Here is a 55,333-nt window from a genome sequence, read left to right on the forward strand (position 1 = left end):
CACCGAAATCGTCGAAACGACCGCAATCGCCGCATAAGATCAACACACACGGATCAGCGCTGGCCGCCTCTTACACCACGCCAGCGGACGTGACCTGCATCCGTCGATGTCTTCGTCGCGGTGGATGAGAGCCGGCCCGTCAGGCCTTCGCGTGGGCGATGGGACGCGACGCTCGGGGCGCTTCCCGATCTTGGGGATTCGACACCGGACCGAGGCGCACAAGATCAGCATCGCGCCCGTTCTTGTGCGCCTCGGTCCGGGAAGCCGGTGTTCCGAGCCCAAGATCGCGAGCCTTGCCGATTCTGGGCCAGAGAGGTCGGTGCCCCCGCTCAAGATCGCGGGCGACAGCCGTGCCCGGTTGCCCACCGCTCAAGATCGCCACTCGTGCAGCGCTCCATGGGAACTCGCGAGTGCCCCCGGTCGAGCTATTGCGGGCGGCACGGACATGACAGCGACCGCTAGAAGAACACCTTCGATTTGATGCAGGGATCGACACCCCATACGGCGTGACACATCTTGAATTCAACGGCGCCGGGGTGCCCCTTCGGGCCGAACTTGTTGTTGCCGACGACGACGGTCCTATTGCGCTGCACCGACTGCCGATTGCATGCGGTCGCGATCGTGGAATCACCGTCGCGGCCGTACGACGTGATGATCCGATATTCGACGTAAACGCATTTGCCGTTCTTGAGGAGGTCGCTGACCTCAACCTCCATCGCCACGTCGTAGCCCTGCATGAAGCCCGGCCGCGACGTCGACGTGGCACTGACCTTCGCAGACCCCCAGGATTGGTTGAGCGACGATCCCGAGGCGGCACTCGCCGGTGCGGCAGAAATGGCGATGAACGACGCCACGGCCATGGTCACGGCCTTGATCCGTACAATCCCCGACTTCATGTTCTCCCCTGGCTGCTGGAGCGTATTTCGGCAACCCGGTCATTTTGGCAAGTTTCAGGGAATCATCGATTCCTACGTTCGGCGGACCCTGAAAGAGCGGGAGGAATTCTCGACATCGTTACGGTTCAGGTGGGGGACAGCGCCGCGTCCATCGATGGGGTGTAGCGGGCGCTGCGCCCCTTCCCGGCGGCCTTGGCGGCGTACATGGCGACGTCGGCCCGGCGCAGCACCTCCACCGGATCCGCACCGGGCCAGCTCGCGGCCAGGCCCACGCTGCACCGCACCGGCAGTTCGTGGCCGCTGACCGAGACCGGCGCGGCCATCGCCGCGGTCAGGCGGTCGAGGAGCGCGTCCGGGCCGGCGGCCGAGGCCGGGCCGAGCAGCAGCGCGAACTCGTCGCCGCCGAGCCGGGCGACCACGTCACCGTCACCGGCCGCCGATCGGAGCCGCTCGCCGACGGTGACGAGCAGGCCGTCGCCGACGTGGTGGCCGAGACGGTCGTTGACGCCCTTGAAGTCGTCCAGGTCGATGAGCACCGCCGCGAACGGCTCCGCCGATTCCAGGGCGGCGTCCAGGCGCTGCTCGAACAGGCGACGGTTCACCAGTCCGGTCAGGGAGTCGTGGTTGGCCTGATAGGCGAGGCGGCGCTCGGCGTCGCGTACCTCCGCAAGGGTCTTGTCCAGCTCACGCAGCAACCGGGCGTTGTCGTAGAAGGCGAGGATCTGCCGGCCGACGACGATCCCGGTCAGAGCCACCGCGATCACGTTCACCACCGCGGACCTGCCGTGCGTGAGCAGGAGCAGGGCGTCGGTCGCGGCGACCGCCAGGTACGGCGTGAGGCTGAACGGGCGGCGAGGCTTGCGCGCCGTGACCGGGCGGCCGAGCAGCGACCGTTCCCGCTCCATCGCCAGGCTGAACAGGAAGAACGTCACCGGGACGCTGACCGCGACGGCATTCAGGTCCGGCCGCGCGGCGAGCCGCGGCAGCAGCCCGCCGACCAGCGCCGACACCACCACGCACGCGCCGAGATAGTAGAGGGTGCGCCGTTCGACGCCGCGGGCGCCGGCGATGGCGAGTTTGCTGAACGCCAGCGCGGCCGCGCACGCGAACAGCATCAGCCCGAGCACCGGCTCCGGCTCGCCGACCGCCGACACCAGCTGGTCGTAGTTGCGGAAGTACAGGTGCCAGCCGAACAACCCGACCGTCAGCACCACCACGGCGGCATCCAGACCGAACCGGATCACCGCGGTGCCGCGGATCGGGTCGCGGGACGGCAGCCGCAGCAGCGCCCACAACACGATCAGGATGGCGATGCCGAACAGCGTGTTCGCCGGCACGTCGAGGGTGACATGCGGCGGGTCCGACAGGGTGTCGTACGCCGTGACCAGCGCGGCCGTGACGATCACGATCTGCGCGGCGGCCAGGTGCCGCCAGAAGCGCCGGCCTTCCGGGGAGACGCCGGGACTGCGCGCCAGCCGTACCATCTGTGCCTGATTGATCAGGATGACCAGGGGCGCGAAGATCCAGCCGAGCCAGCCGGGACCCCACGGGGCCGGCGCGTTCGCGGCGAACCAGGCGACGCTGAGCACAGCCGCCGTCCCGGAGACGGCGGCGGGCAGGACGAATCCTGCCCGGCCACTTGCGTATCGCATCGCCCGCGTCCTCCCTGTCACCTCACCGGACCATCGGCCACGGGCCCGGTGAGGTGAGGAGGAGTGCGGGGAAGAGGTCAGCCGATGCGGACCTCGCCGCGGTTGAGCACGCGGGCATGGAAGTACGCCGCCTGGATCTCGGCGTTCGAGTTGTTGCCGCGCAACTGCTCGGACCAGACCATGAAGTACGCCCAGCGCGGCTGGCTCGTCAGCAGCGAGGCGGTCGGCACCTTCCCCATCTCGGCGATCGCGATCGGTTTGCCGCCCGCGATCGACTGCATCTGGGAGTAGTCCGACGACGACGGGTGGTTCTTGTACCAGACGTCGAGGCTGACCACGTCGGCGTAGTTCGCGCCCGGGTAGTACTGGGCCCAGTTCGCCGTCGGGTTGTCCTGCACGTTCCACACCCAGATCAGGTTGTCCAGGCCCTGGCTGTCGAAGTAGTCCTTCATCTGCTGGAAGATCTTCGAGCCGCCGTTGGCGCCCGGCCGGCCGCCCCACCAGTTCCAGGTCTCGTTCATCTCGTGGAAGGGCCGCCACAGCACCGGGACGCCGGCGTCCTTCAACTGCTTGAGGTACGGGACGACGGCCGCCATCCGGCTGCGCCAGGTGTTGTTGAGCGCGGTGCCGCCGGTGACGACCTGCTGGAACTGCGCGTCGGTGATCCTGGTCCTGACGCCACCCTCGAACTCGCAGGTGACCGGGCCGGTGGGGGAGCAGGCGTGCCAGGTCAGCGCGACCAGGGAACCGGCCGCCCACTGGGCCTTCGCCTCGTCGACGACGCGCTGCCGGTTGGCCTGGTCGGTGGCGCGGAACATCATCTCGCCACCCCACAGGCCGGGCCACTGGCCGGTCACGGAGTACGCCTGCTGGGTGTACTGGTTCGGCGCGGTGGCCGGTTCCTTGTTGTGCTGCCCGGAGACGATCGAGGTGCCGGTGATCGACCGCAGGTAGTTGAGCACCGTGGCTTTCGAGGTGGCCGGGAAGGCTTCGGCGCTCGCCGGTTGATGAAGGAGCGCGGCGCCGATCAGCACGAGAGCGGCGCCTGCCGCGAACACGGGACGGGTACGTCTCATCAGAACCTCCGTTGGGGGACTTCGATGGCCAGCATGTGACGGTCGCCGCACCCGTGTCAACATTAGATTAATAATCTAAGCATTTCGAAAACGAGCGACGCCGGCTCGCCGTGCTGTCGGGCTCAGCGTGTGGAGGTGCGCCTGACCAGAGCGATCCCCAGCACAGCGACGACGACGGTGCACGCGATCACGTTCGCCCCGTACAGGAAGCCCCGCGGTATCCCGAAGAGGTCGGCCTTTCCCTCGGTCAGCACGCAGATGTCGGCGATGAGCGTCAGGTACGGCACCACGATGATGATCGCCCGCACGAGACGAGGGAGGGGCTTGAGGACGCCGACGACGCTCTCTTCGACGGCGAGGGCGACGAAGAGGGTCGCCAGCACCTGAGCCAGCGTCGCGAACCGCCCGAGGTCGTCCACCGGGCCAGTATGGAGCGTCGGACCCGCCGCATCACCGTCCGGCAACCGACAGTTGGTTGCCACCGGTGACCCGCGGCGTACGTTCGGGTTATGGCCGGCGTCAGCTCGGTGGAGTGCGAGTGTGGGTTCCCCGTCGAGGGGAGCGGCTTCGAGATGATCTCCGCGGGCTTCCCGCACGACCTGGACGACATCGAGCGTATCGTCACCGGGGCCACTCGGTTCGCCGTGTGCCGGCGATGTCACGCCCCCAACGAACGCGTCGAGCGCATCTATGTGGTGACCTTCCGATCCGCGCGGCTGACGCTGCTGCGCCCGCCGGAGTCCTTCACCGACGAGCAGGTGAGCGGCATGACCGCGAGCCTGCCGGAGGACTGGACCGTACGGATCTGTCGCGACGTCGAGCGGTTCCGGACGGAAGCGGGATTCGCGGCGCTCGCCCCGATCCGCTTCGGCGCACTGTCCGAGCCGCCCCATGCCGGGCACCCGCTGCTCGCGCCGGCCGGGCGACGTGACCGGGACTATCACGCGGCGCTGGCGCTGTGCGGCAGGCCCGGGTTCCTGGTGATCACCAGCGTCCCCGGCGGCGCCTCCGGCGAGGAGGCGCGGGACCTGCTGGATGAGGCGCGGCGGTTCCAACTGGCGATCGGTTTCTTCGAGGTCCTGGCGGAGACGCCGCTGGAAGGCTTCGATCCGTTCGCGGCGATCGACGAGCACTTCGTGCCGGCCTGCTTCGAGGACGAGACGGTGCTGTTCACCATCGCCACCCTCATAGCCGGCGGCAAGGGACGCGGCGATCCGGTGCTCCTTGACGCCGCACTCGGCGCCGCGGCCGGTAGTCGCCGCGCACCGCGCCGGCGGGAGCTGGCCGAAGGCATGGTCGCACGCATCCGGGCCGGCGTCACCCCGCACGACGATCCGGCGATGTGGCGAGGGCTGGTGGACGGCGAGGACGTCTTCCGGGCGATCATGGCGGGCCGGCCGCGCCTCGAGGACGCCGCAGCGATCGACGAGATGATCACTGTGGCCCGCGTCCTCGGCTGTGCGGAAGATGTGTTGCGACGCTACACGGATCGACTACGGGTGGAGGGCACCGGCAACGCCCGGATTCTCGTCGAGAGCGTTCTCGCGGCGGCCACCGAGGATGACGCGACGACTGCTGCCGCGCTCGCGCACTTCGCAGGGGCGGTGCCGCTGGCCGAGGCCATGGAGATGTTGTCCATCCTGCTGGATCGGTGCGCGTCCCGGCCCGCGTTCGTCGTTCCGTTCCTGCGGCGGATCGCCAAGCGGTGGACCGTCGAGGGTGAGCCGAGCCGGGCCCTCGCCGTGCTCGACCGGGCGGCGGAGACTCTGCGCTGGGAAGGGACCGGCGGGCCGGCGGCCCTGCTCAACGAGAGAGGCAACGCGCTGCGGGCACTGTTGCGCGCGGACGAGGCGCTGGCAGCGTACGACGAAGCGCTCCGGCTGCTCGGCGGGCACGGCCATGACGACGACGCCCGAGTCGTACGAGCGAACCGCGCGCGGGCCCTGCGCGACGCGGGATACCTTCTCGCGTCGGTCTCCGCGTTCCGCGACCTGCTGGCCGCAGCGGAGGGACGGGAGCGGTTCGACCTGCTGTTCGGGCTCGCGCTGACGTTGCAGCGCAACGGCCAGTGGCAGGAGGCGCAACCGGTTCTCGACGAGGCGGCCGAGCTCGCCGGTGCCGAGCCCTTCGACGATCAGACGGCCCGCTTCATGCACGTCCGGATGGCCAACGCGCGGGCGCTGGGCCGGCGCGAGGAGGGGCCGCAGGTCCAGGCGGTGCAGGACAGCCCGTTCGTCTCGGCACGCGAGAAACTGCTCATGCTCGGCGCCGCGGCGGCAACCGCGTTGCGTGCCGGCGACGTCCCGGCCGCTGCACGAGCGACGACGCTGGAGCTCGCCGGAAAACTCGATCTCCCGGCACGGGCCGCCACGGACCCGGAGTTCGGCATCACCTGGGCCGACGCCGTCCGCCGGGCGGGCGATCCCGGTCTCGCCCGCCGGACCCTCGAAGCGGCGCTCACCGACCTGCGGCAGCCGGTTCTGGGGCTGCACGCCGCCGCTGTCGCCGCCGAGATGGCCATCGAGGATCGGCGATGGGATGACGCCGACCGGCATGTGCGGCAGAGCGCCGCGTTCGTGACGGGCATGATGGGCAGGGCAGCCGGGGAGTCCTCCACCACCGTCACCCTGGCCGACACCCTGTCGGACATGCGGAACCTCAGCCCTCTGCTGGCGACTGCGCCGGCCGGGGAGGTCGACGACCGGTTGCTCAGTGCCGTAGCGGACCTCGGCTCCTCGCTGCAGTTGTCCGTGCGCATGGCGCGCGAGCGATTGCCGGTGACAGGGGACCCGCGGGCGCCGGCCGGCACCAGGCTGCGGATCCTGCAGTGGCTCGACGGCGGCGACGTTCAGCTTCCCCTCCTGGCGGAGGTGGACGATCGCGGGGTGACCGTGCACCGCGGCGGCGCTCTGCGTACAGGCATCGTCCGGGGAGTGGGTGCGCGGATCGTCGGCCGGATGTACCGCTCGCTCATCCTAGAACCGTCCGACCTCATCGCCGATATCGCTGCGTTCCGGGCCGTCCAGGGCGCCGTCGCGGAAGCGATCGGCGGACTGCCGCTCGACGTCACGGCACCGCTGACCGTCATCCCTTCCGCGCCCATGCTGGGGATACCGCTCCACCTGGCCTTGCCGGGTTTCGACCTGGCGGTCAGCCCGAGCCTCTCGGTCGCCGTGGCGCTCGCCCATGCCGCGGCGGCCGGAGACACCCCCGCGGGGACGGTGGGCGAGATCCGCTGCTGGTGCCATGGGGACCAGCCCGGTCTCATCGACGCCCTGACTGCCGGCGGCGCGGAGCTCCGGGCAGCGTGTGAGCGTCGCGGCGCACCGTACGAGGTGGTCGCGCAGAGGGAGGCGACGCGGGCCGGTGTCGCAGGGCTGATCGAGAGGTCGACCTGGGTGAAGGTCAGCTGCCACGGCTTCGCCGCGCCCGCCGACTCCCGGTTCGCGCTGGTCCTGTCCGATGGGGAACTGGCGCCGCCCTCGTCGACGGAAGTGCTCCGCGACTCCGCGTACGGTAACCGCTATCTGTACGACTGGAGCGAGTTCGCCGGTTCCCGCAGCGGCTGCCGCGCGGTGCTCTCCACGGCGTGCATGACCGGCAGCACCGCCGCTACCGCGGGCGGCGAGCAGGTAGGGCTCGCACGAGCCTTCCTCCTGTCGGGTGTCCTCTCGTTCGTCGCGCCGCTGTGGCCGGTTGCCGCCGGTCCGGCGCAGCGGTTCGTCAACGAACTGCTGGGCCGTTGTCTGGACAGCCCCGATCTGCCCCTGGCGGCCCAGCTCCGTCTGACCCGGGACGCGCTGCGCGACTCGCTGCCTCCCCGCCTGGTCGATGCGTTCGTGCTGCACGGCCATGCGGGCCCCGTCAACCCGGCGAAGGGGGATGTCGATGGATGAGAACGACGTGGCGCACGCCCGTGAGCTGCTCGCCCGGCTCCAGGGCAAGGCGCTCGACGAGGCGGCACAGGTCTACCTGATGGACGTTCTCGACGCCGACCTGGAAGTCGACGTCACCGACCTGTGGAGGGGTGACTTCGAGGATCCCGGGGAGGCGGACCGGCTCGCGGCAGAGGCCACGGATCTGGCGCGGACCGCGGAACGCGGCGAGTTGCTGCGGCTCGCCATGCTGACCACGCTGGCCCGGCGTCCCGACACCGCGCCGTTGTTCGTGAAGTCGGTGGAACAGGCCGGCCAGGCGCTGTTCCTCCCGGAGATCGTCGCCATCACCCTGGCCGCCGCGTTCCTGATGCGCGAGTTCTACCGGTCCGGGCCGGACGAGGGGCCGCTGGACGAAGCCGCGTCCGGAGGGCGGGTCGCCGGGCTGCTCGCCAAACTCCGTGGTCAGAGCACCTAGACAGCCCCATTCCACCTGTCCGGGAGATCAGGGCGAGACGTCATACAACCTCGACCAACTCTCCTGGACAGCACACCCAGGGTGGGCCTGGTGATCGACTTGGCTGGAGATGAGAGTGCCGCCGGCTGGCGGCCGATGGCCGATCAGGTCCGCGAATGCGGCCGGTACGGCACGAACCCGCCGTCCCGGCCTTGATCGGGCTGTGGGAGAAAACGCCCCGGCCATCCGGTCGCGGTGACCGATCCGGCCGTCACCGGCCCCGCACTGGACGCCGCCGTGGCCGCGCTCGCGGCTCGGGCGGTTTCTCCGCCTCGACCGGCCGGACTCGTGAGCGGCTTTCGGCGTCACCCCCGGCCAGATCGTATGACCATCCGGGCTTCTGAGTAACGAACCTCATATATGCGGTGACACCACTGTGGATGATCGATAGCCTCGTCCGCGTCATATCCGAACGTGAGGAGATCTTCACAGTGCGTTTCTCCCGAAGGGTTGCCGGTGCCGTCATGGCCGCCGTCACGGCCATGACGGCGGTCGGCGCGCCCGCCTCGGCGGCCGCCTCCACCGGCAGCCTCGCCGGCCGGGTCGTCGACACCACCGGAGCCGCCGTCGCCGGCGCCAACATCTGGATCTATGCGGAGGCGGGCAACTGGGACCCGATCGCCGCGCTCACGACCGATGCCGCCGGTCGTTTCCGGGCTCCCCACCTGAAGGCCGGCGGCTACGAGATCCAGATCGGCCTGGCCGGCGCCTGGTCCGTCTGGGCGCCCGGCAACGTCGACGACCGGGAGGCGTCCGCCAAGTATCAGATCATGGCCGGCCGCACCACCCGCGCCGTCAGCACCGTAACCCCGCCCGGCCGGATCGCCGGGACGGTGACCACGTCGACCGGCGATCCGGCGGCAGGGGTCCACATCAGGGTCGACAGCACCGAGGTGTTCGGCGGGTGGGCGGAGACCGTCACCGCCGCTGACGGCTCCTACTCCGCCCCGCTGCGACCGGGCACGTCGTACATCGTCAGGTTCGTCAACGGCAGAGTCGCCCAGTACTCGCCCGGCGTCTTCTCGGAGCACCAGGCCACCGCCTACCCGGTGGCGCCCGGGCAGACCATCCGGGTCGACGAGCGTCTGGTGCAGCCGGCGTCGGTCACCGGTCGCCTTGTCGACGCCGCGGGAGCGCCGGTCGCCGGCGCACAGGTCCGGATCGACCTTCCGTGGAACATCGACGACCCGTGGACGACCACCGACGCCGACGGCCGCTACCGGGTCGACAAGCTGTGGCCGGAGACGGTGAAGGTTCAGTTCGTCCTCGCCGACGGACGCGAGCAGTGGGCACACCAGGCCCCCTCCGAGGAGACCGCCACCGAGTTCACGCTCGAACTGGGCACTGAGACCACGATCGACGACCAGTTGCTGCCGGTGCCGGCCCCGATCGGCTGACCGCCGGGCGGGGCACGCCTTCTCAGGGCGCGGCGGCGAGGGTCACCCTGGTCTCGGCCGCCTGGCCGCCGCGGGTGTAGGCGATGGTGACGGTGTCGCCCGGGTTCTTGGCGATGGTGATCGCGGCGATGTCCTCGGTGCTGGTGACCGGTTTCCCGTCGGCGCCGGTGATGATGTCGCCGGCCTGCAGCCCGGCCCGGGCCGCCGGCGCGCCGGGCACGACCGACCGGACGAAGACGCCGCCCTGGCCGTTCGGGGTGGCGGCGGGCGGCACGGTCACCAGGTTGAAGCCGAAGTACGCGTGGGTGACCCGCCCGGTCGCGATGATCTCGTCGGAGACCGCCTTCGCCAGGTCGGCCGGGATCGCGAACCCCAGGCCGATGCTGCCGCCACCACCGCCGCCCGTCTCCGGGTCCGGCACCGTGGCGCCGGCCGACGGCACGCCGATCAGCCGGGAGGAACAGTCCACCATGGCGCCGCCGCTGTTGCCGGGGTTGATCGCCGCGTCGGTCTGCACCGCGGACACCAGGACTGCCGTCTGCCCGTCGTCGCCGGGCACCTCGATGGTGCGGTTCAGCGCGCTGACGATCCCGGACGTGACGCTGTTCGACAGCCCGAGCGGGGCGCCCAGCACGACGACCGGCTGGCCCACCACGACGCTCTTGGACGATCCGAACGTGATGACCGGCAGCGACGCCTGGCCGTCGACCTTGATGACGGCCAGGTCGGCCAGGGGATCGCGGCCGGTGATGACGGCAGGCACCGACCTGCCGTCGTTGAACAGCACACTGACCTCGCCGCCGTCGGCCGCCAGCGAGATCACGTGATTGTTGGTCAGGATGTAGCCGTCATTCCGGATGATCTCCCCCGATCCGGTGCCGGCGGCCTGGCCGTTGCTCGCCGAGATCGTCACCACCGACGGCAGGGTCCGTTCCGCGACCTCGGTCGCCGAGCAGACCGCCGTGTCCGGTGCCGCGACCGCGGCCGGCGCGGCGCCCTCGGAGGGCCGGTTCGCCGCGACGACGACACCGCCGATGACCGCGCCCAGCACCAGCGCGACCGCCATGCCGGCCCAGAACAGCCACGATCGGCCGACGGAACGGCTCGTCGAAACCTCGGTCACGGTCGGTACCTCCGCCCTCGGGACACACGTCCCTTCAGCAAAGTGCCGCCGCCCCGGCCCCGGCATCGTCCGCCGGGGATGAATCGGCGGCTGCCGATGAGGCGGGCCATGGGCAGCGCCTCAGGGCGCGGGTTCGACGGTCACGGCGCCGGCCTCGGTGGTGACCTGGACCCGGTGCGCGGAGGCGGGGTCCTGGTCGACGGTGACCCGGGAACGGCCGCTCCCGGTGCCGACGGTGACCGCGTAGGCGACGCCGGCCGGCAGGCGCAGGCGTATCGCGCCCGCCTGGGCCCGCGCCACCAGGTCGGCCGGCGGTTCGGCGAACGTCAGCTCGGTGGCGCCGGCCTGGGTGCTCACGCCGACCTTCTCGCCGGTCAGGCCGGTGCCGCGGACCGCGCCGGCCTTGGTGGTCACCTGCACGGCGCCGGCCAGCCCGGTCATGGTCACCGCGCCGGCCTCCGCGGTGACCGTCGTGGCGGTGGCGGCCGGCACCCGGATCTGGTACTCCACGCCGCACCCGACGGTGTTGTTCCCGCAGCCGGACTCGGTCAGCGTCAGCGTCGTGGCGTCCACCCGGTGCGCGGTGACCGGCCGGGTGTCGCCGTACCGGTACCGTTCGGTGACCGTGATCGGCCCGGTTCCGGCCTCGATCGTGACCGCGGCGGCGCGGGCGTCGACGACCAGGGCGTCGACCGGCTGATCGATCCGGTACGACTGCTCGTCGGTGCGGGTGGCCACGTCGGCGCAGCCGGGCAGGGCGGCGAGCGCCACCAGCAGCACGAGCGGACCCCGCGGGTTGATGTGGGCGCGCATGCCCCCACGCTGGCAGCGGGCGCCGCGGCGGGGCAAGGTCGAGTGCCCGCCTTCGCGGAGGCCGGGTTCTGGCGTGCGCCCGACAGTGCGGCGGGCCCTTCCGGCGTACGGTGTGCCGCCGCCCGCAATCCTCACCTGCGGGCCCGCGCCGACGATGAGCATGCCGAACGAAACCCCCTGACCGGGCGTCACCCCGCACAGGTCACCCGCATGGTGACGACGGGATCGGTCACGCTGGACGACAGGTGCCAGCATGACGGCAGGTGCCAGCATGACGGCAGGCAGGCGGGGGACCTGCCGTACTCGTGTCAGAGGGGTGACCGTGACCGATCGCCGTACCTTCATCAGGGCGGGTGGCCTGCTGGCCGGCGGCGTCGCCGTCGCCGCCGTGGCGGCCGAGTCGGCGCGCGCGGCCGGCCCGTCCCTCGTGGTCCCGCTGCTGACCTGGCACGCCGCGCTCGCCAACCGGCGCTACGCCCCCGCCGTGGTGGCGGTGCTCGGTTCCTCCACCAGCGAGGGTGTCGGCGTGACCCGGCACGGCCGCGGCTACCCCGAGGTGCTCGCCGAGAACCTGCGCGCGGCGTTCCCGGTCGCGGGCGCGGGCGGCGGCGGTGGCTACGTGGCGGCGTGGGGCGTGCCGAAGCACTGGCCGGTCACCCTGACCGGCGGCGGGCTGAAGGTGAAGACCGCCGGCTGGGGCCTGAAGACGTGGGCGATGGACCGGGCCGGGCAGAGCGCCGCCTACACGTTCACCGGCACCAGCGCGCAGGTGTGGTTCACGGCGATGCCGGGCGGCGGCGCGTTCTCGGTGCACATCGACGGCCGCCAGGTGGGGGAGGTGTCCACGGCGGCCGGGACGGTCGACCGCGACGCCCGGTGGACGTCCGGGCTCATGGCCCGCGGCGAGCACACGATCGTGGTCACCAACCGGACCGGGACCAGCGCGATCCACGGGTTCGCGACCTTCGACGGCGACGAGGACCGCGGCGTTCAGGTCTTCAACGGCGGGCAGGGCGGCCGGACCAGCGGCGACTTCGCCGGCAACGTGGCGGGCTGGGCGCCCCGCCTGCGGTCGATCCGGCCCCATCTGGTGATCCTGCAGCTCGGCGTCAACGACTGGCGCATCGACGTGCCCGCCACGGTGATGAAGGACAACATCACGAACATCATCGCTGCGGTACGGTCGGCGGCCGGCACCGATCCGTCGTTCGTCATCTACGGGTCGCCCCGGGTCGTCGCCGGGCAGCCCGAACAGGATTTCGCCGTGTTCACCCGGGCCTGGCAGGAGATCGCGGCCGAGGACACCGGCGGGCCGGGCGGCGGTTCCGGCGTCGTCTACTTCGATCTGGCCGCCCGTCAGCTGCCCCCGTCGATCGACAACGCTCACGGCCTGTACTGCGACGACCTGCTGCACACCACCGACAGAGGGGCCGCGTTCACCGCCGACGCCCTGGCCGGATTCATTGCGCCGTGAGCCGTCAACAGCCAATCTAGGAGAAGTGGACGGCGGAAACATTCGCCGACTACCGTTCTGCCTTCGATCAAACGATGGGCGGATGACCGGATGCGGATACTGCTCGTGGAGGACGACCGCCGGGTGAGCGCGGTGATGACCACGATGCTGCAGAAACGCGGTTACGCGGTGGAGCACGCCGCCACCGCGACCGCTGCCCTCGAGGCGGCGCCGTGCGATCTGGTGCTGCTCGACCTCAACCTGCCCGACGGCGACGGCCTCGACGTGTGCCGGGCGCTGCGGGCCCGCAACGAGCATCTCGGCATCATCGCGGTGACGGCCCGGGGCGAGGAGCTGGACCGGGTCACCGGGCTGCGCACCGGCGCCGACGACTACGTGGTGAAACCGTTCTCGATGGCCGAGTTGCACGCCCGGATCGAGGCGTTGCTGCGCCGGACCGTACGCCAGGCGCCCGTCACCGCGACCGTCACCGAAGCCGGGCCCCTGCGCATCGATCTCGCCGCGCGGACCGTGGAGGTCTCCGGCGTCCCGGCGAACCTGACCCGCAAGGAGTTCGACATCCTCGCCTCGCTGGCCCGCCAGCCCGGCGTGGCGCTCACCCGGGAGCGCATCATGCTCGATGTGTGGCAGACCACCTGGTCCGGCAAGCACACCCTGGAAGTGCACGTGGCGTCGCTGCGCACCAAACTCGGCGACCCCGGCCTGGTTCAAACCGTCCGGGGGGTGGGCTACCGTTTGCGCGCCGGCTGATGCCGGCGATGTGACGGGGAGGGTTCCGTGCAGAGGCGGCTGGTCATCACCTACCTGCTGCTGCTGTGCATGGTGCTGCTCGCCCTGGAGGTGCCGCTCGCGGTCACCGTCGCCAGCCGGGAGACCGACCGGGCCGTCGCCGACCGGCTCGCCGACGCGACCCGGTTCGCGTCGCTGGCGGCGGCCGGGGTGCGCAGCGGCGATCTGGCCACCGTCGCCGGGGAGCTGAGCGGCTACTACGAGCTGTACGGGATCGGCTCCATGCTGATCGACCAGGACCAGCGGCCGCTGAGCATCCACGGCGACACCCCGGACGACCTCGGTCCGGCGATCCGCGGCGCGATGGCCGGGCACCAGGTCGGCATGCCCGAGACGCTGTGGCCGTGGACCGACGATCCGCTGGTGGTCGCCGTTCCGGTCAGTGACGGCGGGGCCGTGCTCGGCGTGGTCCTCACCGTGTCCCCGGCCGACCGCAACCGGCGTGCCGTCCTGTCGGTGTGGCTGGTCCTCGCCATGGGCGGGATGCTGGCGGTGGCCGCCTGCGTGACCACTGCGCACCGGCTCGCCGGCTGGGTGCTCAGACCGGTGACCCGCCTCGACGCCGCCGCCCACGAGATCGCCGCCGGGGACAGCGCCGCCCGCGTGCCGCCCGGGATGGGGCCGCCGGAGCTGCGGCGCATGTCGGCCAGCTTCAACGAGATGGCCGACGCGGTCGCCGAGGCGATGGAACGCCAGCGCTCGTTCGTCGCGCACGCCAGCCACCAGCTGCGCAACCCGCTGACCGTGCTGCGGCTGCGCATCGAGGACCTGGGCAGCCGCATCGAGGACGAGGAGCTGCGCGACGACCGGGAGACCGCCCTGGAGGAGACCGACCGGCTCGCCGACGTCCTGGACGGGCTGCTCGCCCTGGCCCAGGCCGAAACCGGCCGGCACGCGATGCGCCAGGCCGACACCGTCGCGGTGACCCGGGCCCGGGTGCAGGCGTGGCAGCCCTTGGCGGAGCGGCGCGAGGTGAAACTGTTCAGCCGGCTGCCGGAGGAGCCGCTGCCGGCCCGGTTCGTGGCGACGGCTCTCGATCAGGCGCTGGACGCGCTGATCGACAACGCGCTGAAGTTCACGCCCGCCGGGGGACGGGTGGAGGTGACGGTCACGGCCCGCGACGAGGGGGCCGAGGTGACGGTACGCGACACCGGCCCCGGCATGACCGAGGAGCAGTGCCGGCAGGCCACCGCCCGATTCTGGCGCGCCCCGGACGCGCAGAACGTCGACGGCGCCGGCCTGGGCCTGTCCATCGTGACCGCGCTGGTGGAGGCGTCCGGTGGCCGGTTCACCCTGGGCCCCGCCGGCGACGGCGGCCTGGTGGCGACCCTCTGGTTCACGGCTTGACCGACTTGTAATAGCGGGCCGCCCCCGGGTGCAGCGGCACCGGGGCCGTGGCGATCGCCGTGCGCAGGTCGAGGCGTTCGGCCGCCGGGTGCGCGGCCGCCAGCACCGCCCGCCGCTCCATCAGCAGCCGGGTCAGGTCGTACGCCAGGTCCTCGGCCATCGACTCCGGCGCGACCAGAAGGTTCGGCACGGCCACCGTCGCCACGGCCGGCAGCATGTACGCCGACGTGGGCACGTCGCGGACCACGTACACGTCGCTGTAGACGCGGCGCAGGTCCCGTACCCACTTCGACAGGTCGACCAGGCGGGTGCCGACGTCGGTGCGCAACTGCTTGATCCCGGTGACCGGCAGCCCGCCGGAGAAGAAGAACGCGTCGATCTGCCGCGCCGTCAACGCCTTGATCGAGTCGTCGAGGCTGAGCTGGCGGCGCTGCACCGCCTGGCCCATCGCGGCCACCGCCAGCAGCCGGTCGGCGGTCACCGTGGTCCCGGACCCGCGGGCGCCGACCGACACCCGCCGGCCCCGCAGGTCCTCCAGCGACAGGATCGGGCTGTCCGCGCGGACGACGAGGTGCAGCAGGTCGTCGTACACCCGGGCCAGCGCCGCCACCCGCGGCCGTGGGGTGCCGGCGGTCACCAGCACGTCCGCCTGGCTGAAACCGATCTCCGCGGCCCGCTGCTCGACCAGGAACAGGTTCTCCGCCGACGCCGCCGTCGCCAGCACGTCCACGTCGACGTCGGGCAGCTCCTGCTCGATGATCCGGCCCAGCGCGGTGCCGATCGCGTAGTAGACCGCGGTGGGGCTGCCGGTGGCGATCCGCACCCGGCGGCGCTCCGCATCGCCACCACCACAGCCGGTGACCAGCAGGCTTGTGGCGAGCCCGGCGAGTGCCGCACGGCGGCTGATTGCGGTCACGCTAGTTTTCCCCACGCGGGACGGCCCGGTCCGCGCAAGTTTCCCTCAAGTCTGCGCGGTGGGTGTACCGGCCGAACGGCCGATCGGCGAAGTTGTCGGGACAGCCTGTGAAAGGGGAGAGGCCGATGGACCGTACTGCGACGCTCGACCCCACCGCCGCCCGCGGCGTCGTGCTCGCCGGCGCCCTGCCGGCCGCCTTCGAATCCGCCTGCCTCGTCGAATGCGTCGACACCGTCCGCGCCCAGCGGCCCTCGGAGATCCGCCCGGTGCCGCGCGCCGGTGAGGCCCTCGCCGAGTTCGACCGCGAGGACCCGGCCGAACGCCTGGAGTTCCTGCTCTCCGGCCTGGGCTGCATGACCTGGCGGGACACCCGCTCCGGCGGGGAACGCCGCCGCTACCACGTGCAGCGCGTCCACGTGCACGAGTCGCAGCGCCTGGCCACCACCCGGATGCTCGACGCGGCCTGGCGGCAGGGCCGGCAGGCGCTGCTCGGCGCCGAACCGCTCGGCGCCTCCTCGCCCCGGCACACCCAGCGCCTCACCATGGCCCAGGCGGCCTGGCGGGCGGCGATGCTGGCCGCCGGTCACCGCCGCCGCCGGCACGTGCTGTCGGTGACGATCCGCGACCAGGAGATCGCGGCGGTGCTGGTCCGCGCGGCGCGGCTGCTCGGGGTCACCGCCGACGTCACCCGGCGCAGCTCCTGCGTGGTGGTCTCGGTCCCCACCGACGCCGCCGACATGCTTCCCGCCACCCCGCCCCGCCTCCGGTTGCGCGACTCCGCGCTGGTCTGACCTTTACATCGGGGGTACACAGTGCGCGCTCTGACCTGAGCGCGCACTGTTTTGTCACACCGCGGTCCTAGTGTGGTCGGCATGGCTGACGCAGAGACGTTCGTGATCGTCGGGGCGAGCCTGGCCGGGGCCAAGGCCGCCGAGACCCTGCGGGCGGAGGGCTTCTCCGGCCGGGTGGTCCTGTTCGGCGCGGAGGCCCGTCTGCCCTATGAGCGGCCGGCCCTGTCCAAGGGCCTGCTGCTGGGCTCCGCCGAGCCGGACAGCACCCTCGTGCACGACGCGAAGTGGTATGAGGACAACGACATCGATCTGCGCCTCGCCACCCGGGTGACCGGCCTCGACACGACGCGGCGGCGGGTGCGCGCCGGCACCGAGGAGATCGGCTACACCAGGCTGCTGCTGGCCACCGGCTCCACCCCGCGCCGCCTCCCGCAGCGCGGCGCCGTGCACCATCTGCGCACCTTCGACGACTTCCAGCGGCTGTCGGCCGCCCTCGGCGCCGGCGGCCACCTGACCGTGGTCGGGTCCGGCTGGATCGGGCTGGAGGTGGCCGCCGCCGCCCGCGAGCGCGGTGTCGCCGTCACGGTGGTCACGCCCGAGCCGGCGCCGTTGCACCGGATCCTCGGCGAGCGGGCCGGCGGCGTGTTCACCGATCTGCACCGGGCGCACGGCGTCGACTTCCGGTTCGGTGTTCAGGTGCAGCAGCTGCGTGGCGCCGGCCGGGTCGAGCAGGTGGTCCTCGACGACGGCGAGGCCTTCGACACCGAGCACGTGCTGGTGGCGATCGGCGCGGCGCCCGCTGTCGACCTGGCCCGGCGGGCCGGCCTGGCCGTCGGTGACGGGGTGCTCGTCGACGCGTTCCACCGCACCAGCGACCCGGCGGTCTTCGCCGCCGGTGACGTCGCCGCCGTCGACCACCCGCGCTACGGCGCCCGGGTCCGGGTGGAGCACTGGGCGAACGCGCTGCACTCGGGTCCCGCCGCCGCCCGCGCGATGCTCGGCAAGGGCGCCCCGTGGACCCTGGTGCCCTGTTTCTTCACCGACCAGTTCGACCTCGGCATGGAGTACGCCGGCCGCCTCACCCCCGGCACGTCCGCCGACCTGGTGGTCCGCGGCGACCTGGAGGCCCGCGAGGCGATCGTCTTCTGGCTCGTCGGCGGCCGGGTCGCCGCCGGGATGAACCTGAACGTCCGGGACGTCACCGACGACATCCAGGCCCTGATCGCCGCCGGTTTCGACGGTCACACCGTCGACCCGGCCCGGCTCGCCGACCCCGGGGTGCCGCTGCCCGATCTGCTGCCCCGAGATCAGGGCAGCACGACGCAGCGGCGGCAGCGCGCCTCGTAGGAGTAGGTGCCGTCGTCGGGCAGCGCCGTCGACGGCGCCAGCTCCCGGATCATCGGCTTGCCGTGCTCCAGGACCTGCGTGTGGGTGGCGTCGAGGGAGAAGCAGACGTCGCACACCGCCCGCCGGTGGATGACCCGTTCCGGCGCGAGTTCCAGCAGGGCCCGCACCGGGGCGAACATCTGGCCCCGGTGGTCCAGGTCGATCCCGGCGACGACGACCTTGATGCCGCGCCGCACCGCCACCCCGAGCACCGCGATGTCGTCGACGGTGAACATGTGGATCTCGTCGACGCCGATCCACTGCACGTCGCCGTCGGCCGCCCCGGCCAGGGACTGCACCTTCACCGTCTGCAGGCTGCCGCCGGACCGCGACGTCACCGCGGTGTCGCGCCCGTGCCGCGCCGACTGGTAGATGCGATGCGGGATGCCGGCATGCTGCAACGGCGACAGCAGGCTGATCATCTCCAGCGACTTGCCGCCCTTCATCGGGCCGAGAATCACGGTCAGGTCCACCCGTAAGACCTTGCCACCACCGCGCGGTCCGCGGCGCGCAGGGTGAGATCTTGTGACGGTGTCAGGCCGGATTCATCCGTTGTCCGCGCGAGGCAGGCTGAGGGTGAACGTGCTGCCCTCTCCCGGCCGGGAGGAGACGGTGATCGTGCCGCCCATGCGCTGGGCGAGCATGCGGGCGTAGGGCAGGCCGAGGCCGGTGCCGGTGGCGTTCGACCCGGGCAGCCGGTGGTACGGCTCGAAGATCTGCCCGAGCTCGCCGTCCGGGATGCCCGGCCCGGTGTCGGTGACGTCGATCTCGACGTTCTCCGGCCCGGCCCGCAGCCCGACGCCGACGGCCCCGTGGTCCCGGTTGTACTTGATCGCGTTGGACAGCAGGTTGATCAGGATCCGGTGCAGGTACACCGGGTCGGCGTGCACGGACGGGCCCGGGCCGGTGACCTCCGGCACGGTGACGGTGAGGTGCCGCTGCCCGGCGAGCGGGCGGATCGCCCCGACCGCGGCGCTGATCGTCTCGGCCACGTTCACCACGGCGGTGTCGGGCAGGTGGCCGGCTTCCGCGCGGCCCTTCTCGAGGAGTTCGTTGACCAGGTCGAGCATGCGCTTGCCGCCCCGGACGATGCTGTCCAGCAACTCGCCCTGTTCGGGTTCGAGGCCGTCGTCCTGCAGCAGTTCGGCGTACGCCAGCACGCACTGCAGCGGCGTACGCAGCTCGTGACTGATGTGGGCGAGATGTTCCCGCATGAGGCGCTGTTCGTCGCCGCGGACCTGCCGGTGCCGGCCCGCCAGGCGGGTGACCCGCTCCAGCAGTTCCCGCTGCGGCGCGGGCACGGTGACGATCTCGTCGGCCGCGTCGACCACCGTCGCCGGGAGGCCGGGCCGTTCGCTGGCGCGGGTGAGCAGCATGATCGGTGGCCGCCGGCCGGATCCCGGATCGGCCGGCCCGGTGTCCGGGGCCGTGAGCGCTTCGAGCAGCGACCGGGGTTCGGCGAGCAGCACGTCGACCGGGGTGTCGCTGATCTCGGTGGCCGCCACGACCTCGATGTCGAGGTCGTGGTGGGTGAGGGCCTCCTCGATCAGGCGGCGGTTGCGCCCGGCCGGGAGCAGCAGGCCGATGCGGCTCACCGCGGTGGTGAATCCAGCAGGGTGGGGGTGCCCTGCAGGATCCCGCGCATGTTGGTCAGGGCGCCGCCGACCTTGACCCCGTACCGGGTGATCTCGAATTCGCGCATGGTCTTCTCGAAGTCGCTCAGCCGTTTCTTCAGCACGCCCATCACCTTGCGCAGCTCACCTCGGATCTCGATGTACCGCAGGTAGACGATGTTGTCGGCGAGGTAGCTGATCTCGTTGTCGGTGGCGCGGAAGTCCCCGGTGATGTTGGTGGTCTCGTTGATGAGGATCGTGGTGACGCCCATGTTCCGCAGGTATTTGACCAGCGAGTGCAGATAGGTCTGCGGCTCGTCCTCGCGCATGCACATCCCGAAGCCCGAGATGCTGTCGATCATGACGATCCGGGCGTCGGAGCGTTCCACCTCGTCGCGCACCATGCGGCCGAACTGGTCGGCGGTGTAGCGCATCGGCTCGACCGGCACCAGCGACAGCGTCCCGGTCCCGATCATCTTGGCGATCGGGATGTTGATCAGTTGCGAGCGGTGCGCGAGCTGCTCGGCGCCCTCCTCGAAGCTGTAGATCACCGAGCGTTCGCCGCGTCCCGCGGCCTCCTTCATGAACTGCAGGCCCAGCGTGGTCTTCCCGACGCCGCTGGGGCCGGAGACGATCGTGACGGTGCCGCGCTCGATGCCGCCGCCCATCAGCTCGTCGATCTCCGGAACGCCCGAGGAGACCGTCTCGGCGACGAACGGCTTGCCGTGGTCCTGCGGGATCAGCCGGGGGTAGACGTGCATGCCCTCCGCGTCGATGCTGACGGTGTGGCCGCCGCCGGCGAACTCCGATCCACGGAACTTCGACACCGTGACCGTACGCAGCCCGCCGCGGTTGTCCATGTGGATCACGCCGTCGGACATGAACTGCAGGTCCGCGTCGCCGTCGGCGTTCTGGCTCTCCGAGACGAACAGGACCGTCGCGCCGGCGGAGACCAGGAAACGCAGCAGCGAGAAGGCCTGTCGGCGGAAATGGGTCTGGTCCAGTGACAGGTACCGCAGCTGGGTCATCACGTCGAGCAGCACCCTGGTGGGGCGGGTCTGCCGGACGGCTTCGGCGATCGCCTGGGTGGTCGGCTCCCGTTCCACCTCGGCGGGGTGGAAGACGTCGTACGACTGGTCCTCGGCGAACAGCGTCCCGGACGGGGCCAGGTCGAGGAAGCTGACGCCGGTCACGTCCAGGCCGATCGAGGCGGCGTTGGCCCGTACCTCTTCCTCGGGCTCGCCCTGGTTGATGAACAGCGCGGACTCGCCCTCCGCGACACCCTGCGTCAGGAAGTGCAGCCCCACCGTCGTCTTGCCGCTGCCCGGCCCGCCGCGGACCAGGTAGGCCCGCCGGCACAGCAGGCCGCCGTGCAGAATCTCGTCCAACCCCCCGATGCCGGTGAGCAACCGGTCAGTCACGATCGACTCCCCGCAGCCGTCCTTGATCCCGTTCTCCACCATGGCACAGCGGCGGGGACGGCGCGCCCGGATGGCCGATCACCGCGGGCGTGCGCATCCCTCGTAGCCTGACGCGGTGACGCCGTCGTTTCTGCCCGGCCTGCGGTTGTGCGAGCTGTTCTACACCGAGGCCGTCCGGCCCCTCCTCGAGGAGGCGTACCCGGGCCTGCCGTACGCCGCCGCCCGGATCGGCGCCGGCTCGGAGGTGCTCGGGTTCGACACCGCGTACGAGGCCGCCGGCGCCTGGCAGAACCGGCTCGGCCTCGCCGATCACGTCGACGCGACCCGGCGCCCGTACTTCGACCGGCCCTTCCCGGTGATCGACGCCGGCCGCTTCGCCGACGCGCTGCTGCGCCGCATCGGCGACCCGCTGCTGACCGCGCTGCCCCGCATCGGCGCGATCGACCAGTACGTCGACAGCGCCGACGTGCTGCGGAGCCCTGACCTCACCCGCGGGATCGTGGGGGCGGCCCGCCGATGATCACAGCGTGGCCCGCGGCAGGAAGGGGAGGGTCGGGGACGGCCGGGGCAGCAGGAAGCCCGGCTCGCCGCCCGGTTGCGGCTGCGGCCGTGCGACCGCCGGGGCGACCGCCGCGAGCGTCTCGCCGGCCCGCATCGCGCACAGCGCCGCCAGCAGCTGCGGCGACGGCGCCGTGAAGCAGAGCTGCACCGCGCGGCTGTTGGCGCGGTCCTGGGCGGCGATGAGCACGCTGAGCCCGGTCCGGTCGATGTGCGCCGCCTGCGAGAGGTCCACGACGACCCGCTGGTGGCCGCTGACCGCCCGGGCGAGCGCGTCCCGCAGCGCCCGTGCGGTGCGGACGTCGATGTCGCCGCGGACCACGACCACCGCGGCGCCACCGCGTTCCTCGATCCGAATCATGTCCGGGCCCGGATCGGCCACTGGTGCCGTCATGATCGTCGTCCTCTCGTCGCGTGCCGATGAGGTTCGCCGTGCCGCATGGCAGCGAGCACACGGCTACATGTCAATTCCTTGACAGTGCCGCATGCGCGCAACCCCTCACGCGTCCACGTCGCGGTAGGGTGCGCCGGCGATCCAGCCGCCGAGGTGCCGCGGCACGGCGTCGCTCTCTGGGAGACGAACCGGGTCGCCGACGCGGATCGTGCCCGGCGTGATGACCCAGGCGTTCAGGGCCAGCCGGCCGCCGAACTCCTGGCGCAGCCGCCGGAAGACGTCGAGGTTCTGCTCCCCGGTGTCGGGGTCGACGGTGGTGACGTTGCACCGCATCCGCAGCGAGTGCAGGCCGATCACGGCGTCACCGACGGCCAGCGCCCGGCCCTCCCAGCCGGCCTCGTCGTCGGCGCGGGCCCCGCCGATCAGCAGGTTGGGCCGCAGCCGGCGCACGTCGTGGCCGAACCGGGCGACCGCCCCGTCGGTGGCGACGAGCAGGTTGCCGATGTCGAAGCGTTCGGGGCCGGCGTACGCCTGGAGCTCCGCGTCGTTCCCGGCGCGCTCGCGGACGAGCGCTGCCGCCTCCGGGGTGTTCCACGGGTGGCCGGCCACCCGTGGCATCCCGCCGGCGCCGGTGCTCGCCGGCAGGGTCAGCAACCCCGGCCGGGTACGCCCGGTCAACGGCCCCCGCCGCCCCCGCACATGCACGAGGCGGTCACCGCGCACACCGTCGCCGGTGAGCGCCGCCTGTTCCAGCTCCTCCCCACCCAGGGATTTGATCGGGTAACGCCACAGTGCCGCGACATGCATGGGGACTCCCGCTGTCCTACCGGAGGGAAATGCGCCGTTCGCCCGCGCTGATCCGGACGTCGTTGATGCTCGCCTCGCGCCGGCTCATGTATCCGGCCTCGTCGAACTCCCAGTTCTCGTTGCCGTGGCTGCGCCACCACTGCCCGGTCTCGTCGCGCCACTCGTACTGGAAGGCGACAGCGATCCTGTTGCCGGTGAACGCCCACAGGGTCTTGCGCAGGGCGTAGTCCCGCTCCCGGGCCCACTTGCGGGTCAGGAAGGCGACGATCTCGTCGCGGCCGGTGATGAACTCGTCCCGGTTGCGCCACCGCGAGTCCGGTGTGTACGCGGCCGCCACCCGCTCCGGATCCCGGGTGTTCCAGGCGTCCTCGGCGGCCTGCACCTTGGCGAGCGCCCCCGCCTCGTCGAACGGCGGCACCGGCGGCCTTGGAGGGCTAGACATGGCGAGACCTCAATTCTAACGGTGGTGATACGTCCTTGCCGTTAGAAGTTGTAGCAGACGAATTCTCACGCCGACAAGCCGGTGTTACCGTTAGAACGTGGAAACCGTGCTCGTGCTGCCGTCCGAACCCCGGCCGGTCCGGCTGATGAACACCGTCTGGGCCGACCGCCACGGCGTGCACGACGCCCTCACCACCCCCGCCGACCTGGGCCGCTGGCTGACCGCGACCGAGCTGGCCCCGCCGGAGCCGGTCACCTCACCGGACGCCCTCACCACCGCGCTCCGGCTGCGGGACGCGCTGCGTCGCCTGGCCGCCCTGCGCGCCGACGACACCCGGCCCGCCGCCCGCTCCGCGATCCACGACCTCCGGGCCGCCGTCGACGTGATCAACGAAACGGCGGCCGCCGGACCCCGCCACGACGCTCTGGACGTCGTCGGCGGCGAGATCCGCTTGCGCCCCGCGCCACCCGTGACGAACCCGGCCGCCGCCCTCGCTGTCGTGGCCGCCGAGGGGATCGCCCTGCTCACCGCCCCGGACACCGTCCTGAACGCCTGTCACGCGCCGGGCTGCGTCCTCTACTTCGTCAAGGACCATCCCCGCCGCGAGTGGTGCTCCACCGCCTGCGGCAACCGCGCCCGAGCCGCCCGCCACTACGAGCGCCACCGCACCCCGCGCACCATGACATGACGGCCACCCGAAACTGTCATGTCGCTGTCATCCGGCAGGGGCACGACCGCTACGCCGCCCGCGAATACTGGGTGATTCGCACCGGGTGGCGGCGTTCCGGTTCGGGCGCCGCCACCCGGACGCGTTCCCTGGACGTCTACCACGGAGTCAGATGTGTGGCCCTTGTCCGATGACGACGCCTTCGCCCGGCGTGCCGCCGACCCGGACGCCGATCTCACCTGCCGGGTGATCCAGCGGCTCCTCGGCGAGCCCCGCCTCGCCGGCCAGCCGGTCACCGTGCGGGCCCAGAACGGTGTGGTCACCGTGTTCGGTACGGTCGACGGCCTCTACGCCCGCGTCCTCGCCGCCGACCTGGTCCGCGAGACACCCGGCGTCATCGACATCTGCAACCGCCTCGAACTCGCCCGCGCCGCCGACGTCACCGCGACCCTGGAACGGCCCGACCCGTTCGACGAGCTGGTCGCCCGCTGGGACCACATCGAACCCGTCACCCCGCCCCGGCCGCGCGTGGCCCGGCTGCTGCGCGGGGCGCTGGCGTGGCTGCTCGGCGCCGGGCGGGCGTGACGGTCACCAGTTCGTCAGGAGCAGGTGGTTGCCGGTGAGCGCGACGGCGCCGAGAACCAGCAGCCGGAGGGCGTTGCCGGCGCGCGCCGACGCGGCGCCGGCGGCCGGCCGGGCCGCGCGCCGCACGATGCGGGATCACGGCCACCGTGGGACCGGCGGTGGGCCGTAAGGAAACCGAAAGGCCCGGGCGGAGGGCCCGCGCCGACCGGGTCGGTAGCGTGGCCGGAATGGGACCCCGGGTGCTGGTCGTCGACGACGACCCCACGGTCAGCGACGTCGTGCGCCGCTACCTGGAACAGGACGGCTGCGACGTGCGGCTGGCCGCCGACGGCGCCATCCGGTGAACGACACCCTGCTCATCGGGCTGTACGCGCTCGCCGCGGGCGGCGTCGTCGGGCTGGCCGGCGCCGGCGCCCTGCGGCTGCTCCGCGGCCGGTCCATCTTCGTGCACGTCCTCGTCATGCTCGCCGTCACCGTGGTCGCCGTGGTCGCCGGTGTCGCCACTGTCGCGCAGGCCATGTTCCTGTCCCCGCACGACCTGTGGGTCGTCCTGGTCACGGTGAGCGCCTCCGCGGTCATCAGCCTCACCGTCGGCGCCGTCTTCGGCCGCCGGCTCGCCACCACCGCGGTCTGGGCGCAGGCGGCCCGCGACCGGGAGCGGCAGCTGGAGGCGGGACGGCGCGAACTCGTCGCCTGGGTGTCGCACGACCTGCGCACCCCACTGGCCGGCCTGCGGGCGATGGCCGAGGCCCTCGAGGACCGGATCATCGACGACCCGGCCACCATCGACGAATACCACCGGCGGATCCGGCTGGAGACCGACCGGATGACCCAGCTCGTCGACGACCTGTTCGAACTGTCCCGGATCAACGCCGGGGCGCTGCGGCTCGTGCCGACCACCGTACCGCTGCGCGACGTCGTCTCGGACGCGCTCGCCGGTGTCGCGCCGCTGGCCGCGAGCCGCGGCATCCACCTGGTCGCCGCGGACAGCGGCTGGCCGGTGGTCCGGGCGGGGGAGCGGGAACTGGCCCGGGTCGTCAGCAACCTGCTGATCAACTCGGTCCGCTACACGCCCGAGGACGGCACCGTCCAGATCACCGCCGGTCACGAGCGCGACCACGTGTGGCTGGCCGTCGCCGACACCTGCGGCGGCATCCCGGAGCGGGACCTGGACCGGGTCTTCGACGTCGCATTCCGCGGCGAACCCGCCCGCACCCCCGGCGCGGACGGCTCCGGCGGGGGCGGGCTGGGCCTGGCGATCGTGCGCGGTCTCGTCGAGGCCCACGGCGGCCGCGTCGGCGTCCGCAACACCGGCGGCGGCTGCCGGTTCGAGGTACGCCTCCCGGCCGCCTGATCCGCACTTGCACTCGGCGCGCGGGAGTGCTAATCCAAGAAGAGGGGAGCATCCCCTGACGATCACGCCTGGTGAAGGAGCACCAAGGAGGAGACCATGCTTCTGCGCACCGATCCGTTCCGCGACCTCGACCGCATGTTCGAGCAGTTCACCGGCACCACCAACCGGCCCGCGGTGATGCACGTCGACGCCGAACGCGAGGGCGACACCTTCTACGTCCACTTCGACCTGCCCGGCGTCGACCCCGACTCGATCGACCTCACCGTCGAGCGCAACGTCCTGCAGGTCCGCGCCGAGCGCCACCGCCTGGCCAAGGACGGTGTCGAGACCGTGATCAGCGAGCGGCCGATGGGCGTGTTCAGCCGCCAGCTGTTCCTCGGCGACACCCTGGACACCGAGAGCATGCGGGCCACGTACGACAACGGGGTGTTGACCCTGGAGATCCCGGTGTCCGCCAAGGCCAGGCCGCGCCGCATCGCCATCGGTTCCGGCGACGGCGGCCGCAAGCAGATCAAAGGCTGATTGCCGCGGTACGCCGTGAGCCCACCACCCATGCCTGCCTCGGCACGGTGGCGCCTGCTCGGTGACCTGGCTGGGCGGATCATGACGCTGCAGCCGGGTCACCCGGCCCGGGTCGGGATCGACGGGCACTCCGCGGCCGGCAAGACCACGTTCGCCGACGAGCTGGCCGGCGTCCTGCGGGAGCGGACCGCGCGGCCCGTGCTGCGCGTGCTGCTGGACCGGTTCAAACGGCACGTCGACCTGCGGACGCGATATCCGGCCGGGTCACCGGAGAACTACTACCACGAGATGTTCGATGTCGACGCCATCCGCGACCGGTTGCTGCTGCCGCTGGGCCCGGGCGGCGACCGCCGCTACCGCACCGGGGTCATGGACTTCAGCGGCCGCCGCCCCGCCGACTCCGGCGTCCGGGTGAGCCCCGACGACGCGATCCTGGTGGCGGACGGCGCGTTCCTGCAGAAACCGGAGCTGGGACCGCACTGGGACCTGTGCGTCTACCTGCACATCGACGTGGCGGACGTGCTGCGCCGCGGAACCGCCCGCGACCAGGCCTGGATGGACTCGGCAGACGCGGCGGCCGAACGCTACCGCACGTGTTACATCCCCGGCGAGCAGCTCTACCTGACCGAGATCCACCCCGCGGACCGCGCCGACATCGTCGTCGACAACCGCGACTTCCTGGCCCCTCGCATCCTGCGGGACCGTCCCGCGTAGCCCTCACCGCCGCTCGTCCAGCTCGGCGAACCGGCGGCGAAGCGCGCGGGCGTCCTGCCGGAGAGTGCGAGCGGCGCCGGTGCTCATGACGGACGTGCTCCGAGATGTCGCGGGTGGGGGGTGGTCCGGAGGGGAGCGTAGGTTTGTCGGTGTGGTGGAGGCGGAATCGGGCTATGCGCGCGGAGTGAGGAGCGCGCGTTCACCCGGTGCGGACATGCAGGATCTTCTCGTCCGGGTTCGCCGGACGCATGTCGAGACTGCCGCTCTGCATGTGTCGGCGGCCTCGGCGGTCCGGAGCGCGGTGTCCACGGTGTCGTCGGTGGCGGCACGGCACGGCGGTCTCCTCCGGTCGTACCATGCCGATCCCGTGGCCCGCCGCGCCGCCGTCGCCAGGTGGCCGGAGCCGGTCGCCCGCGTCTTCACGGCCGCCGGCCTGCGCCCGGTGCGGCAGCTGGTCGGGGACGTCGCCTACCGGGCCGGCGTGGCCGAGGCGGACGTGCCGTCCTTCGTCCTGGCGGTGCAGGAGTTGATGACCAACGCGATCTGGCACGGTGGCGGCTGGGGACGGGTACGGATGCACCGTGAAGGGCGTCTGCTGCTGTGTGTCGTGACCGATCGGGGCCCGGGCATGACCGGCGATCCGGAGCACCGCGGCCACCTTCCGGACATCGCGTCCCGGGGCGGCCGGGGACTTTTCCTGGCCCGGAAGATGACCGACGGCCTGAGGATCAGCACCGGCGCGACCGGAGTGACCGCCACGGTGACCATGCGGCTGCCCGCACAGGAGCCGGAGGCTTTCCCTGAGATGGTCGCCTGACCGGCGGCTCCGGGTCGGTTCACGCCGGTGTCACCGAGCCGACTCCGCGTCGATCTCGCGTTGATCGGCCTCCTTGTCACGCTGGTCTGCGGCCCGCTCCCGGGTGACGGCGGCGGCGTCACGCCGGTCCGCGTCAGCCTCACGCAGCTCCGCGCGCCGGTCGCGGCGGTCGGCCGCGTCCTCCCGCGAGTCCAGCAGGAACTCCCGGCGGTCCACCGCCTTATCCCGCTGGTCGGCCCGCGACACCCGGGCCTGCAGGTCGATCTCCCGCTGGTCGGCTTCGGCGTCGCGCCGGTCGGCCACGCCTTCCCGGCTCGCCAGGCGGCGCTCGCGTTCCTCCAGCGGCCGGGACCGCCCCTCGTGCTCGGCTGATCCGGTGTCCATGGAACCACCCTAGGCCCCATCCCGGGAATCGGTCAGGGCCGCGAGCGGAGGAGGAACGGCGGCGGCCACCGGTGCGGGTCGCACCGGTGGCCGCCGGGTTCACCTCAGTGTTCGGGACGAGGGTCAGGGGTAGGCGACGACCTGGCGCGGGGTGGTGTTGCCGGCCGGGTTGGGGACGGCGCCGCCGGTGTCGTTGACGACGTTGGCGATGGTGCCGACGTCGCCGAGGGACACCGTCAGGACGCTGCGGAGCCGGACGCCGGACCGGACCGGCACCTCGAACGCCCGGTCGACCCGGACGCTGGGGTTCACGTTGAAGTAGGCGTACGAGCCGCCGCCCCAGAGTTCGTGGTCGGTGACGGTGTCGGCGACCTTGTAGGCCGCGTAGCCGTTGCCGCGGGGCCCGATCCAGGCGGCCTGGTTCGGCACGTCGTACGGCTTCTCGTTCTGGAAGAAGATCGTCCTGCCGCGGTTGCCGTTCCAGATCACCTCGTACTTCTGGTAGTGCTCGACGAACAGGCCGGTGGCGAGGACGTCGTCACCGTTGACGACGAGGCCGGTGTCGCCGGTGTTCACGCCCCAGCCGGTGGGCGCGCCGCCGTGGTCGGCCCGCCACGCCCAGATGTGGTCGATGATCGTGTCGTCGCTGTGCACGGCGAGGGTGGTGGTGGCCTTGCCCTGGACGCTGCTGCCGATGCGGAAGAAGACGTCCTGCACGCTGACCGGGTTGGCGGCGTGGTCGGTGTGCACGCCGGCCCGGCCGACGGTCATCAGCGTCGGGCTGTTCGTCGTCCCGGCGTCGAACGTCAGGCCGCTGATCTTGACACCGTCCACGTCGGCGACGTTGAGGGCCTCGACCCCGCCGCTGGGGATCAGGGTCGGGAAGCCGATGCCGGTGACCACGGTGTTCGGCCGGGTGACGCGGAGGGTCTCGGTGAGGGTGTACGTGCCCGGGGTGAAGAACACGTTCAGGCCCTGCGCGAGAGCCTGGTTGATCCGGGCGGCGCTGTCACCGGGCTTGGCGACGTAGAACTCCCGCATCGGGATCGAGGTTCCGGCGGTGTTCGGCCAGTTGGCGCCCGCGGAGTTGCGCCGCAGCGAGGGCACGAAGACGCTGTACTTGCCGCTGCTGTCGGCGTACAGGAAAGGCTTCTCCCGGGTGACCGGCGTGGTCGCCAGAGTGGTGTGCGGCGGGTTCGGGAAGGCGTTCGCCGGGGCGCCCTGCACGCCGGAGTACACCATGTTCCAGACGCCGCCGTCCCAGCGCGCGATCCGGCTGTCCCGGGTGTACCACTGCTGCTGGGAGCCGGACGAGACGACCCCGTCGACCACCGAGTCGGCCAGGTAGCCGCCGCTGGAGTAGCCCTGCCCGTTGTCCTGGTTCGACGGGGCCAGGGTCAGGTTGCCCTTGATGTGCACGCGGCGCATCGGGGCGGCCTGGGAGACGGCCCACCGGTTGGTGCCGCCCTCCGGCACGATCGACAGGTTCTCCATGCTGCGCCAGAAGTTCTGGGTGGCGTTCTTCTCGTCGCCGTAGTTCCAGCCCGAGTCGACGTTCACCGCGCCGTTGATCGTCACGTCGTCGGGGTTGAGGCCGAGGCCGGCGATCGTGGTGTAGAAGCCGACGTTCGCCCACACCCGGCCGTACGTGCCGGGCTTGAACAGGAACACGTGACGCTGCGAGCCGAACTGCGCGGTGGGGCTGCGCAGCTGCGCGTTGAACGCCTGGTCCACCGCGGACTGGATGGTCGCCGCCGGGGTGCCCGGTTCGAAGATCCGCACGTTCGGGCCGAAGTCGGGGGTGTCCGAGGTCGGCAGCGTCGGCGTCGTGGTGGTGCCGAAGACCTGGAATTCCCAGAGCGAGTAGCCGTACGGGGTGGCCCGGGTGGTGCCGTTCATCCGCACGTACCGGCCGCTGCCGGAGACGTTGAGGGTCTGGATGCCGGCCTTGCCGGTGGTGACCGGCGTGATATTCGTCCAGGTGCTGCCGTTGGCGGAGGTCTGGATGGTGAAGGCCGAGGCGTACGCGGCCTCCCAGTTGAGCACGACCTGGCTGATCGTCTGGGTGCTGCCCAGGTCGACCTGAAGCCACTGCGGGTCGGCGAACGCGCTGGACCAGCGGGTGCCGGCGTCGCCGTCGACGGCGGCGGCCGCGGTGTAGCCGGCCTCGAGGGACGAGGCGGTGGCCGGCTTGCCCTGCGACAGAGGAACGTCCGCGGCGCTGGCGCTGCCGGCCACCGAGGCGACGGTGAGGCCGAGTGCCGTGGCGAGGACGGCGCTCAGCACGATGGTCCCGCGGCGCCGGCGTCGGTTCGGGGGCGGGGAGGTGAGGATCGGGGGTGTCATCTTGCCTGCCTGTCGGACGGAGATGGCGGGGGGTGAGAGAGCGCTCTCCCGCCGATGTTATTCGTTCGTCGCAGCCCGTCAATCTCCTGGCAACAAAAAGGTTTCGCCGGCCGGCCACTAACCGTTTTCGCGCCTGTCCGATTTCCTGATCCCCCGAAATAACCCTCGAAAGCCTTCCGGCAAAACGGTTATCCGCCCGTTAAGTACCCTTTGCCATCATCACCGCTCAGCGGACGGCTGCCCTGCGCCGGGACCGGTAGGGGAGTACGAACAGGTACAGGCCGGAGAAGAAGAGCAGGGCGAGCGGCAGTAACGGCAGGTACGAGATCCAGAGGATCGGATCGTCCTGCGCCAGGGCCACGGTGGTGGCGACGACAGTGCCGGTGAAAGCGACGGCGAGCCAGCGGTGAAGTTGCCTGATCCACTTGTTCATGCAGGTCACGCTAGGGGCGACGACACCGCCGGCGCTTCTTGAAAACTGACCGATCGCGGGTGGCCGTGGTCAGGGCCGGGCGGCGGCGGCTTCGGCCTGGATCCGGGGGAACTCGGCGGCCATCGCCTCGGCCAGGGCGGTCGCGCCGGACAGCGGGCGGACCATGACCATGATGCCGTCGATCCGGCCGGACTCGTCCACATGCAGGAAGTCGCAGCCGGTCAGGGCCTTGCCATCGACGGTGGCCTCGAAGACCAGGGCGTGGTCCCGGCCGCCGGCGTCGTTGATCTCGCGGACGTAGCGGAAGTTCTCGAAGACGCGCAGCGCGCCGCGCAGGATGGCCGCGGTGATCGGCTTGCCGGGGTACGGCTTGAAGGCGACCGGGCTGGTGAAGACGACGTCGTCGGCGAGCAGGGCCTCGATCGCGGCGCTGTCGCGGGCCTCGACGGCCTGCCGGAACGCGTGCATGCATCCTCCTGGTTAGTCAACTAGTTGATGAGGGTAGGGGGCATCGTAAGGCTGACCCCGTTCCCCGCGGCGGGGGAGCGGCCGATACTTTGGCACGGCGGGGTTTCGACGGCCTGGGGCAAGGGGAACAGCGAACAGCGATGAGCGGTAGTGAGCGCCGGCCGTCCGCAGACGTCTTCTCCGCTGACAGCGAGGTCGGGAACGATCTCGATGCGGTGGACTGGAGCGCGACCCCGCTCGGGCCGCCCGCGGACTGGCCGCAGAGTCTGCAGACGACGGTCAGCATCCTGCTGTCGTCACGGTTCTCCATGTGGATGGCGTGGGGCCCGGAGCTGACGTTCTTCTGCAACGCGGCGTACCGGAAGAACACCCTCGGCCGCAAGTACCCGTGGGCGCTCGGGCGGCCGGCCAGTGAGGTGTGGGCGGAGATCTGGGGCGACATCGGGCCGCGCATCGACACGGTGCTGCGGACCGGGGAGGCGACCTGGGACGAGGGGCTGCTGCTGTTCCTGGAGCGGTCCGGTTACTCCGAGGAGTCGTACCACACCTTCTCCTACAGCCCGCTGCGTGACGACGACGGCGCCGTGGTCGGCATGCTGTGCGTGGTCAGCGAGGAGACCGACCGGGTCATCGGCGAACGCCGGATGGCGACGCTGCGCGACCTCGGCTCCGACCCGAGCGTGGTGCGCACCGAGGAGGAGACGCTCGCCTTCGCCGGCGCGCAGTTCGGGCGCAACCTGCGGGACCTGCCGTTCACGCTGACGTACCTGTTCGACGACGACGGGTCGGCGCGGCTGGCCGGGGCGACCGGCATCGACCCGGGGCATCCGGCGGCGGCGGTGGACGCGTGGCCGGTGCCGCGGCTGGCCGCCGGCGAGACGGTCCGGATGCGGCTGGCCGCCGAGCCGTTCACGGACCTGCCGCCGGGGGACTGGCCGTTGCCGCCGACGCAGGCGCTGGCGATGCCGTTGCTGCGGCAGGGCGGGACGCCGTACGGCTTCCTCGTCGCCGCCCTGAACCGGTACCGCCCGTTCGACCCCGGCTACCGCGGCTTCCTGGAGCTGGCCGCCGGTCACGTCGCCGCCGGGATCGGCAGCGCCCGCACCTACCGGGCGCAGCAGCAACGGGCCGAGGAACTGGCCGAACTCGACCGCGCCAAGACCACCTTCTTCTCCAACATCAGCCACGAGTTCCGTACCCCGCTGACCTTGATCATGGGCCCGGTCGAGGACCTCCTGGCGAACGCCGAGGACGGCGCCCGCGAGCAGCTCGACGTCGTGCACCGCAACGGGCTGCGGCTCGGCAAGCTGGTCAACGCGCTGCTCGACTTCTCCCGCATCGAGGCCGGGCGGATGCAGGCCGTCTACGAGCCGGTCGACCTGGCCGCCACCACCGCCGAACTGGCCAGTGTGTTCCGCTCGGCGATCGAACGGGCCGGCCTCGCGCTCGAGGTGGACTGCCCGCCGCTGGGCGCGCCGGTGCACCTGGACCGCGGCATGTGGGAGAAGGTGATCCTGAACCTGCTCAGCAACGCGCTCAAGTTCACCTTCGACGGGGGCGTGCGGGTGGCGGTGCGCGCCGACGGCAACGAGGCGGTGGTCACCGTCGCCGACACCGGGGTGGGTGTGGCGGCCGAGGAGATGCCGCGGCTGTTCGAGCGGTTCCACCGGATCGAGAACGTCCGCTCCCGGTCGAACGAGGGCAGCGGCATCGGCCTGGCCCTGGTGCAGGAGCTGGTCGGGCTGCACGGCGGGACGATCACCGCGGACAGCACCGTCGGCGCGGGCACCACCTTCACCATCCGGTTGCCGTTCGGCCGGGCCGACCTGCCGTCAGCGGCGCCGCAACGGACCGTCGACGCCCAGCCGTTCCTGGAGGAGGCGCTGCGCTGGCTGCCCGGCGAGGCCGAACCGGCCCCGGAGCCGTCGGCGACCGGCGGCCCGGCGGTGCTGGTCGCCGACGACAACGCCGACATGCGCGAGTACCTGACCCGGCTGCTGCGCTCGGCCGGGCACCGGGTCACCGCCGTCGCCGACGGCCGGCAGGCCCTGGAGACGGCCCGCTCCGACGTGCCGGACCTGGTGATCAGCGACGTGATGATGCCCCGCCTGGACGGCTTGCAGCTGGTCGCGGCGCTGCGTGCGGACCCGCGGACGGCGAGCACGCCGGTGCTGCTGCTGTCCGCCCGGGCCGGGGAGGAGGCGTCCATCGAGGGTCTGGAGGCGGGCGCCGACGACTACCTGTTCAAACCGTTCTCCGCTGCCGAGCTGCTGGCCCGGGTCCGCGCCAACGTCGAGCTGTCCCGGCTGCGCAACCACCATGCCCGCTGGCGCACGGCGCTGATCGACTCGCTGCAGGAGGCGTTCTTCGTCTGCGACGAGGACGGCGCGGTCATCGAGATCAACAGCGCTTTCACCGACATCCTGGGGTACGGGCCGGAAGGGCTGCCGTACGCCCCCACCCACCCGTGGTGGCCGGACCCGGACACCGACGCCGAAGCCCACGGGCTGGTCTCCGACGCCTTCGCGATGCTGCTGAGCCGGCCGCAGGGCTCCTACACGGTCCCGGTGGTGCACCGGGACGGCCGCCGGCTGTGGGCGGCTGCCGCGTTCAACCAGGTGCGCGACCCGGACACCGGCCGCCTGGTCATCGTCGGCACGTTCCGCGACGTCACCGCCGAGCACTACGCCATCCAGCGCGACAGTGCCCTCGCCGCGCTCGGCCTGTGCCTGTCCGAGGCGGAGAACCTCGACGCCGCGCTCACCGCGGTCCTCGGCGAGATGAAGGACATCTGGCAGGCGGCGTACGTCCTGGCGGCCGTCTTCACCGAACCCGGCCGCCCCGTCGTCACCGCCACCGACCCGTCCCTGACCTGGGAGGGGCTGCCGGAGGACCGGCGCGAGGAGATCGCCGCCCTGCACGACAGGCCGGCGCTGACCCCGGCGGGCAGCGGCATCACCCTCGAACACCCGTACGCCACCATGGTCCTGTGGATCGAACCCGGCCCGGACCGCCCCTTCAGCGAACCGGACGGGACCCTCCTCGCCCTGCTCGCCGGCCACCTCAGCCAAGGTCTGCACCGCATCCACCAGATCGACGAGCAGCGGGAGACCGCGCTCGCCCTGCAACGGGCCATCCTCGGCCCGGACCGGCTGCCCAGCGGCTTCGCGGTCCGCTACGAGCCGGCCACCCGGCCGCTGAAGGTCGGCGGCGACTGGTACGACACCGTCGAACTCGACGACGGCCGGATCGGCATCGTCGTCGGCGACTGCGTCGGCCACGGCCTGCGCGCGGCCACCGTGATGGGCCAGCTGCGCAGCGCCACCCGGGCCCTGCTGCTGCGCGACTCCAGCCCCGCCCGCACCTTGATGTCCCTCGATCACTTCGCCGCGCACCTGCCCGGCGCCACCTGCGCCACCGTGTTCTGCGGCGTCCTCGACCCCGGCACCGGGCACCTGACGTACTCCAGCGCCGGCCACCCGCCCGCGATCGTCGGCCACCCCGACGGCACCACCCACCTGCTCGACCAGGGCCGCTCCCGCCCGGTCGCCGTGCATCCCGGCGAGGAACGGCCGGAGGCCACCTACACCGTCCCGCCCCGGGCCACGCTGCTGCTCTACACCGACGGCCTCGTCGAACGCCGGCGCCGCCCGCTCTACACCGGCATCGACCTGGCCAGCGCCGCCGTCCGGCACGGCCTGGGCACGCCCATCGAGGACCTGGCCAACGAGATCATGGACCGGCTCATCCCGGACAGCGGCTTCGACGACGACGTGGCCCTGCTGCTGTACCGGCACCCCGGCCCGCTCGAACTCGAGTTCCCCGCCGAATCCGGCCGGCTCTCCGGCGTCCGTTCCGCCCTGCGCGGCTGGCTGGAACGCTGCGGCATCGACAGCAACACCGCCCAGAACATCCTCGTCGCCGCCGGTGAGGCCTGCGCCAACGCCATCGAGCACGGTCACCGTGACACCCCCGGCGGCCGGATCCGGTTGCGCGCCGCCGCCACCGCCGGCGACCTGCGCCTCATCGTCTCCGACAGCGGCAGGTGGAAGACTCCCGACCCGGCCGGCAGTCCCTATCGGGGGAGAGGGCTGAAACTCATGCGTGCCTTCATGCACGCTGTCACCGTCACCTCCGGAACCACCGGCACCATCGTCGACATGCAGGCGAGGATCTCCTGATGACCACGGCGCTCACCCTCACCACGGAGCCCGGCGTGCTGACCGCCGCCGGGGAGATCGACATGAGCAACGCCGAGACGTTCGCGACGGCCCTCGGCGAGGCCGTCGCCACCGCGAACGGGTCACGCCTGATGGTCGACCTGACGTCGGTGGAATACCTGGACAGCGCGGGGCTCGCGGCCCTCTTCACCCAGGCGGATCACATCGAGGTACGGACGGGGCCGCTGCTCGCCCCGCTACTGGAGATCTCCGGGCTCGCCGACCTGACCACCGTCCACCACTCCTGACCCTTTCAGCACCGTCCGGGCCGCCGTCGCCGCATCCAGGCCGGTGACGTCGACAGCGGTGTCCTCGACGGCGGCGGCGCGCAGGATCGCGTCCAGCTCCCCGGCGCGGTGCAGGTGCCGGCGCAGGCCTTCCGGGTCGGTCTCGTGGCGGCGGCGCAGGCGGGCGCGTACCACCGCAAGCTCCACCTGGAGCCGGCAGACCGTGAGACGGCCGCCCACCGCCCGCTCGTGGTCGTCGCGCTCCGCGCGGGTCTCCACCACACCGGCCAGGACCAGCACCCGCGCGCCCGCCTCCCGGAAGTTGTCCGTCATCGCGCGGAGATTGCGCAGCGTGAGCCGGTGGTGGAAGCGGTCGCCGGGTGGCGCCGGCCAGGCGCGGCGCAGCCAGTCCAGATCGATCACCGCGTGCGGCACGCCCCGCTCGGCCAGCAGATCGCCGGCCGCCTCCGCCACCGTCGTCTTCCCCGCACCGACCGTTCCGGTGAGCAGCAGCGCCTGCGCCATGGCCGCGACCCTACCGGATTTCCGTTCTGATCCACTGGCGCCGAACAGGTTTGTTATGGAAACCTATTGGCATGACAAGCGAATCGATCACGGGCGACGGCGATCCCCGGCAGCTGCTCGCCGAGGTGCGCACGCTCGCCCACCGGGTGCGCGTCGACCAGCGGATGACCTGGGCCGCGCTGCTCGTGCTGGGCGTGACGACCGTGCTGGCGATCCCGTTCGACTGGTTCGGCATGCGGGTCGACTGCGGCGCCGACGGCGGCTGCGTGTTCGCCCGTCAGGGCATGCTCTACTACTGGCCGGCCGCGATGGTGGTGGCGTACGCGGTCATCGCCGTGCTCTACCGGCGCGCCGCCCGGGCCCGGGGCCTCGGCGCCCGCGTCCTGCCGTACGTGCTCACCGGCGCCGTGACCGCCGTCGTGTTCCCCGCCGGCTGGCTCGCCGTCCAGCTGTACTTCGACAGTCACCCGTACCCCGAGGGTCCTCTCCCGTACTGGTACATGGTCCTGGACCGGCTCGTCATGCCGTGGGGCATGATCGGGGTGGCGCTGCTGGTGCTGGCCTGGCTGGAACGCAATCGCGCCCTGCTGTTCTTCACCGCCGGCTATCTCGCCCTGGTGCTGCTGGTGCTGCCGACCAACGAGGGCTTCGCCTCGCCCCACCTCAGCCTCCGCGCCGGCATGGCGTTGCCGCAGCTCATCGTCGGTGTCGTGCTGCTGCTGGCCGCGGCCGGTTCCGCCCTCGCGGGCCGGCGCCGGTGAACGCCGAACCCGATGCCGCGCACCCCGCGCTCGGGCTGGACGACGTGGTTCACCAGCGGGTCCGGCTCGGCATCCTCACGATCGCGCACGAGGCGCGGCGGGTCGAGTTCGGCTATCTGCGCACCCATCTGGACCTCACCGCCGGCAACCTGTCCAAGCACTTGAGCGTGCTGGAGGCGGCGGGCCTGATCGAGGTCGAGAAGGGGTACGAGGGACGCCGCGGCCGCACCTGGATCACCCTGACCGACGCCGGTGAGACCGCCCTCGCCGACGAGATCAGGCGCCTCGAAGAACTCATCGCCCGCGTCAGGTCCCGCTGACCTCCGCCGGCGCCCGCCCGGCAGCGGTCGGTGAACCGGTTAAGCGCAGCATTCGGGCATGCGGCAGGATGGCGGCATGGCGACGATTCTGATCACCGGGTCCAGCGACGGCATCGGGCGGCACACGGCGGAGACCCTTGCGGCGTACGGGCACCGCGTCACCCTGCACGCCCGCACCGAAGGCCGTGCCGAGGAGGCCCGGAAGACGGTGCCCCAGGCGTACGGCGCAGTGGTCGGTGATCTGGCCTCCCTGGCGCAGACCCGTGAGCTGGCCGCCCAGGCGACCGCGGCCGGCCCGTTCGACGTCGTGATCCACAACGCCGGCATCGGCGGCGGGCAGCCCGCCCCGGTGATCACCGAGGACGGCCTGGAACGGATCTTCCAGGTCAACACCCTCGCCCCGTACCTGCTGACCGCCCTGATGCCGGTCCCGGCCCGCCTGATCTACCTGACCTCGGGCCTGGAGGCGGACGGCCGGGCCCGCCTCGACGACCCGCAGTGGCAGAACCGGCCGTGGGACGGGATGCAGGCGTACAGCGACTCCAAGCTGTACGACGTGATGCTCGCCTTCGCGGTGGCCCGGCTCCGGCCCGGCACCCTGAGCAACGCCGTCGACCCGGGCTGGATCCGCACCCGGCTCGGCGGCCCGGACGCCACCGACGACCTGCCGGAGGGCGCGGACACCCAGGTCTGGCTCGCCACCTCGGACGACCCGGCGGCCACGGTGACCGGCCGCTACTTCAAACGGCGTACGGACCTGCCGGCCAACCCGCAGGCGTACGACGAGGCCCTGCAGCAGCGGCTGCTCACCCTGTGCGCCGACCTGACCGGGGTCCCGTTCCCGGCCTGACCGGAAGTCGCCCGGGATGGCGGCCGCTATGTGACCGCCATCCCGGCCACGCTACGCCCATGACTCGTGACCGCTCGGGATCCAGGATCGACCACCTCAACGTCGCCGTGCCCGACCTCGCCGTCGCCGTGGCCTTCTACGAACCGGTGCTCGCCGCCATCGGGATCACCAAGATGCTGGAGATCCCACCGAACGCGACACCGAACCAGCCGACCGCCATGACCGGTTTCGGGCTGGCCGGCGTCAAGCCGTACTTCTGGCTCATCGACGGGGGCACCGTCGGCACGAACATGCATCTGGCCTTCACCGTCGACACCCGCGACGACGTCGCCATCTTCTACCGGGCGGCGCTGGCGGCCGGCGCCGTCCCGCTGCTGGAACCGGCGATCCACCCGGAGTACCACGGCGACTACTACGGCGCTTTCGTGCAGGACCCGCACGGCATCAACCTCGAGGCGGTCTGTCATCGCGCGGACCCGGCCGGCCCCCTCAGCCGGTCACCTGCTCGAACCGGAACTCGCGGATGAAACAGTCCCGCGGCTGACCGACCGCGAAGAGCACGCACTCGACGACCGAGCGGGCGGTGAGGTCACCGCCGGCGCGGCGCGGGCCGTCCTGGACGAAGTCGGGCGGGAACAGGGAGATCACCCGGATCCCCTCCTCCCGGAGCCGGTACGAGAGGATCTCCGCGAGCCCGGCCTGCGCGTGTTTCGCGGCGTAGAAGGCCGGATGCGCGCCGGACCGGTGGTGGCCCACCTCGCCGCAGGCCGAGATCATGGTGACGACGTCGGGCCGGTCCGAGCCGCGCAGCAGCGGCAACAGGTGTTTGGTGACGAGTACGGTGCCGGTCGCCCCACCGGCCAGCACGTTCTCGATCTGCTCGTCCGGGAGGTCGGTCAGATCGGCTCCCTCGGCGTAGCGGGCGCCGTTGTTGACGAGCACATCGAGGTACGGGGTCCGCGCGCGCAGATCGGCGGCGAACGCGCGTACCGAAGCCGGGTCGGCCAGGTCGCACCGCAACGCCTCGGCACGGCCCGGGCCCCGCTCGTTGATCGCGGTGGCGGTGCGCTCGGCCGCTGGCAGGTCGCGGGCGGCGACGAAAACCCGTGCGCCCTGTGCGGCGAAGGCCTCGGCCAGCATCCGCCCGGTGTCACGTGCGCCGCCGGTGATCGCGACGCGCAGGCCGGAGAAGGTCATGGCCCGAGGAGATCACTTCAACCACGGTTGAGATCAAGCGCAGTCCCCGGGAACGCGCCCGGCGGCCCAGGGGAGTCATTCCCCTCGGGCCGCCCGATCGATCGATGCGTCAGGCGTACTGCTCGGCGGGTGACTCGATCTCCGCCGAGCGACGGCCGCGGGCGGCGGTGTAGAGGCGGTAACCGGCGTAGCAGGCCCACACCTGGAGCGGGAAGACGGCGACGCGTTCCATGCCGCCGACGCCGAGCACCGGGCCCTGCTGGGCGATGAACAGCACGCTCCCGACCAGCCCCAGCACACCGAGGGTCAGGGTGACGGGCCGCAGCGAGGCGAGCAGGCCGGTGCCGCGCACGCAGCCGGCCACGACCAGCCCGAGGTTGCCGGCGAAGAAGACCAGCACGGCGGCGAACAGGTGGGCGTTCTCGTTGACGTCGGCGGGGAAGGCGCCGGCCAGGCCCAGGCCGACAGCGCCGGCCAGCATCAGGCGGCGGCCCCAGCGGGCGGCCCGGCCGTCGCCCCAGCTGCGCCAGGTCAGCAGCAGGCCGGCGACGAGCAGTGCCGCGGTGAGCAGGAAGGCGAGATTCATCGCGTCGTGCCACGGCGAGCAGACGATCCGCGGCCGGGTGGTGTCCCAGGCGCCGCAGCCCACGTTGCCGAGGTCGCTGATGTTGTTGGTCGCCCAGCTGTAGGACGGGTTGTTCCACGCGAATCCGACCACCAGGTTGGCGATCAGGAACAGCGGTGCGGCGGTGGCCCAGCAGATCGCGGCGACCTTGTTCAGCGGGTTGAATCTCATGAGGTAAGTCAACCAATCCGTCGAGGTTCGAGCACTACCGGTAACCGCCCGGACACGGGTATGCCTAGCTATACCCCCGGATGGGTGATGAACTCACGAGGCCTGCCGCAAACCCACCTCGAGCAGGGCGTCTATCGCCTCCGGGGGCAACGGCCGGGCGAAGTGGAAGCCCTGTGCCTGCCGGTACCCCAGCTCGTACAACCGCCGCGCCTGCTCGGCTGTCTCCACCCCTTCGGCCACCGTACGTAATCCCAGCGTCTCGGCGATCCCGGTGAGCGCGACAGCGATCGCCTCCTGCTGCGGGGTGCCGTTGAGCCCGTCGACGAACGACTTGTCGACCTTGATGGCGTCGACCGGGCAGGTGCGCAGCAGTCCCAGCGACGAGTGCCCGGTCCCGAAGTCGTCCAGGGCGATGCTGACGCCGAGCCGGTGCAGCTCCGCCACGGTGGCCAGGGCCCGGCCGCCGCCGAACACCGCCGTCTCGGTGATCTCGACGGTCAGCCGGCGCGGGGGGATGCCGTAGCGGTGCAGCGCGTCGGCGACCAGGCCGACCAGGGACGGGTCGAGCAGCTGGCGGGCGGACACGTTGACCGCCACCGACCGCAGCGACGGCCAGGCCGCGGCCCGCGCGCAGACCGTGTCGATGATCCAGGCGCCGATGTCGACGATCAGCCCGGTGTCCTCGGCGACCGGGATGAAGTCGGCCGGGGACGCGGAGCGCCAGCGGATCAGGGACTCCACGCCGACGATCCGGCCGGTCGGCAGTTCGACGATCGGCTGGTACAGCATGTGGAACTCGCCGGCGTCGAGGGCCCGGCGCAGGTCGGCGGCGATGGTGGCGCGCTGGGTGAGCCGGCGTTCCAGGGACGAGTCGTAGCGGATCGCCCGCTGTCCGGGGTTCGCCGCCGCCTCCCGCAACGCGATCTCCGCGTGCCGGTAGGTCCCGCCGATCCCGATCGACACCTCGACGAGGACCTCGTTGCCGGCGGCGTACACCGGTTCGGTGGTGGCCTGCAGCAGCCGGTCGACGAACCCCTCGGGCGCGGTGTGCAGCACCCCGAACTCGTCGCTGCCGAGGCGGGCGACCACCGACCGTTCCCCGGCCAGCCGGGTGAGCCGGCCGGCGAACGCGACGAGCAGCCCGTCGCCGGCGTCCGGGCCGAGGCTGTCGTTGATCGACCGGAAGTCGCGCAGGTCGACCAGGACCACGTCGCCGGTACGGGCGGCGGCCTCGGCGAAGTACCGGCGGCTGTACAACCCGGTCAGCTCGTCGTGGTTCGCCTGATACGCGACCCGGTCGAGCAGAGTGGTGTTGTCGGCCAGGGCGAGCGCCTGCCGGCCGGCGACCAGCAGCAGCAGGCAGGTCATCCCGGCCACGTGCACGCCGGTGAGCCGCCCGGTGGTCAGGTGGACGCCGGCGATCAGCACGCTGGTCAGACCGGTGGCGACCAGGGGCACCGCGCTGCCGCGCCGGTACATCGGCGGCAGCGTCATCCGGGCCGGTGGCCGGGGGCGTCGCTGGGCGTACGCGGCGAGCACCCCGAACAACCCGACGAACGGCAGGACCGCGGCGCTGCCGTTGAGGTACGGCCACGGGCGCAGCAGGTCGATGAGAACCGCCGACAGCGGCCCGGCCAGCCCGATCGGGGCCAGCCACCACAGCGCGGCACGCGGGACCGGGCTCCGGTTCGCCGTGACGATCTTGACGATGACCGCCACCCCGGCGACCCCGATCATGGTCATCACCAGGTTGAACCACCAGGCCGGAGCGCGACCGCCGAACCGGTCCACCGCCCAGCCCAGGTACTGCGAGGCGGCGATCCCGGCGGTCACCGCCACCACCGCCACGTCCAGGATCGCCGTCGTCAGCTGACGCCAGGTCCGGCCGCCGTCCGGCAGCCGCAGCATCGTGGTGATCGCCAGCGACGTCCCGGCCACGTAGCAGAGCAGGGTGCGCGCGCTGATCGGCGGCACACCGTCGTACGGCAGGGTGAGCAGATCCACGGCCTGGCTCACCGCCGCGACCCCGACCACCGTCATGGCCACCGCGACCCGCCGCCAGAACGCGCGCAGCATCCCGGCGCTGCCCGCCGCGACAGCGAAGAACGCGGCAGCGGCCAGCGCCGGGCCCAGCAGGGCCGGAACCCAGACGGCCAGCAGCGGCAGGCCGGTCCGCAACCCGGCCAGGACCAGCACGATCTCGGCGACCGCCAGGAGAACGGCGGCCGGCACGAGCCAGGCGTGCCAGCGCAGAGCCACCGCCGCCTCCCGTGTGCCCGTTTCCGCCGTACGCCCGGAAATCGGCACCGCCGACCGCAACCTGAGGGATCGTCCGCACCGGGGGCTTGCCCCGCTCTGGGAAGATCGGACCGTGACCGCCCGACCCACCCGGATCCTCGTCGCGGTCGCCGCGATCGTCGTGCTCGTCATCGCCACCGCCGTGATCACCTCGCGCCTGCGCAAGCCCGGCCCGCGCCCCGGCTTCCAGCTTCCCGTCGCGTGCGGCGAGACCTGGATCCTCGGCACCTACCCCGGCCACGACGACTTCGACATCGACTTCTTCCCGTCCCGCGGCTCGGCGTGGGGCCGCCCGGTCCTGGCCTCCGCCGCCGGCACGGTGATCGAGGCCGGCGTCAACGGCACCCTCGGCTCCCGCACCCCCGCGAACCCGAAGGGCCCCTACGGCACCGGCGCCGGCTACTGGGTCAAGATCGATCACGGGGGCCGCTGGGACACCCAGTACCTGCACCTGCTCGAACCCCCACCCGTCCGGGTCGGCGACGAGGTCACCCAGGGCCGGCAGATCGGCAGGATCGGCAGCACCGGCAAGTCCGGCGCCCCGCACCTGCACTACGAGCAGCGCGTGGCCGGCGCCAAGGTCGAGTCCCACTTCAACGGCGAGCCCGCCGGCATCACCTCCGACGACCGGGAGTACTCGGTCCGCCGCACCAGCCGAAACTGCTCATCTGGTACGCCGTGAGCCGCCCCCGGCCGCACAGCCACCGTCCCGTGGCAGTCCTCACGCGAGGTCCGCGCGTCCCGACACCGAAACGCGCCGCACGGGCGTATGCGGCTCTCCCGGCTACCCCGCTGCCTCACAGGTCCGCCGCCGAGTCCCGGTCAGATCTTCCCCGGCTGGCTCGCATGGCTGTTTCCCTCCCGGCGAGACGGCCGACCGCATCCCCGGCTGGTTGCCGGGGCTGTCTCAACCCGTCCGAGGCAGCACTCACGACCAGCCGGATCGGCACTCCCGTTGCGGCGGCGGGAGTCGGGGAAAGCGGCCGTGACCAGGATGGAAGTGGATTAACGTCCTCATCCGTGGACGAGAACGACGAGGACGAGGATGCGTTCGACTTCCGGGTCGAGGATCCGGAGCGGCCCTTCGAGCGGTGGTTCGAGGAGTTCGCGGCGGAAATGGCCGAACCGGGATCGCTCGCTCCGGCCGGGCGCCTGGGAGAGCAGTGCGAGGCGCTCGCGGCCGAGATCGTCGGCGAACTGGTCGCGAAGGACAACCGGGACAGATGGCAGCGCTTCTCCCGCAAGCTGGTGACCATGCTGATCGACGCCTACTGGCATGACCCGGCCGAGGCGGTCCGCACCGAGGAGCTTCCGAACAGAACGTTCGTTCTCTGGATGACCCAGCATCTCGACCGGCCCCTCGACAGCGAACCCCTGGGCAGCCTCGGGGCGCAGTGCCGCGAGGTCGCGTACGACCTGGTCACCCGCCTCCGCGACGGCGACCGCGACGCCTTCGTCCGGATCTTCGCGGTCCTGATGTACCGCAGCTACGTGGGCGACAACTGGGTCGAGGCGCGCCGGCCCTACCGCTAGGACCCCGCCAGCCGCAGAGTAGGCGCGTCGATCACGGCCGGATCCAGCGCCATGTCCACGACACCGATCATGGCGCGCGAGTCGCCGGTGATCCGTTGCGCCCGGACCGCGCCGGCGCGGCCGGAGAACAGGACCGTGCTCATCCGGGCGCGCAGTTCCGGGGCGGCGTGCGGCCACACCAGGATGTGCGGGTCGTCGCCGTCGGCGAACAGGACCCGGTCCAGGAGAACTCACCGGGGCCGGCCGGCGGTCGGCGGCCATGGCCGGCACCGCGACCGTCCGGGCGGACGGGACCGGCGCGCCGATCATGCGGGCGGCGGCTTCCTCGTGCCCGGACACCGCGTGCAGGCGCAGGTCGACATCGCGCTGCCTCCGCGCGTACTCCCCGGGGTCGAAGAATAGGTGAAGAGGCCGCCCCCGAGAACGTCGAAAGTCTGGACGTCCAGGTCGCTCGGCGACGAGATGCCGAGGACGTCCCGCAGCGTCACCGTGACGAGTTCGGCGCTTCCATATGTCGAACTTCGCAGACGGGTCGCGGGCTATGCCGGGTCGTGCCATTCGTCGGCGAGGAGGGCGTAGCCGAAGCAGTCGTGCCACTCGCCGGAACGGTGCAGGGAGTCGCGGACCGTGTGGTACTCGCGGCGCATGCCGACCCGTTCCATCAGGCGCCACGACGGCTCGTTCGCGGCGAAGCAGACGGCGGTCACCCGGCGCAGCCCGAGATCCTTGAAGCAGAGCCGGAGCACCGCACGCACGGCCTCGGTGGCGTAGCCGTGTCCGGCCCGCTCCGGGTCCAGCACCCAGCCCAGCTCCGCGTGCACCCGGCGGGCCTGCTCGGCGATCTCCGCCTGCGCCCAGGCGTCCTCGATCTTGACCATGAGGTCGCCGACGACCGTGCCGTCGTGCTCGATCACCAGGGTCCGGGCCAGGCTCTCCGGGTCGCAGAACCAGGCCCGGTGCTGGTCCACACCGGTGTGCGCGCGGGTGATCCACCGGGTGACCTCGTCACGGCGGCGGAACCGCCAGGTCGCTTCGGCGTCGTCGAGGGTCGCCGGCCGGATCGTCAGCCGGTCGGTGCGCAGCGGCCAGGTCAGCGCGGCAAGCTCGGAGGTCATGGTCAGGAGTGTCCGTTCCGGATCGCGTATCGGTGCAGGGTGACGCCGTCGTCGAAGCGGGCCTGTTCGAGCAGGTCCAGGTCGAGCGGCTGGTGCGGCTCGTCGAACAGCGGCCGGCCGGTGCCGAGGACGGCCGGGTGGGTGAACAGCATCAGCTCGTCGAGCAGCCCGGCCCGCAGCAGCGCGGTGGCCAGCGTGGCGCCGCCGACCCCGATGTCGCCCTCGGTGCGCTCACGCAGGTCCGCCAGCTCGGTGACGGCGTCGTCGGCGCGCAGGATCCGGGTGTTGTGGCCGGCGCCGGTGCGGCTATGTGTGACGAGCACCTTCGGCATCGACGTCCAGATCTCACCGTACTCACGCAGGAACTCGGGCAGCGAGGAGTCGTCGCGCGCGGCGGGCCAGAACTTCTCCATGATCTCGTACACCACACGCCCTTGAACCATCAGCGACAGCGCCCGCGCCCGCGTGTTGAACTCGCGGTGCAGCGACTCCCCGATGCGCATCCACGATCCGCCGCCCTGCTCACCGGCGGCGTGCTCGATCCGCAGGTCGAGCGAGACGTTCATCCAGTACACGAAGCGGCCCGGCATCGCGCCCTCCCGAGTGATAGCGGTTCGCCACTGCTACGGCCCACCCTAGGGAGAGTGATAGTAGAGTGCAACCACTTACCAGGAGGATGCCGATGGAGTCCGTGCCACGCTCGGGATGCCCGATCAACCAGGCCGTGGAGGTTCTGGGCGACCCGTGGGCGATGCTCGTGCTGCGCGACATCATGTTCGGCGACCGGCGGCACTTCCGTGAGCTGCTCCTCGGCAGCGAGGAGGGCATCGCCGCGAACATCCTCAGCAGCCGCCTCCGCCGGCTCACCGAAGCGGGCCTGCTCACCAGGGCCGACGCCCGGCGGGGCCAGCGCGCGGCCTATTCGCTCACCGAGGCCGGCATCCGGACCCTGCCGGTCATGGCGGCGCTCGCCTCCTGGGGCCTGGCACACCGCGACGGCGACCGCCGGCTGCGGATCCGTGCCGAGCTGCTGCGCGACGGCGGCCCCGAGCTCCTCGCCCGTTTCATGGACGACCTGCGTCACCTGCACCTCGGCATCCCCCGCCCGGACCCGGGCGCGCCGCCGGTGCTCGACCAGATGCGGGCGGCCTACGCGTCAGCAGCGGGGGAGTAGGGCGTACGGATCCAGGCGCCGTTGTCGTCGAGCCAGGCGTGCTCGCCCCGGCGCAGGCCGGCGACCTCCTTGATCCGCGGGTGCCGGGCGACGAGAGGATGCAGGGGTACCACCCGGATGCTGTCGTCCTCCGGGTTCGGCGCGCGAAGGTGGCAGGACCAACACCGTGCGTCGATCTCAAGGTGTCAACCCGTACCGCTCGATGATCTCCGGGAGCCAGGGGGCGTCGCCGAACCGCAAGCCGTAGCGTTCTGCCAGGTCGCCGCCCTCGCCGGCGGCCTCCGGGCCGGCGGCGATCAGCTCCGCCACCTCGCGGAAGAAGTGCTCGAACCCGGCCGGGGTGATGATCTCGATCATCCGGGCCGGGACCGGGCCGGCGTTCCACATCGCGTGCAGCTCGCCGCGCGGCTTGGTGATGTACCCGCCGGGGCCGAGCACCGCCTCCCGGTCGCCGGAGCGGAAGCCGATCTCACCCTCGAGGACGATCGAGTACTCGTCCTCGAAGGTGTGCAGGTGCGGCGCCACCAGGGCGCCGACCGGGAACGGGTGCTCGACGACCGCCAGTTTCCCGCCGGTGTCCTCACCCCACAGCTTGAAGTGCACGCCGATGTCGCCGAGTGAGCCCACCAGCCCGCCGCCGGGTTGCACCACTGTCAACGGCGGGGGTTCCGAAGTCGTCATGCCGACTGCCTACCGCACCCCCGGACCACCCGCCAGCCAATTCTGCCCGGTCCGGCCGGCTCCCCGTGGCAGCCGGCCGGATTCCCAGGGTCAGGCCAGGGTCACCTGGCGCGGGTCGGGACGCTGCACGGTCGTGCCGTCGCCGAGCTGCCCGGAGGCGTTGCCGCCCCAGCACCACAGGGTGTCGTCGGCGCGAATCGCGCAGTTGTGGAATCCGGCTGCCGCGTCGGCGGTCCAGTTCGTCGCGGTGCCGATGCGGACCGGGGCGTACCGGTGCGTGGTGGTGCCGTCGCCGAGCTGGCCGGACGTGTTGTTGCCCCAGCACCACAGTGAACCGTCGGTGCGGGCCGCGCAGGCGGTGTCCATGCCGGCCCGTACGCCCGCCCAGCCGGTGGCCGTGCCGACCTGCACCGGCGTGGTCCGGTAGGAGCCGGTGACGCCGAGCTGGCCGTAGCCGTTGTCACCGAAGCACCACAGGCTCCCGTCGGTGCGGACCGCGCAGGTGAAGAAGTGCCCGGCGGTCACGGTGTCCCAGCCGGTCAGGGTGCCGACCTGGGCGGGGGTGGTCTGGTAGCTGAGCAGGCCGAGGCCGAGCTGCCCGGAGGAGCTGTCGCCCCAGCACCACAGGGCCCCGTCGGTCCGGGTGGCGCAGGTGTGGCCGTACCCGGTGGCCACGTTCGCCCAGTTGGTGGCGGTGCCGACCTGCTGCGGCAGGGTGGCGGTGTAGGTGACGGCGCCGTCCCCGAGCTGCCCGAGCCGGTTGAAGCCCCAGCACCACAGGGTCCCGCCGGTGCGGATCGCGCACGTGTGGCTCTCGCCGGTGCTGACGGTGGCCCAGTCGGTCGCGGTGCCCACCTGCACGGGGGTGGTGCGCCGTGTGGTCGTGTCGTCGCCGAGCTGGCCACGGGTGTTGCTGCCCCAGCACCACAGGGTGCCCCCGGTGCGGATGCCGCAGGTGAAAGCGGTTCCAGCGTCGACGGCCACCCAGGTGGCGGTGCCCACCCGCGCCGGGGTGGAGCGGGTCGTGGTGCTGCCGTCGCCGAGCTGCCCACTGCTGTTGCTTCCCCAGCACCAGAGCCCGCCATCGGTACGGATGGCGCAGCTGTGCGCATAACCCGAGGCCACTTCGGCCCGCACCGGGGCCGCGGCGGCGCTCGCCGCTCCTGCCGTGCCGGCGAACCCGGCCACCATGATGCCGATCAGCACTGCCACGGCGGTGCCCGCCGCCTGCCTTATTCGTCCTGTTCTCCGCACGCGACGCCCCTCTTCCGCAACCGTTGTTTCGGATCGATGAACATCGTCACATGGGAGCGCTCCCAGGGCAACAGAGACGTTCTGCGGTTAAGATCCGGCATCCGCCGGACAGCTGAGGTGCCTGTGAAACGTACGTTGCTCCTGTTGCTCGCTCTCGTGGTCGGCGGCGGCTGGCTGATCGCCGGCGCCGGTCCCGACGTGCGCCGCACGCAGACCACCGTGGCCGGCGTGCCGCTCACCGAGGTGCATCCGGCCACCGCCGGCAGGCATCCGGGCGTCGTGGTGGCCCACGGCTTCTCCGGGTCGGCGAAGCTGATGGCGCCGTTCGGTGACACCCTCGCCGCCCGGGGGTACGCGGTCGTGCTGCTCGACTTCACCGGTCACGGCGCGAACACCCGGCCGCTTCCCGACCAGGCCGCCGGCACCGACGAGTCCGCGGCCGCCCTGCAGCACGACCTGGGTGTCGCGCTGGAGCACCTGCGCTCGCTGCCCGGCGTCGACCCGTCCCGGGTCGCGCTGGTCGGGCATTCGATGGGCGCCGGGGCCGTCACCCGGTACGCCGCGGCCCACCCCGACGTCACCGCCACCGTCGCGATCTCCCTGCCGGACGCCTTCGTCGCCTCCGCACAGCGGCCCGCGCGCCTGCTCACGATCGCGGGCGCCCTGGAGTTCCCGGACTTCCGGGACGTCGCGCGCAGCGTCGCGGCCCAGCGTGACGACCGTGCCGTCCGGATCGTCCCGGGCGTCGAGCACATCAGCGTCCTCTACGCGCCGCAGACCCACCGGGAGACGGTGGCGTGGCTCGATCAGGCGTTCGCCGTGCCCGCCGCCGGCGCCGGGGTGCCGTTCCCGGGACGCCTCCTGGCCGGTGCGAGCCTGCTGGCGCTGGCCTTCGTCATCGGGCTCCATCCGCTGGCCGTGGCGCTGACCGGGCCGGTGAGGCAACGCCAGGTGGCGGCCCGGCGCCCGCTGCTCCACGTGCCGGCGATCGCGGCGGGGGCGGCGGGAGTCGGCGCCGTGGTGGCCCGGTTGCTGCCCACGAGCGTGCTGCCGCTGGCGGTGGCCGGCTACGTCGCGGTGTACGCGGCGATCACCGGCGCCCTGCTGCTCGCGGTGGGGCGGCGGCGAAAGGAGTCGGCGCCGCCGGAAGAGAAGCCGGCGCTGCCGGGGAAGGAGCCGGTACGGGCCCACCTGTCGCTCGCCGTCCTCTACGCGGCCGTGGCGATCGCCGCACCCATCCATGCCGGAATGACCCACGCCCTGCCCGCCGGCCGGCGATGGTGGCTGTTCCTGATCGTCTGGGCCGCGTTCGCGCTCCTGGCGTACGCCTCCGAGCGGCTCTCCGGCGGCGAGCCGCTGCGGCTGCTCGCGATCGCCGGAGTGTTCGTGACGGTGCTGGCCGGAGCCGCGCTCAGCGGGCTGACGCACGGGTTCGTGCTGCTGGCGCTGTTCCCGCTGATCGGCCTGATGCTGTGGCAGGGACTGTGGAGCGCGATGCTCCACCGGTTCGGGTGGCCCGCCTGGACGATCGCGCTCACCGGAGCGGTCGTGGTGGCGTGGCCGCTCGCGATCGCCCTGCCGCTCACCGCCTGAGACCGCCCCGCCGTCAGGAACGGTGCCGGGCGGCGTGCAGCGACGGGTCGAAACGGACGGCGACGTTCTTGCCGGCGTTCTTCGCCGCGTACAGCGCGATGTCGGCGTCGCGCAGCACGTCGCTGGAGGTGGCCGCGCCCTCGGTGACGAGGAAGCCGATGCTGGTGGTGACGTGCAACCACCTGCCGTCGACGAGGTACGGCTGGGCCAGTCGCGCGATGATGCCGTCCGCCAGGGTGGCCGCGTCGCCGGTGGTGAGGACCACGAACTCGTCACCGCCCAGCCGTACCAGCGTGGCATCCGGCGCCGCCGCCCGGAGCCGGTGCGACACCTCGACGAGCAGCCGGTCACCGACGGGATGACCGTACGTGTCGTTGACGTCCTTGAACCCGTCGAGGTCGGCGAGCAGGACGGCGGTGCCCGCGCCGCCGGAGCGCAGCGCCTCGTCCAGCCGTTCGCCGAGCATGGCGCGGTTGCCGAGCCCGGTCAGCGGATCGTGCAGCGCCCGGAAGGTCAGCTCGTCCTGCAGCGCCTGCTGGTCGGCCAGCGCCGCGTCGAGGGCGACGCTGCGCCGGTGCAGCTCGGCCGCCCGGCGCTGGGCGACCCGGGCGACCAGCGCCAGCCTGATGATGAGCAGCACGGACAGGGCCGCCACGATGACCGCCGGCACCACCGCCGTCTGCGTCCGGCTGTCGAACACCCACAGGGCCGGCGCGGACACGGCGACGAGGATGAACACCGCGCACCGCTGCCAGGTGAGGTTGTCGTCGGCCGTCAGGACGCCCCGGCCGGTCACCGGATGCCCGGCCGCGGCGCCGAAGAGCAGGTACGCGGCCAGCCACAGGGCGTACGTCAGCCCGGTGGCCGCGGTCGAGCCCGACCGGCTGATCTCGGTGAGATAGACGAAGTCACCGGCTACGAGCGTGACCAGCGCCGTCGCCGTCAGGACGTAGCCACGGCCCTGGTAGGCGCCGACGAACAGCAGGCGCGCCACGGCGGCGAACATGAGCAGCACGCAGATGACGTACGCGACGGCGGTGATCACCGCCGGCCACGGCGCCACCGAAGCTCTCAGGTACGGCTCGACAGCGAACATCCACGCGGGCAGCAGCAGGCCGGTCGTCGTGATGCCCGCGTCGAGCAGCCCGATCCGGGAGGCCCCCGGCCGGCGGGCGAGCAGCAGCGCGCCGGCCGACATGGTGAGGTAGTGCAGGAAGTAGAAACCGTCACCGGCGGACGGCAGGCTCACCTCGGTGCCGTAACCGAGTATGAGCGCGATCCAGGTGATGTCGCCGAGCAGCCGCAACGCCAGCCCCGCCCCGAACACCAGCCGGCCGAGGCGAGCCGGCCCGGACGTGGCGCGCAGACCGGACAACACGACGGCGAGCGCGCCGGCCGCGCCGAGCAGGTAGCCCACCTCCCGCCACCCGGCCGGCGCGGCGAAGGCCACCACGCCGCACACCACGCCGGCCACGATCATCAGCGTCCGGCGGACACGGCGAGCGGCGGTCGGCGTCGAGGGGAGAGGCGGCACCTGATCAGCACACCATCCGCGGGTTGCGGGAGGGGTGCATGACCGGAGCGCGCTCAGTGCGCCCGGCCCGGGATCAGAGGATCACGTATTCGACCGGTGAGGCCGCGCCGGCGGCGGCCTGCCAGGCCAGCAGCACGGCTGCGGCGGTGGTGACGACGGCGACGAGTCGTTCGACGGTACGCATCCATTCATTCTCGCTGATCACCGGTCCGGCGGGCCACCTTCCCCAGCGTCCACACGGCGTCGATGACCAGGATGATCCACCAGGTGCGCAGGGCCCCGCCGATCAGCCCGCCGGCGGTCTTCTCGTCGAGGCCCAGGACGCCGGCCACCGACAGACCGTCGACGGTGAACCAGGCCCCGAGCAGCACTGCCGCGAACAGTCCCGCGTGCGCCGCCAGGTCGAGGAGCAGCCCCCGCCGGCTCTTGGCCTCGGCGCGTTCCACCGCCGGACCGTTCGCACCCGCCGGCCCGTCCGGATTGCCGTGGATCTTGCTCGGCTGGCTCTCAGGGCTGTCTCCGGGCGCGCGAGACAGCCCTGAGAGCCAGCCGGGGGTTTCCGCGGTGACGGCGGGCGGGGCGGTGGGGATGGGGAGGTGGCGGATGGCGGTGGGGACGGTGACGGCGCCGGCCAGGATGACGGCGGCGAACACCAGGCAGGCGAGGGTCCAGGAACCCGACTGGTAGAGCAGGCCGGCGCTCAGCGAGCCGATCAGCGCGCCCGCCAGGGTGGCCGACTCGTACCAGCCGAGCCCACGGCCGAGCGACGCCGCGCCGGACGCCTCCGCGATGACGGCCTGCTGAACCGGCAGGATCACCGACCACGCGGCAGCGGCGGCGATCCAGCAGATCGCGATCACCGCCGGGTTGGGGGCGGCGGCGAGCGCGGCGGCGAAGGACGCGCTGGCCACCGAGGCGACCGCCAGCATGCGGGTGCGGCCGAAACGGGTGACGAGCCGGTGCAGGTACGGCGGCAGCACGCTCATCGCGATCGCCCCCGGCAGGAACACCGCCGCGACCTGGAGGGGCTCCATCCCGAACGCGCGCTGCAGGTGCATCAGGAGCAGGACACCGATCGCGCTCTCGGCGACCATCGTGGTGGCCACGGCGAACAGCATCGGCGCGAGGCGGCGTACGGGGAGAGCCTCCCCGGCGAGGGAGCCGACCGGGCGGGAGGGGGCCAGGAGGAGGACCACGGCGGCGGCCAGGCAGCAGGCGCCGAGGGCGAGGAACGTGCCGGCGTAGCCGAGCGGGCCGACGAGAAGGACCGCCGGAACGAAGACCGCCCAGCCGCCGGTCTCCTCGGCGGCGACCAGGCGGGCGAACACGCCGGAGTCCTCGGCCAGCCGCTCACCGATCAGGGCCCGCAGCGGCACCCACATCAGCGCCCCGCCGAGGCCGCTGACCAGCGCGGCGGCGAAGGCGAGCGGGAGGGTGCCGGCGACCGCGTAGCCGGCGCAGGCGACCGCGGAGAGCAGGGCGCCCCAGGCGGCCAGGGTGCGGCGCTCGAACCGGTCGGCGAGGGCGCCGGCGAGCGGCCGGGCCAGCAGGGACACCGCGAGCTCGGCGGCGAGCAGGGCGCCGGTGGCGGCGGGCGAGGCGGACAGGGCGGCGGCGGCGAACAACGGCAGCAGGAAGTCGAGCACCTCGCCGCTGCCGCTGAGGAGCACCGCCGCGGACAGGGCACGGCGTTCCCGGACGGACGTCATGACACGAGTGTACTAGTACGAGTGTGACAGTACGACGGGTAAGATCGGCGGCGTGCCGAGATTCGTCGATCCCGTGGAACGCCGCACCGCCGTCGGTCAGGCCGTCTGGCGGGTCGTCAAGAGGTCCGGGCTGGCCGGCGCCTCGGTGCGGGCCGTCGCCGACGAGGCCGGGCTGTCCACCGGCTCGCTGCGGCACTACTTCAAGGAGCAGAGCGGCTTGCAGCGGTACGCGTTCGAGCTGATCCTGGAACGCTACGAGCAGCGGATGACCCGGGTCGACCCGGCGCTGCCGGTGCGCGAGCAGATCGAGCAGCTGCTCTGGGCGCTGCTCCCGGTCGATCCGGAGCACGTCGCGGAGGAACAGGTGCGGCTGGAGTTCCTCATCCAGGCCCGCCGCGACCCGGAGCTGGCCACGGTCGCCGCTGACGACCGTACCCAGGCGATGCAGTTGACCCGGCAGGCGATCGTCGCGTTGCGCGATGCCGGTCAGGCGCCCCCCGGCGTCGATGTGGAGGCGACCGCCGTGGAGCTGCTCGCCCTGGTGGACGGGCTCGCCCAGGCGGCCGCGCTCAGTCCCGCGGCGATGCCGGCGGACCGCCTGAAGCAGGCGGTCCGCCGCTGGCTCGACAACCTGGCCGGATCAGCGGATCGCTGACGCCGACGGGGGAGCGCTGCCACCCTGCGGCTCGGACGCGGTCATCAGCTCGATGATCGCCTCACGGTCGGCCTTCGACGGCAGGCCCCAGCCGGGCTGGTACCCGTACACCTGATCCAAAGGGGTGGCAGAGGTTCGCCCGTCGAGGATCTCCACCGAACCGGTGTCGATCAGGCCCGGATGTTCCACCCCGCACGCCTCGGCGACCTTGAGCAGGTCACGCCGCAGCGTCTTGATGTAGTTGGCGGCCCGCACCGACTTCAGCGCCGGATCCAGGCCCCTGGTCAGCCACTTGTTCTGGGTGGCGACGCCGGTCGGGCAGGTGTCGGTGTGGCACTTCTGCGCCTGGATGCAGCCGATCGACAGCATGGCCTCCCGCGCCACGCTGACCATGTCGCAGCCGAGCGCGAACGCCACGATCGCGTTGTCCGGCAGGCCCAGCTTGCCGGAGCCGATGAAGACGACGTCCTCGTGCAGGCCGCGTTCGGCGAACAGCCGGTAGATCCGGGCGAACCCGACCTGGAACGGCAACGACACGGTGTCGCTGAAGATCAGTGGCGCGGCGCCGGTGCCACCCTCGCCGCCGTCGACGGTCACGAAGTCGACGCCGCGGCCGGTGGCCCGCATCATGTCGGTCAGTTCCTCCCAGAACTCCAGGTCACCGACGGCCGACTTGATCCCGACCGGCAGCCCGGTCTCGGCGGCCAGCAGCTCCACCCAGTCGAGCAGGCTGTCGGTGTCGTGGAACTCGGCGTGCCGCGACGGGCTGACACAGTCCACGCCCTCCGGGATGCCGCGGGTCGCGGCGATCTCCGCGGACACCTTCGCGCCCGGCAGCAGCCCGCCCAGGCTCGGCTTGGCGCCCTGGCTCAGCTTGATCTCCAGGGCCCGGACCGGGTGCGCCGCGACCAGGTCCTTGAGCCGCCGCAGGTCGAAACGGCCCTGCTCGTCCCGGCAGCCGAAGTACGACGTGCCGATCTGGAAGATCAGCTCCCCGCCGTGCCGGTGATGCGGCGACAACGCGCCCTCACCGGTGTTGTGCAGGCAGCCGGCCAGCGCCGCGCCCCGGTTCAAGGCTTCCACTGCCGCGCCGGACAGCGACCCGAAACTCATCCCGGAGATGTTGACGACCGAACCCGGCCGGAACGCCTTCGCCCGGCCCCGCGCGGCGCCCAGCACCTTCGCGCACGGCACCTGCGCCTCGTACCCGGCGGACGGGTTGGAGCGGGGCACCGCCCGCCCGAACGTGCGGTGCTTGATGATCGGATAACCGCTGGTGTACTCGATGTCGTTGTCGGTGCCGAACCCGAAGTA

At 72.0% G+C, this 55,333-nt stretch carries 57 protein-coding genes and 1 pseudogene (1 of these 58 cut by a window edge); 27 read left to right on the plus strand and 31 right to left on the minus strand.

From position 1 onward, the window contains the following. Positions 1-458 precede the first annotated feature (458 nt). The 4 genes from ACZ3II_RS10075 to ACZ3II_RS10090 form a co-directional block, all read right to left on the minus strand. Positions 459-896 carry a hypothetical protein gene (locus tag ACZ3II_RS10075; RefSeq protein WP_465517260.1) on the minus strand — a complete coding sequence of 146 codons (438 nt, stop codon included), beginning with the start codon at positions 894-896 and terminating at the stop codon, positions 459-461. Positions 897-1,021: 125 nt separating this feature from the next. Beyond that, positions 1,022-2,548 (minus strand): diguanylate cyclase domain-containing protein, encoded by a 1,527-nt coding sequence (locus ACZ3II_RS10080; protein WP_465517261.1) that lies wholly within the window; start codon positions 2,546-2,548, stop codon positions 1,022-1,024. 77 nt (positions 2,549-2,625) lie between these two features. Further along, positions 2,626-3,624 (minus strand): glycosyl hydrolase, encoded by a 999-nt coding sequence (locus ACZ3II_RS10085; protein WP_465517262.1) that lies wholly within the window; start codon positions 3,622-3,624, stop codon positions 2,626-2,628. A 122-nt stretch (positions 3,625-3,746) separates the two neighbouring features. Then, on the minus strand, positions 3,747-4,043 hold the full coding sequence (locus ACZ3II_RS10090) for a hypothetical protein (RefSeq protein ID WP_465517263.1): 297 nt from the start codon (positions 4,041-4,043) through the stop codon (positions 3,747-3,749). Positions 4,044-4,133: 90 nt separating this feature from the next. On the opposite strand from ACZ3II_RS10090, the gene ACZ3II_RS10095 reads away from it, so the two are divergent. From ACZ3II_RS10095 to ACZ3II_RS10105, 3 genes are all read left to right on the plus strand, one after another. Continuing rightward, positions 4,134-7,520: a CHAT domain-containing protein gene (locus tag ACZ3II_RS10095; RefSeq protein ID WP_465517264.1), complete on the plus strand. Its 3,387-nt coding sequence runs from the start codon at positions 4,134-4,136 to the stop codon at positions 7,518-7,520. Then, complete coding sequence (locus tag ACZ3II_RS10100; protein WP_465517265.1) at positions 7,513-7,977, plus strand: hypothetical protein; 465 nt, start codon at positions 7,513-7,515, stop codon at positions 7,975-7,977. Before ACZ3II_RS10095 ends, ACZ3II_RS10100 begins: the two co-directional genes overlap by 8 nt. Positions 7,978-8,480: 503 nt before the next feature. Further along, positions 8,481-9,413: a carboxypeptidase-like regulatory domain-containing protein gene (locus ACZ3II_RS10105; RefSeq protein WP_465517266.1), complete on the plus strand. Its 933-nt coding sequence runs from the start codon at positions 8,481-8,483 to the stop codon at positions 9,411-9,413. Positions 9,414-9,435: 22 nt separating this feature from the next. On the opposite strand, the gene ACZ3II_RS10110 is transcribed toward ACZ3II_RS10105, so the two are convergent. Next, positions 9,436-10,536 (minus strand): S1C family serine protease, encoded by a 1,101-nt coding sequence (locus ACZ3II_RS10110; protein WP_465517267.1) that lies wholly within the window; start codon positions 10,534-10,536, stop codon positions 9,436-9,438. Positions 10,537-10,656: 120 nt separating this feature from the next. Continuing rightward, positions 10,657-11,349 (minus strand): DUF4097 family beta strand repeat-containing protein, encoded by a 693-nt coding sequence (locus ACZ3II_RS10115; RefSeq protein WP_465517268.1) that lies wholly within the window; start codon positions 11,347-11,349, stop codon positions 10,657-10,659. A 322-nt stretch (positions 11,350-11,671) separates the two neighbouring features. On the opposite strand from ACZ3II_RS10115, the gene ACZ3II_RS10120 reads away from it, so the two are divergent. The 3 genes from ACZ3II_RS10120 to ACZ3II_RS10130 all read left to right on the plus strand — a co-directional run bounded on the left by ACZ3II_RS10120 (position 11,672) and on the right by ACZ3II_RS10130 (position 14,959). Beyond that, positions 11,672-12,823, plus strand: a complete 1,152-nt coding sequence (locus ACZ3II_RS10120; protein WP_465517269.1) for a GDSL-type esterase/lipase family protein — start codon at positions 11,672-11,674, stop codon at positions 12,821-12,823. 90 nt (positions 12,824-12,913) lie between these two features. Then, positions 12,914-13,573: a response regulator transcription factor gene (locus tag ACZ3II_RS10125; protein ID WP_465517270.1), complete on the plus strand. Its 660-nt coding sequence runs from the start codon at positions 12,914-12,916 to the stop codon at positions 13,571-13,573. Between the two features lie 27 nt (positions 13,574-13,600). Beyond that, on the plus strand, positions 13,601-14,959 hold the full coding sequence (locus ACZ3II_RS10130; RefSeq protein ID WP_465517271.1) for a sensor histidine kinase: 1,359 nt from the start codon (positions 13,601-13,603) through the stop codon (positions 14,957-14,959). Here ACZ3II_RS10130 and ACZ3II_RS10135 read toward each other — a convergent pair. Then, positions 14,949-15,866, minus strand: coding sequence for a TAXI family TRAP transporter solute-binding subunit (locus ACZ3II_RS10135; RefSeq protein WP_465517898.1), 918 nt, complete (start codon positions 15,864-15,866; stop codon positions 14,949-14,951). The two genes, ACZ3II_RS10130 and ACZ3II_RS10135, sit on opposite strands and share 11 nt — an antisense overlap. Before the next feature lie 134 nt (positions 15,867-16,000). Between ACZ3II_RS10135 and ACZ3II_RS10140 the strand changes: the two genes are divergently transcribed. Beyond that, a complete protein-coding gene (locus ACZ3II_RS10140) occupies positions 16,001-16,666 on the plus strand; it encodes a hypothetical protein (protein ID WP_465517272.1) in 666 nt (221 codons plus the stop codon). A gap of 81 nt (positions 16,667-16,747) precedes the next feature. After that, positions 16,748-18,013 carry an NAD(P)/FAD-dependent oxidoreductase gene (locus tag ACZ3II_RS10145; protein WP_465517273.1) on the plus strand — a complete coding sequence of 422 codons (1,266 nt, stop codon included), beginning with the start codon at positions 16,748-16,750 and terminating at the stop codon, positions 18,011-18,013. Here the strand turns inward: ACZ3II_RS10145 and ACZ3II_RS10150 are convergent. The 3 genes from ACZ3II_RS10150 to ACZ3II_RS10160 form a co-directional block, all read right to left on the minus strand. Beyond that, positions 17,974-18,525, minus strand: coding sequence for a thymidine kinase (locus ACZ3II_RS10150; RefSeq protein ID WP_465517274.1), 552 nt, complete (start codon positions 18,523-18,525; stop codon positions 17,974-17,976). The genes ACZ3II_RS10145 and ACZ3II_RS10150 overlap by 40 nt on opposite strands. Before the next feature lie 72 nt (positions 18,526-18,597). After that, a complete protein-coding gene (locus tag ACZ3II_RS10155) occupies positions 18,598-19,647 on the minus strand; it encodes a sensor histidine kinase (RefSeq protein ID WP_465517275.1) in 1,050 nt (349 codons plus the stop codon). Continuing rightward, on the minus strand, positions 19,644-21,086 hold the full coding sequence (locus ACZ3II_RS10160; RefSeq protein WP_465517276.1) for an ATPase domain-containing protein: 1,443 nt from the start codon (positions 21,084-21,086) through the stop codon (positions 19,644-19,646). Before ACZ3II_RS10160 ends, ACZ3II_RS10155 begins: the two co-directional genes overlap by 4 nt. Positions 21,087-21,201: 115 nt before the next feature. Between ACZ3II_RS10160 and ACZ3II_RS10165 the strand changes: the two genes are divergently transcribed. Next, entirely contained in the window at positions 21,202-21,606 is a 405-nt protein-coding gene (locus ACZ3II_RS10165; protein WP_465517277.1) for a hypothetical protein, read from the plus strand. On the opposite strand, the gene ACZ3II_RS10170 is transcribed toward ACZ3II_RS10165, so the two are convergent. From ACZ3II_RS10170 to ACZ3II_RS10180, 3 genes are all read right to left on the minus strand, one after another. Further along, positions 21,607-22,038, minus strand: coding sequence for an STAS domain-containing protein (locus ACZ3II_RS10170; protein WP_465517278.1), 432 nt, complete (start codon positions 22,036-22,038; stop codon positions 21,607-21,609). A gap of 105 nt (positions 22,039-22,143) precedes the next feature. After that, positions 22,144-22,845 carry an MOSC domain-containing protein gene (locus ACZ3II_RS10175; protein WP_465517279.1) on the minus strand — a complete coding sequence of 234 codons (702 nt, stop codon included), beginning with the start codon at positions 22,843-22,845 and terminating at the stop codon, positions 22,144-22,146. A gap of 16 nt (positions 22,846-22,861) precedes the next feature. Further along, on the minus strand, positions 22,862-23,287 hold the full coding sequence (locus ACZ3II_RS10180; RefSeq protein ID WP_465517280.1) for a nuclear transport factor 2 family protein: 426 nt from the start codon (positions 23,285-23,287) through the stop codon (positions 22,862-22,864). Between the two features lie 97 nt (positions 23,288-23,384). Between ACZ3II_RS10180 and ACZ3II_RS10185 the strand changes: the two genes are divergently transcribed. Further along, positions 23,385-23,975 carry a CGNR zinc finger domain-containing protein gene (locus ACZ3II_RS10185; RefSeq protein WP_465517281.1) on the plus strand — a complete coding sequence of 197 codons (591 nt, stop codon included), beginning with the start codon at positions 23,385-23,387 and terminating at the stop codon, positions 23,973-23,975. A 162-nt stretch (positions 23,976-24,137) separates the two neighbouring features. Then, a complete protein-coding gene (locus ACZ3II_RS10190; protein ID WP_465517282.1) occupies positions 24,138-24,539 on the plus strand; it encodes a BON domain-containing protein in 402 nt (133 codons plus the stop codon). A 3-nt stretch (positions 24,540-24,542) separates the two neighbouring features. Here ACZ3II_RS10190 and ACZ3II_RS10195 read toward each other — a convergent pair whose 3' ends face one another. Further along, complete coding sequence (locus tag ACZ3II_RS10195) at positions 24,543-24,665, minus strand: hypothetical protein (RefSeq protein WP_465517283.1); 123 nt, start codon at positions 24,663-24,665, stop codon at positions 24,543-24,545. Between the two features lie 101 nt (positions 24,666-24,766). Here ACZ3II_RS10195 and ACZ3II_RS10200 point away from each other — a divergent pair. From ACZ3II_RS10200 to ACZ3II_RS10220, 5 genes and pseudogenes are all read left to right on the plus strand, one after another. Further along, a pseudogene (locus ACZ3II_RS10200) lies at positions 24,767-24,874 on the plus strand (DNA-binding response regulator); the annotation flags it as partial. A gap of 5 nt (positions 24,875-24,879) precedes the next feature. Next, positions 24,880-25,893: a sensor histidine kinase gene (locus ACZ3II_RS10205; RefSeq protein ID WP_465517284.1), complete on the plus strand. Its 1,014-nt coding sequence runs from the start codon at positions 24,880-24,882 to the stop codon at positions 25,891-25,893. A gap of 96 nt (positions 25,894-25,989) precedes the next feature. Further along, the gene (locus ACZ3II_RS10210; RefSeq protein ID WP_465517285.1) at positions 25,990-26,415 is read left to right on the plus strand and encodes an Hsp20/alpha crystallin family protein; all 426 of its coding nucleotides are present in this window, start codon (positions 25,990-25,992) and stop codon (positions 26,413-26,415) included. 30 nt (positions 26,416-26,445) lie between these two features. Next, on the plus strand, positions 26,446-27,129 hold the full coding sequence (locus ACZ3II_RS10215; RefSeq protein ID WP_465517286.1) for a nucleoside/nucleotide kinase family protein: 684 nt from the start codon (positions 26,446-26,448) through the stop codon (positions 27,127-27,129). Positions 27,130-27,343: 214 nt separating this feature from the next. Beyond that, positions 27,344-27,946 (plus strand): ATP-binding protein, encoded by a 603-nt coding sequence (locus tag ACZ3II_RS10220; RefSeq protein WP_465517287.1) that lies wholly within the window; start codon positions 27,344-27,346, stop codon positions 27,944-27,946. Positions 27,947-27,976: 30 nt separating this feature from the next. On the opposite strand, the gene ACZ3II_RS10225 is transcribed toward ACZ3II_RS10220, so the two are convergent. The 4 genes from ACZ3II_RS10225 to ACZ3II_RS10240 all read right to left on the minus strand — a co-directional run bounded on the left by ACZ3II_RS10225 (position 27,977) and on the right by ACZ3II_RS10240 (position 31,577). Continuing rightward, entirely contained in the window at positions 27,977-28,330 is a 354-nt protein-coding gene (locus tag ACZ3II_RS10225; RefSeq protein ID WP_465517288.1) for a hypothetical protein, read from the minus strand. Positions 28,331-28,453: 123 nt separating this feature from the next. After that, positions 28,454-30,676 (minus strand): galactose-binding domain-containing protein, encoded by a 2,223-nt coding sequence (locus ACZ3II_RS10230; RefSeq protein ID WP_465517289.1) that lies wholly within the window; start codon positions 30,674-30,676, stop codon positions 28,454-28,456. Positions 30,677-30,902: 226 nt separating this feature from the next. Continuing rightward, a complete protein-coding gene (locus tag ACZ3II_RS10235) occupies positions 30,903-31,109 on the minus strand; it encodes a hypothetical protein (RefSeq protein WP_465517290.1) in 207 nt (68 codons plus the stop codon). 69 nt (positions 31,110-31,178) lie between these two features. Beyond that, positions 31,179-31,577, minus strand: coding sequence for a nuclear transport factor 2 family protein (locus tag ACZ3II_RS10240; RefSeq protein WP_465517291.1), 399 nt, complete (start codon positions 31,575-31,577; stop codon positions 31,179-31,181). 140 nt (positions 31,578-31,717) lie between these two features. Here ACZ3II_RS10240 and ACZ3II_RS10245 point away from each other — a divergent pair, with 140 nt between their 5' ends. Further along, complete coding sequence (locus ACZ3II_RS10245) at positions 31,718-35,758, plus strand: SpoIIE family protein phosphatase (protein WP_465517292.1); 4,041 nt, start codon at positions 31,718-31,720, stop codon at positions 35,756-35,758. Next, positions 35,758-36,045 carry an STAS domain-containing protein gene (locus ACZ3II_RS10250; RefSeq protein WP_465517293.1) on the plus strand — a complete coding sequence of 96 codons (288 nt, stop codon included), beginning with the start codon at positions 35,758-35,760 and terminating at the stop codon, positions 36,043-36,045. Before ACZ3II_RS10245 ends, ACZ3II_RS10250 begins: the two co-directional genes overlap by 1 nt. Here the strand turns inward: ACZ3II_RS10250 and ACZ3II_RS10255 are convergent. Further along, the gene (locus ACZ3II_RS10255; protein WP_465517294.1) at positions 35,995-36,549 is read right to left on the minus strand and encodes an AAA family ATPase; all 555 of its coding nucleotides are present in this window, start codon (positions 36,547-36,549) and stop codon (positions 35,995-35,997) included. The genes ACZ3II_RS10250 and ACZ3II_RS10255 overlap by 51 nt on opposite strands. Before the next feature lie 71 nt (positions 36,550-36,620). Between ACZ3II_RS10255 and ACZ3II_RS10260 the strand changes: the two genes are divergently transcribed. The 4 genes from ACZ3II_RS10260 (at position 36,621) to ACZ3II_RS10275 (ending at position 39,007) form a co-directional block, all read left to right on the plus strand. Further along, on the plus strand, positions 36,621-37,310 hold the full coding sequence (locus ACZ3II_RS10260; RefSeq protein WP_465517295.1) for a hypothetical protein: 690 nt from the start codon (positions 36,621-36,623) through the stop codon (positions 37,308-37,310). Next, positions 37,307-37,630 carry a transcriptional regulator gene (locus ACZ3II_RS10265; protein ID WP_465517296.1) on the plus strand — a complete coding sequence of 108 codons (324 nt, stop codon included), beginning with the start codon at positions 37,307-37,309 and terminating at the stop codon, positions 37,628-37,630. Before ACZ3II_RS10260 ends, ACZ3II_RS10265 begins: the two co-directional genes overlap by 4 nt. 76 nt (positions 37,631-37,706) lie before the next feature. After that, on the plus strand, positions 37,707-38,480 hold the full coding sequence (locus ACZ3II_RS10270; RefSeq protein ID WP_465517297.1) for an SDR family NAD(P)-dependent oxidoreductase: 774 nt from the start codon (positions 37,707-37,709) through the stop codon (positions 38,478-38,480). A gap of 59 nt (positions 38,481-38,539) precedes the next feature. Continuing rightward, on the plus strand, positions 38,540-39,007 hold the full coding sequence (locus tag ACZ3II_RS10275; protein ID WP_465517298.1) for a VOC family protein: 468 nt from the start codon (positions 38,540-38,542) through the stop codon (positions 39,005-39,007). On the opposite strand, the gene ACZ3II_RS10280 is transcribed toward ACZ3II_RS10275, so the two are convergent. The 3 genes from ACZ3II_RS10280 to ACZ3II_RS10290 all read right to left on the minus strand — a co-directional run bounded on the left by ACZ3II_RS10280 (position 38,970) and on the right by ACZ3II_RS10290 (position 42,732). Further along, the gene (locus ACZ3II_RS10280; RefSeq protein ID WP_465517299.1) at positions 38,970-39,677 is read right to left on the minus strand and encodes an SDR family oxidoreductase; all 708 of its coding nucleotides are present in this window, start codon (positions 39,675-39,677) and stop codon (positions 38,970-38,972) included. The genes ACZ3II_RS10275 and ACZ3II_RS10280 overlap by 38 nt on opposite strands. A gap of 109 nt (positions 39,678-39,786) precedes the next feature. After that, positions 39,787-40,473 (minus strand): DUF998 domain-containing protein, encoded by a 687-nt coding sequence (locus tag ACZ3II_RS10285; RefSeq protein WP_465517300.1) that lies wholly within the window; start codon positions 40,471-40,473, stop codon positions 39,787-39,789. Between the two features lie 93 nt (positions 40,474-40,566). After that, positions 40,567-42,732, minus strand: coding sequence for a putative bifunctional diguanylate cyclase/phosphodiesterase (locus ACZ3II_RS10290; RefSeq protein ID WP_465517301.1), 2,166 nt, complete (start codon positions 42,730-42,732; stop codon positions 40,567-40,569). 112 nt (positions 42,733-42,844) lie between these two features. Between ACZ3II_RS10290 and ACZ3II_RS10295 the strand changes: the two genes are divergently transcribed. Together ACZ3II_RS10295 and ACZ3II_RS10300 are read left to right on the plus strand one after the other, a co-directional pair. Then, positions 42,845-43,453 (plus strand): M23 family metallopeptidase, encoded by a 609-nt coding sequence (locus ACZ3II_RS10295; protein WP_465517302.1) that lies wholly within the window; start codon positions 42,845-42,847, stop codon positions 43,451-43,453. A 338-nt stretch (positions 43,454-43,791) separates the two neighbouring features. Beyond that, entirely contained in the window at positions 43,792-44,304 is a 513-nt protein-coding gene (locus ACZ3II_RS10300) for a hypothetical protein (protein WP_465517303.1), read from the plus strand. On the opposite strand, the gene ACZ3II_RS10305 is transcribed toward ACZ3II_RS10300, so the two are convergent. The 3 genes from ACZ3II_RS10305 to ACZ3II_RS10315 all read right to left on the minus strand — a co-directional run bounded on the left by ACZ3II_RS10305 (position 44,301) and on the right by ACZ3II_RS10315 (position 46,009). Then, on the minus strand, positions 44,301-44,447 hold the full coding sequence (locus ACZ3II_RS10305; RefSeq protein WP_465517304.1) for a hypothetical protein: 147 nt from the start codon (positions 44,445-44,447) through the stop codon (positions 44,301-44,303). The genes ACZ3II_RS10300 and ACZ3II_RS10305 overlap by 4 nt on opposite strands. 396 nt (positions 44,448-44,843) lie before the next feature. Beyond that, on the minus strand, positions 44,844-45,419 hold the full coding sequence (locus ACZ3II_RS10310; RefSeq protein ID WP_465517305.1) for a GNAT family N-acetyltransferase: 576 nt from the start codon (positions 45,417-45,419) through the stop codon (positions 44,844-44,846). Between the two features lie 2 nt (positions 45,420-45,421). Further along, positions 45,422-46,009, minus strand: coding sequence for a dihydrofolate reductase family protein (locus tag ACZ3II_RS10315; RefSeq protein WP_465517306.1), 588 nt, complete (start codon positions 46,007-46,009; stop codon positions 45,422-45,424). Between the two features lie 92 nt (positions 46,010-46,101). On the opposite strand from ACZ3II_RS10315, the gene ACZ3II_RS10320 reads away from it, so the two are divergent. Further along, on the plus strand, positions 46,102-46,593 hold the full coding sequence (locus ACZ3II_RS10320) for a winged helix-turn-helix transcriptional regulator (protein ID WP_465517307.1): 492 nt from the start codon (positions 46,102-46,104) through the stop codon (positions 46,591-46,593). On the opposite strand, the gene ACZ3II_RS10325 is transcribed toward ACZ3II_RS10320, so the two are convergent. The 3 genes from ACZ3II_RS10325 to ACZ3II_RS10335 all read right to left on the minus strand — a co-directional run bounded on the left by ACZ3II_RS10325 (position 46,569) and on the right by ACZ3II_RS10335 (position 48,486). Beyond that, entirely contained in the window at positions 46,569-46,706 is a 138-nt protein-coding gene (locus tag ACZ3II_RS10325; protein WP_465517308.1) for a hypothetical protein, read from the minus strand. The two genes, ACZ3II_RS10320 and ACZ3II_RS10325, sit on opposite strands and share 25 nt — an antisense overlap. Before the next feature lie 64 nt (positions 46,707-46,770). Beyond that, positions 46,771-47,274, minus strand: a complete 504-nt coding sequence (locus ACZ3II_RS10330) for a cupin domain-containing protein (protein ID WP_465517309.1) — start codon at positions 47,272-47,274, stop codon at positions 46,771-46,773. 90 nt (positions 47,275-47,364) lie between these two features. Then, positions 47,365-48,486, minus strand: coding sequence for an RCC1 domain-containing protein (locus ACZ3II_RS10335; protein WP_465517310.1), 1,122 nt, complete (start codon positions 48,484-48,486; stop codon positions 47,365-47,367). Between the two features lie 186 nt (positions 48,487-48,672). Here ACZ3II_RS10335 and ACZ3II_RS10340 point away from each other — a divergent pair, with 186 nt between their 5' ends. Further along, positions 48,673-50,121 carry a dienelactone hydrolase family protein gene (locus tag ACZ3II_RS10340; RefSeq protein ID WP_465517311.1) on the plus strand — a complete coding sequence of 483 codons (1,449 nt, stop codon included), beginning with the start codon at positions 48,673-48,675 and terminating at the stop codon, positions 50,119-50,121. A 13-nt stretch (positions 50,122-50,134) separates the two neighbouring features. Here ACZ3II_RS10340 and ACZ3II_RS10345 read toward each other — a convergent pair whose 3' ends face one another. Further along, entirely contained in the window at positions 50,135-51,655 is a 1,521-nt protein-coding gene (locus ACZ3II_RS10345; protein ID WP_465517312.1) for a diguanylate cyclase domain-containing protein, read from the minus strand. 188 nt (positions 51,656-51,843) lie between these two features. Beyond that, positions 51,844-53,364 carry an MFS transporter gene (locus tag ACZ3II_RS10350; protein WP_465517313.1) on the minus strand — a complete coding sequence of 507 codons (1,521 nt, stop codon included), beginning with the start codon at positions 53,362-53,364 and terminating at the stop codon, positions 51,844-51,846. A gap of 52 nt (positions 53,365-53,416) precedes the next feature. Here ACZ3II_RS10350 and ACZ3II_RS10355 point away from each other — a divergent pair, with 52 nt between their 5' ends. Then, positions 53,417-54,019: a TetR/AcrR family transcriptional regulator gene (locus tag ACZ3II_RS10355; RefSeq protein WP_465517314.1), complete on the plus strand. Its 603-nt coding sequence runs from the start codon at positions 53,417-53,419 to the stop codon at positions 54,017-54,019. Here ACZ3II_RS10355 and ACZ3II_RS10360 read toward each other — a convergent pair. Next, on the minus strand, positions 54,005-55,333 hold the 3' portion of the coding sequence (locus ACZ3II_RS10360) for a glutamate synthase-related protein (RefSeq protein ID WP_465517315.1). Its footprint extends 249 nt past the window's final position; only the last 1,329 of its 1,578 coding nucleotides appear in the window; its start codon lies beyond the right edge, outside the window; the stop codon is at positions 54,005-54,007. The genes ACZ3II_RS10355 and ACZ3II_RS10360 overlap by 15 nt on opposite strands.

The organism is Actinoplanes sp. NPDC019969 (genome assembly GCF_055562375.1).

Excerpts from the sequence above, each read along its gene's own strand:
- ACZ3II_RS10100 (WP_465517265.1), top strand. The coding sequence starts at position 7,513 with ATGGATGAGAACGACGTGGCGCACGCCCGTGAGCTGCTCGCCCGGCTC.
- ACZ3II_RS10175 (WP_465517279.1), bottom strand. The coding sequence starts at position 22,845 with ATGCATGTCGCGGCACTGTGGCGTTACCCGATCAAATCCCTGGGTGGG.
- ACZ3II_RS10180 (WP_465517280.1), bottom strand. The coding sequence starts at position 23,287 with ATGTCTAGCCCTCCAAGGCCGCCGGTGCCGCCGTTCGACGAGGCGGGG.
- ACZ3II_RS10220 (WP_465517287.1), top strand. The coding sequence starts at position 27,344 with ATGCAGGATCTTCTCGTCCGGGTTCGCCGGACGCATGTCGAGACTGCC.
- ACZ3II_RS10225 (WP_465517288.1), bottom strand. The coding sequence starts at position 28,330 with ATGGACACCGGATCAGCCGAGCACGAGGGGCGGTCCCGGCCGCTGGAG.
- ACZ3II_RS10235 (WP_465517290.1), bottom strand. The coding sequence starts at position 31,109 with ATGAACAAGTGGATCAGGCAACTTCACCGCTGGCTCGCCGTCGCTTTC.
- ACZ3II_RS10230 (WP_465517289.1), bottom strand. The coding sequence starts at position 30,676 with ATGACACCCCCGATCCTCACCTCCCCGCCCCCGAACCGACGCCGGCGC.
- ACZ3II_RS10330 (WP_465517309.1), bottom strand. The coding sequence starts at position 47,274 with ATGACGACTTCGGAACCCCCGCCGTTGACAGTGGTGCAACCCGGCGGC.
- ACZ3II_RS10075 (WP_465517260.1), bottom strand. The coding sequence starts at position 896 with ATGAAGTCGGGGATTGTACGGATCAAGGCCGTGACCATGGCCGTGGCG.
- ACZ3II_RS10085 (WP_465517262.1), bottom strand. The coding sequence starts at position 3,624 with ATGAGACGTACCCGTCCCGTGTTCGCGGCAGGCGCCGCTCTCGTGCTG.
- ACZ3II_RS10145 (WP_465517273.1), top strand. The coding sequence starts at position 16,748 with ATGGCTGACGCAGAGACGTTCGTGATCGTCGGGGCGAGCCTGGCCGGG.
- ACZ3II_RS10280 (WP_465517299.1), bottom strand. The coding sequence starts at position 39,677 with ATGACCTTCTCCGGCCTGCGCGTCGCGATCACCGGCGGCGCACGTGAC.
- ACZ3II_RS10215 (WP_465517286.1), top strand. The coding sequence starts at position 26,446 with ATGCCTGCCTCGGCACGGTGGCGCCTGCTCGGTGACCTGGCTGGGCGG.
- ACZ3II_RS10285 (WP_465517300.1), bottom strand. The coding sequence starts at position 40,473 with ATGAGATTCAACCCGCTGAACAAGGTCGCCGCGATCTGCTGGGCCACC.
- ACZ3II_RS10210 (WP_465517285.1), top strand. The coding sequence starts at position 25,990 with ATGCTTCTGCGCACCGATCCGTTCCGCGACCTCGACCGCATGTTCGAG.
- ACZ3II_RS10275 (WP_465517298.1), top strand. The coding sequence starts at position 38,540 with ATGACTCGTGACCGCTCGGGATCCAGGATCGACCACCTCAACGTCGCC.
- ACZ3II_RS10315 (WP_465517306.1), bottom strand. The coding sequence starts at position 46,009 with ATGCCGGGCCGCTTCGTGTACTGGATGAACGTCTCGCTCGACCTGCGG.
- ACZ3II_RS10140 (WP_465517272.1), top strand. The coding sequence starts at position 16,001 with ATGGACCGTACTGCGACGCTCGACCCCACCGCCGCCCGCGGCGTCGTG.
- ACZ3II_RS10245 (WP_465517292.1), top strand. The coding sequence starts at position 31,718 with ATGAGCGGTAGTGAGCGCCGGCCGTCCGCAGACGTCTTCTCCGCTGAC.
- ACZ3II_RS10260 (WP_465517295.1), top strand. The coding sequence starts at position 36,621 with ATGACAAGCGAATCGATCACGGGCGACGGCGATCCCCGGCAGCTGCTC.
- ACZ3II_RS10095 (WP_465517264.1), top strand. The coding sequence starts at position 4,134 with ATGGCCGGCGTCAGCTCGGTGGAGTGCGAGTGTGGGTTCCCCGTCGAG.
- ACZ3II_RS10320 (WP_465517307.1), top strand. The coding sequence starts at position 46,102 with ATGGAGTCCGTGCCACGCTCGGGATGCCCGATCAACCAGGCCGTGGAG.
- ACZ3II_RS10255 (WP_465517294.1), bottom strand. The coding sequence starts at position 36,549 with ATGGCGCAGGCGCTGCTGCTCACCGGAACGGTCGGTGCGGGGAAGACG.
- ACZ3II_RS10270 (WP_465517297.1), top strand. The coding sequence starts at position 37,707 with ATGGCGACGATTCTGATCACCGGGTCCAGCGACGGCATCGGGCGGCAC.
- ACZ3II_RS10305 (WP_465517304.1), bottom strand. The coding sequence starts at position 44,447 with ATGAGCACGGTCCTGTTCTCCGGCCGCGCCGGCGCGGTCCGGGCGCAA.
- ACZ3II_RS10105 (WP_465517266.1), top strand. The coding sequence starts at position 8,481 with ATGGCCGCCGTCACGGCCATGACGGCGGTCGGCGCGCCCGCCTCGGCG.
- ACZ3II_RS10310 (WP_465517305.1), bottom strand. The coding sequence starts at position 45,419 with ATGACCTCCGAGCTTGCCGCGCTGACCTGGCCGCTGCGCACCGACCGG.
- ACZ3II_RS10115 (WP_465517268.1), bottom strand. The coding sequence starts at position 11,349 with ATGCGCGCCCACATCAACCCGCGGGGTCCGCTCGTGCTGCTGGTGGCG.
- ACZ3II_RS10350 (WP_465517313.1), bottom strand. The coding sequence starts at position 53,364 with ATGACGTCCGTCCGGGAACGCCGTGCCCTGTCCGCGGCGGTGCTCCTC.
- ACZ3II_RS10125 (WP_465517270.1), top strand. The coding sequence starts at position 12,914 with ATGCGGATACTGCTCGTGGAGGACGACCGCCGGGTGAGCGCGGTGATG.
- ACZ3II_RS10250 (WP_465517293.1), top strand. The coding sequence starts at position 35,758 with ATGACCACGGCGCTCACCCTCACCACGGAGCCCGGCGTGCTGACCGCC.
- ACZ3II_RS10240 (WP_465517291.1), bottom strand. The coding sequence starts at position 31,577 with ATGCACGCGTTCCGGCAGGCCGTCGAGGCCCGCGACAGCGCCGCGATC.
- ACZ3II_RS10080 (WP_465517261.1), bottom strand. The coding sequence starts at position 2,548 with ATGCGATACGCAAGTGGCCGGGCAGGATTCGTCCTGCCCGCCGCCGTC.
- ACZ3II_RS10170 (WP_465517278.1), bottom strand. The coding sequence starts at position 22,038 with ATGACGGCACCAGTGGCCGATCCGGGCCCGGACATGATTCGGATCGAG.